The 57,671-nt window shown below is 37.5% G+C and carries 49 protein-coding genes and 1 tRNA gene (2 of these 50 only partly in view); 26 read left to right on the top strand and 24 right to left on the bottom strand.

Going from position 1 to position 57,671, the window contains the following annotated elements:
* Positions 1-338 carry the 3' portion of an orotidine-5'-phosphate decarboxylase gene (pyrF, locus tag SKC36_RS03095; RefSeq protein ID WP_459464521.1) on the top strand. It extends 487 nt beyond the left edge of the window, so the window shows 338 of its 825 coding nt (coding positions 488-825); its start codon lies off the left edge, out of view; the stop codon is at positions 336-338.
* 129 nt (positions 339-467) lie between these two features.
* Positions 468-875, top strand: a complete 408-nt coding sequence (locus tag SKC36_RS03090) for a DUF2721 domain-containing protein (protein WP_459464519.1) — start codon at positions 468-470, stop codon at positions 873-875.
* 200 nt (positions 876-1,075) lie between these two features.
* Here the strand turns inward: SKC36_RS03090 and glgB are convergent, their stop codons facing one another.
* A complete protein-coding gene (glgB, locus tag SKC36_RS03085; RefSeq protein ID WP_459464516.1) occupies positions 1,076-2,974 on the bottom strand; it encodes a 1,4-alpha-glucan branching protein GlgB in 1,899 nt (632 codons plus the stop codon).
* Positions 2,975-3,102: 128 nt separating this feature from the next.
* Here glgB and SKC36_RS03080 point away from each other — a divergent pair.
* The 5 genes from SKC36_RS03080 to SKC36_RS03060 all read left to right on the top strand — a co-directional run bounded on the left by SKC36_RS03080 (position 3,103) and on the right by SKC36_RS03060 (position 8,656).
* Positions 3,103-3,174: transfer RNA gene (locus SKC36_RS03080), tRNA-Glu, on the top strand.
* A 584-nt stretch (positions 3,175-3,758) separates the two neighbouring features.
* Positions 3,759-5,411 carry a tetratricopeptide repeat protein gene (locus tag SKC36_RS03075; RefSeq protein ID WP_459464514.1) on the top strand — a complete coding sequence of 551 codons (1,653 nt, stop codon included), beginning with the start codon at positions 3,759-3,761 and terminating at the stop codon, positions 5,409-5,411.
* A gap of 360 nt (positions 5,412-5,771) precedes the next feature.
* Positions 5,772-6,968: a helix-turn-helix domain-containing protein gene (locus SKC36_RS03070; protein WP_459464512.1), complete on the top strand. Its 1,197-nt coding sequence runs from the start codon at positions 5,772-5,774 to the stop codon at positions 6,966-6,968.
* A gap of 57 nt (positions 6,969-7,025) precedes the next feature.
* Positions 7,026-8,210: a helix-turn-helix domain-containing protein gene (locus SKC36_RS03065; RefSeq protein ID WP_459464510.1), complete on the top strand. Its 1,185-nt coding sequence runs from the start codon at positions 7,026-7,028 to the stop codon at positions 8,208-8,210.
* A gap of 65 nt (positions 8,211-8,275) precedes the next feature.
* Positions 8,276-8,656: a PH domain-containing protein gene (locus SKC36_RS03060; protein ID WP_459464507.1), complete on the top strand. Its 381-nt coding sequence runs from the start codon at positions 8,276-8,278 to the stop codon at positions 8,654-8,656.
* A 60-nt stretch (positions 8,657-8,716) separates the two neighbouring features.
* Here the strand turns inward: SKC36_RS03060 and SKC36_RS03055 are convergent, their stop codons facing one another.
* A complete protein-coding gene (locus SKC36_RS03055) occupies positions 8,717-10,150 on the bottom strand; it encodes a Gfo/Idh/MocA family protein (RefSeq protein WP_459453057.1) in 1,434 nt (477 codons plus the stop codon).
* Positions 10,151-10,385: 235 nt separating this feature from the next.
* Here SKC36_RS03055 and SKC36_RS03050 point away from each other — a divergent pair, with 235 nt between their 5' ends.
* The 3 genes from SKC36_RS03050 (at position 10,386) to SKC36_RS03040 (ending at position 15,385) form a co-directional block, all read left to right on the top strand.
* A complete protein-coding gene (locus SKC36_RS03050; RefSeq protein ID WP_459464505.1) occupies positions 10,386-11,759 on the top strand; it encodes an alginate export family protein in 1,374 nt (457 codons plus the stop codon).
* A gap of 217 nt (positions 11,760-11,976) precedes the next feature.
* The gene (locus tag SKC36_RS03045) at positions 11,977-14,688 is read left to right on the top strand and encodes a bifunctional YncE family protein/alkaline phosphatase family protein (RefSeq protein WP_459464503.1); all 2,712 of its coding nucleotides are present in this window, start codon (positions 11,977-11,979) and stop codon (positions 14,686-14,688) included.
* 133 nt (positions 14,689-14,821) lie between these two features.
* Positions 14,822-15,385, top strand: coding sequence for a YceI family protein (locus SKC36_RS03040; RefSeq protein WP_459464501.1), 564 nt, complete (start codon positions 14,822-14,824; stop codon positions 15,383-15,385).
* A 56-nt stretch (positions 15,386-15,441) separates the two neighbouring features.
* Here the strand turns inward: SKC36_RS03040 and SKC36_RS03035 are convergent, their stop codons facing one another.
* A complete protein-coding gene (locus tag SKC36_RS03035; RefSeq protein ID WP_223143753.1) occupies positions 15,442-16,878 on the bottom strand; it encodes a sodium:solute symporter in 1,437 nt (478 codons plus the stop codon).
* 64 nt (positions 16,879-16,942) lie between these two features.
* Between SKC36_RS03035 and SKC36_RS03030 the strand changes: the two genes are divergently transcribed.
* Genes SKC36_RS03030 through SKC36_RS03010 form a run of 5 tightly spaced genes read left to right on the top strand, consistent with a single transcriptional unit; the run spans position 16,943 to position 20,760 of the window.
* Positions 16,943-17,275, top strand: a complete 333-nt coding sequence (locus tag SKC36_RS03030) for an ATP-dependent Clp protease adaptor ClpS (RefSeq protein WP_459464499.1) — start codon at positions 16,943-16,945, stop codon at positions 17,273-17,275.
* A gap of 9 nt (positions 17,276-17,284) precedes the next feature.
* Positions 17,285-17,890 (top strand): recombination mediator RecR, encoded by a 606-nt coding sequence (gene recR, locus SKC36_RS03025; protein WP_459453052.1) that lies wholly within the window; start codon positions 17,285-17,287, stop codon positions 17,888-17,890.
* A 16-nt stretch (positions 17,891-17,906) separates the two neighbouring features.
* Positions 17,907-18,614, top strand: a complete 708-nt coding sequence (locus SKC36_RS03020; RefSeq protein WP_459464497.1) for a superoxide dismutase — start codon at positions 17,907-17,909, stop codon at positions 18,612-18,614.
* 3 nt (positions 18,615-18,617) lie between these two features.
* Positions 18,618-19,583 (top strand): isopenicillin N synthase family dioxygenase, encoded by a 966-nt coding sequence (locus SKC36_RS03015; RefSeq protein WP_459464495.1) that lies wholly within the window; start codon positions 18,618-18,620, stop codon positions 19,581-19,583.
* Positions 19,584-19,587: 4 nt separating this feature from the next.
* Entirely contained in the window at positions 19,588-20,760 is a 1,173-nt protein-coding gene (locus tag SKC36_RS03010) for a chromate transporter (protein WP_459464493.1), read from the top strand.
* Here SKC36_RS03010 and rfbA read toward each other — a convergent pair.
* From rfbA to galE, 3 genes are read right to left on the bottom strand one after another with little or no spacing between them, the layout of a single operon-like run.
* Positions 20,757-21,617: a glucose-1-phosphate thymidylyltransferase RfbA gene (rfbA, locus tag SKC36_RS03005; protein WP_459453048.1), complete on the bottom strand. Its 861-nt coding sequence runs from the start codon at positions 21,615-21,617 to the stop codon at positions 20,757-20,759. The two genes, SKC36_RS03010 and rfbA, sit on opposite strands and share 4 nt — an antisense overlap.
* Position 21,618: 1 nt before the next feature.
* Positions 21,619-22,674 carry a dTDP-glucose 4,6-dehydratase gene (gene rfbB / locus SKC36_RS03000; RefSeq protein WP_459453047.1) on the bottom strand — a complete coding sequence of 352 codons (1,056 nt, stop codon included), beginning with the start codon at positions 22,672-22,674 and terminating at the stop codon, positions 21,619-21,621.
* 4 nt (positions 22,675-22,678) lie between these two features.
* Positions 22,679-23,698, bottom strand: a complete 1,020-nt coding sequence (gene galE, locus SKC36_RS02995) for a UDP-glucose 4-epimerase GalE (RefSeq protein ID WP_459464491.1) — start codon at positions 23,696-23,698, stop codon at positions 22,679-22,681.
* 153 nt (positions 23,699-23,851) lie between these two features.
* Between galE and SKC36_RS02990 the strand changes: the two genes are divergently transcribed.
* Positions 23,852-24,685, top strand: coding sequence for a transglutaminase-like domain-containing protein (locus SKC36_RS02990; protein WP_459453045.1), 834 nt, complete (start codon positions 23,852-23,854; stop codon positions 24,683-24,685).
* Here SKC36_RS02990 and SKC36_RS02985 read toward each other — a convergent pair.
* Positions 24,682-25,311: a 4'-phosphopantetheinyl transferase superfamily protein gene (locus tag SKC36_RS02985; RefSeq protein ID WP_459453044.1), complete on the bottom strand. Its 630-nt coding sequence runs from the start codon at positions 25,309-25,311 to the stop codon at positions 24,682-24,684. The two genes, SKC36_RS02990 and SKC36_RS02985, sit on opposite strands and share 4 nt — an antisense overlap.
* A 33-nt stretch (positions 25,312-25,344) precedes the next feature.
* Here SKC36_RS02985 and SKC36_RS02980 point away from each other — a divergent pair, with 33 nt between their 5' ends.
* Genes SKC36_RS02980 through SKC36_RS02965 form a run of 4 tightly spaced genes read left to right on the top strand, consistent with a single transcriptional unit; the run spans position 25,345 to position 28,635 of the window.
* A complete protein-coding gene (locus SKC36_RS02980; protein WP_459464489.1) occupies positions 25,345-26,268 on the top strand; it encodes a WD40 repeat domain-containing protein in 924 nt (307 codons plus the stop codon).
* A 24-nt stretch (positions 26,269-26,292) separates the two neighbouring features.
* Positions 26,293-27,207 carry a DivIVA domain-containing protein gene (locus tag SKC36_RS02975; RefSeq protein ID WP_459464487.1) on the top strand — a complete coding sequence of 305 codons (915 nt, stop codon included), beginning with the start codon at positions 26,293-26,295 and terminating at the stop codon, positions 27,205-27,207.
* 1 nt (position 27,208) lies between these two features.
* A complete protein-coding gene (gene folB / locus SKC36_RS02970; protein ID WP_459464485.1) occupies positions 27,209-27,571 on the top strand; it encodes a dihydroneopterin aldolase in 363 nt (120 codons plus the stop codon).
* A gap of 41 nt (positions 27,572-27,612) precedes the next feature.
* Complete coding sequence (locus tag SKC36_RS02965; RefSeq protein WP_459453040.1) at positions 27,613-28,635, top strand: LacI family DNA-binding transcriptional regulator; 1,023 nt, start codon at positions 27,613-27,615, stop codon at positions 28,633-28,635.
* On the opposite strand, the gene SKC36_RS02960 is transcribed toward SKC36_RS02965, so the two are convergent.
* The gene (locus SKC36_RS02960; RefSeq protein ID WP_459464483.1) at positions 28,632-30,404 is read right to left on the bottom strand and encodes a metallophosphoesterase; all 1,773 of its coding nucleotides are present in this window, start codon (positions 30,402-30,404) and stop codon (positions 28,632-28,634) included. The genes SKC36_RS02965 and SKC36_RS02960 overlap by 4 nt on opposite strands.
* Positions 30,405-30,952: 548 nt before the next feature.
* Here SKC36_RS02960 and gyrA point away from each other — a divergent pair.
* The 3 genes from gyrA (at position 30,953) to SKC36_RS02945 (ending at position 35,357) form a co-directional block, all read left to right on the top strand.
* The gene (gene gyrA / locus SKC36_RS02955) at positions 30,953-33,538 is read left to right on the top strand and encodes a DNA gyrase subunit A (RefSeq protein ID WP_459453038.1); all 2,586 of its coding nucleotides are present in this window, start codon (positions 30,953-30,955) and stop codon (positions 33,536-33,538) included.
* Positions 33,539-33,592: 54 nt separating this feature from the next.
* Positions 33,593-35,032, top strand: a complete 1,440-nt coding sequence (locus SKC36_RS02950) for a tetratricopeptide repeat protein (protein ID WP_459453037.1) — start codon at positions 33,593-33,595, stop codon at positions 35,030-35,032.
* Positions 35,033-35,201: 169 nt separating this feature from the next.
* Positions 35,202-35,357, top strand: coding sequence for a hypothetical protein (locus SKC36_RS02945; RefSeq protein WP_459453036.1), 156 nt, complete (start codon positions 35,202-35,204; stop codon positions 35,355-35,357).
* 462 nt (positions 35,358-35,819) lie between these two features.
* Here SKC36_RS02945 and SKC36_RS02940 read toward each other — a convergent pair whose 3' ends face one another.
* From SKC36_RS02940 to SKC36_RS02915, 6 genes are all read right to left on the bottom strand, one after another.
* Entirely contained in the window at positions 35,820-37,193 is a 1,374-nt protein-coding gene (locus SKC36_RS02940; protein ID WP_459464481.1) for a HAMP domain-containing sensor histidine kinase, read from the bottom strand.
* A gap of 6 nt (positions 37,194-37,199) precedes the next feature.
* On the bottom strand, positions 37,200-37,877 hold the full coding sequence (locus tag SKC36_RS02935) for a response regulator transcription factor (RefSeq protein ID WP_459464738.1): 678 nt from the start codon (positions 37,875-37,877) through the stop codon (positions 37,200-37,202).
* Complete coding sequence (locus SKC36_RS02930; protein WP_459453034.1) at positions 37,877-38,344, bottom strand: pyrophosphohydrolase domain-containing protein; 468 nt, start codon at positions 38,342-38,344, stop codon at positions 37,877-37,879. Before SKC36_RS02930 ends, SKC36_RS02935 begins: the two co-directional genes overlap by 1 nt.
* Before the next feature lie 379 nt (positions 38,345-38,723).
* Positions 38,724-39,236 carry a helix-turn-helix transcriptional regulator gene (locus tag SKC36_RS02925; protein ID WP_459464479.1) on the bottom strand — a complete coding sequence of 171 codons (513 nt, stop codon included), beginning with the start codon at positions 39,234-39,236 and terminating at the stop codon, positions 38,724-38,726.
* A 77-nt stretch (positions 39,237-39,313) separates the two neighbouring features.
* Positions 39,314-40,156: a CvfB family protein gene (locus SKC36_RS02920; protein ID WP_459464477.1), complete on the bottom strand. Its 843-nt coding sequence runs from the start codon at positions 40,154-40,156 to the stop codon at positions 39,314-39,316.
* A 48-nt stretch (positions 40,157-40,204) separates the two neighbouring features.
* A complete protein-coding gene (locus SKC36_RS02915) occupies positions 40,205-41,023 on the bottom strand; it encodes a 2,3,4,5-tetrahydropyridine-2,6-dicarboxylate N-succinyltransferase (RefSeq protein WP_459464474.1) in 819 nt (272 codons plus the stop codon).
* Between the two features lie 500 nt (positions 41,024-41,523).
* Here SKC36_RS02915 and gap point away from each other — a divergent pair, with 500 nt between their 5' ends.
* Positions 41,524-42,516, top strand: a complete 993-nt coding sequence (gene gap, locus SKC36_RS02910; RefSeq protein ID WP_459453030.1) for a type I glyceraldehyde-3-phosphate dehydrogenase — start codon at positions 41,524-41,526, stop codon at positions 42,514-42,516.
* 43 nt (positions 42,517-42,559) lie between these two features.
* On the opposite strand, the gene trmB is transcribed toward gap, so the two are convergent.
* From trmB to SKC36_RS02880, 6 genes are read right to left on the bottom strand one after another with little or no spacing between them, the layout of a single operon-like run.
* On the bottom strand, positions 42,560-43,219 hold the full coding sequence (gene trmB / locus SKC36_RS02905; RefSeq protein ID WP_459464472.1) for a tRNA (guanosine(46)-N7)-methyltransferase TrmB: 660 nt from the start codon (positions 43,217-43,219) through the stop codon (positions 42,560-42,562).
* 3 nt (positions 43,220-43,222) lie between these two features.
* Positions 43,223-44,512 carry a bifunctional folylpolyglutamate synthase/dihydrofolate synthase gene (locus SKC36_RS02900; protein WP_459464470.1) on the bottom strand — a complete coding sequence of 430 codons (1,290 nt, stop codon included), beginning with the start codon at positions 44,510-44,512 and terminating at the stop codon, positions 43,223-43,225.
* 17 nt (positions 44,513-44,529) lie between these two features.
* The gene (locus tag SKC36_RS02895) at positions 44,530-45,423 is read right to left on the bottom strand and encodes an energy transducer TonB (RefSeq protein ID WP_459464468.1); all 894 of its coding nucleotides are present in this window, start codon (positions 45,421-45,423) and stop codon (positions 44,530-44,532) included.
* A gap of 4 nt (positions 45,424-45,427) precedes the next feature.
* Positions 45,428-46,471, bottom strand: a complete 1,044-nt coding sequence (locus SKC36_RS02890) for an HU domain-containing protein (protein ID WP_459464466.1) — start codon at positions 46,469-46,471, stop codon at positions 45,428-45,430.
* Position 46,472: 1 nt separating this feature from the next.
* Positions 46,473-48,170 (bottom strand): TonB-dependent receptor, encoded by a 1,698-nt coding sequence (locus SKC36_RS02885; RefSeq protein ID WP_459464464.1) that lies wholly within the window; start codon positions 48,168-48,170, stop codon positions 46,473-46,475.
* A gap of 6 nt (positions 48,171-48,176) precedes the next feature.
* The gene (locus SKC36_RS02880; RefSeq protein ID WP_459464462.1) at positions 48,177-51,200 is read right to left on the bottom strand and encodes a tetratricopeptide repeat protein; all 3,024 of its coding nucleotides are present in this window, start codon (positions 51,198-51,200) and stop codon (positions 48,177-48,179) included.
* A 182-nt stretch (positions 51,201-51,382) separates the two neighbouring features.
* On the opposite strand from SKC36_RS02880, the gene SKC36_RS02875 reads away from it, so the two are divergent.
* The gene (locus SKC36_RS02875; RefSeq protein ID WP_459464460.1) at positions 51,383-53,182 is read left to right on the top strand and encodes a M61 family metallopeptidase; all 1,800 of its coding nucleotides are present in this window, start codon (positions 51,383-51,385) and stop codon (positions 53,180-53,182) included.
* A gap of 236 nt (positions 53,183-53,418) precedes the next feature.
* Here the strand turns inward: SKC36_RS02875 and SKC36_RS02870 are convergent, their stop codons facing one another.
* Positions 53,419-53,859 carry a peptidylprolyl isomerase gene (locus SKC36_RS02870; RefSeq protein ID WP_459453022.1) on the bottom strand — a complete coding sequence of 147 codons (441 nt, stop codon included), beginning with the start codon at positions 53,857-53,859 and terminating at the stop codon, positions 53,419-53,421.
* 90 nt (positions 53,860-53,949) lie between these two features.
* Between SKC36_RS02870 and SKC36_RS02865 the strand changes: the two genes are divergently transcribed.
* A complete protein-coding gene (locus tag SKC36_RS02865; RefSeq protein ID WP_459464458.1) occupies positions 53,950-54,705 on the top strand; it encodes a tetratricopeptide repeat protein in 756 nt (251 codons plus the stop codon).
* Here the strand turns inward: SKC36_RS02865 and menD are convergent.
* The 3 genes in view from menD to pnp are tightly spaced (at most 57 nt apart) and all read right to left on the bottom strand, a layout consistent with a single transcriptional unit that may run on beyond the window.
* Positions 54,691-56,379 (bottom strand): 2-succinyl-5-enolpyruvyl-6-hydroxy-3-cyclohexene-1-carboxylic-acid synthase, encoded by a 1,689-nt coding sequence (gene menD, locus SKC36_RS02860; RefSeq protein WP_459464456.1) that lies wholly within the window; start codon positions 56,377-56,379, stop codon positions 54,691-54,693. The genes SKC36_RS02865 and menD overlap by 15 nt on opposite strands.
* A gap of 33 nt (positions 56,380-56,412) precedes the next feature.
* The gene (locus SKC36_RS02855) at positions 56,413-57,276 is read right to left on the bottom strand and encodes a sigma-70 family RNA polymerase sigma factor (protein ID WP_109323139.1); all 864 of its coding nucleotides are present in this window, start codon (positions 57,274-57,276) and stop codon (positions 56,413-56,415) included.
* A gap of 57 nt (positions 57,277-57,333) precedes the next feature.
* A protein-coding gene (gene pnp / locus SKC36_RS02850) for a polyribonucleotide nucleotidyltransferase (protein ID WP_459464454.1) crosses the window boundary here: on the bottom strand, positions 57,334-57,671 show its end. Its footprint extends 1,810 nt past the window's final position; only the last 338 of its 2,148 coding nucleotides appear in the window; the start codon falls outside the window, past its right edge; the stop codon is at positions 57,334-57,336.

The following is a 57,671-nucleotide window of genomic DNA, read 5'->3' as shown; positions in this document are numbered from 1 at the left end:
AAGATTATATGCCTTTGTTTGAAAGAGTCATGCGTACCGCCATGACATGGGGTTCCCCTGAGCACTTGATGTTTGTGATTGGTGCTACTCGTTCAGATTTTTTACAAAAGGCCCGCGAATTTGCTCCCGATAATTTCTTTTTGGTACCAGGTGTGGGAGCACAAGGTGGAAGTTTAGAGGATGTGGCAAAGTATGCCATGAATTCTCAAGTGGGCTTATTAGTGAACTCATCTCGTGGCATTATTTACGCAGGTGAAGATACAGCGGTATCTGCAGCGCGTGAGGCCAAGAAAATTCAAGAAGAAATGGATCGGTATTTGGATGAATATCGGAGGTAAAATATTAGTGATTAGTGATTAGTTATTAGTGATTAGAGTTTAGTGATAAAGTATTTTTATTACTTATAAATTTTGGATTCTTTTTGGGTGATAATGCATCATTCAACATTTACATAATCGCATTAAAACATGGAACTAAGTATATCTACTCCCGCCTTATTGTTTTCGACTGTTTCCTTATTGATGATCGCCTTTACGAATCGTTTCATGTCGATGGCTTCTTTGATCCGTGATTTACACGTGAAATTTCAAAAGAATCCGGAAGATGCCATTTTCAAACAAATTGAGAACTTAAGGCTACGCATGAAATTGATTCAATCCATGCAAATCATTGCCATTTTCAGTTTGTTATTAAGCGTCATGTGTATGTTTCTTCTTTTCATGAATGAAGAAATCATCGCTCGGTGGTTTTTCGGGATTGGACTTATTGGAATGAGTTTAGCCTTGAGTTTAAGTGCTTGGGAGATCACTATTTCGACCAAAGCATTGGAAGTGGAATTGTCTGATATGGAGGATATCATCGCCAAACGAAAATAATCCAAGTTTATTTTTATTTTTTATTTGAATAGTTAAAAATATTTTTTGGAGCTATTTTAAGTATTGAATATTAATACTATTTTTGTGTACAATTTCAATGTAAAACTAGATGAAATTGTATTGAAACAGAATCAACTATTAAAAATACTACTTAGGCGGATTGAATAAAGGCTCGGAATTTTTCTGAGTCTTTATTGTTTTTAGGCCTTTAGTATCAATGCAGCCATAGGAGGGAGGTTCAAGGAAATGGAGAATGCCTTTCCTTGCCAATTTATCTCTTCGGTCATCACGGCTCCAGAAATTGGATAATCACTTCCTCCAAATTCTTTTTTGTCGGAATTAAATATGACTTTCCAAATACCAGGTAATGGAACACCAATTCGATAATTTTCTCTAGGAGCTGGGGTTAGATTTAAAATGACAATGACCTGTTGTTTAGCTATTTCGCCTTTACGTAGGTAACTAATGACCGAGTTTCCTTGATCATTGGATTCAATCCATTCAAATCCTTCGTGGGAGAATTGTTTGCTAAATAATGCAGCTTCTTCCTGGTATAAATGGTTGAGGGCTTTGACGGTCGACTGTATTCCTTTGTGGTAAAAATTATCTAATTCATGCCAATCGAGGGATTGATTGTGATTCCATTCCTCTTTTTGGCCAAATTCGCCACCCATAAATAATAATTTACTTCCTGGGTGAGTGAATTGCTCACTTAGTAAAACCCGTAGGTTGGCAAATTTTTGCCATTCATCTCCAGGCATTTTATTCAGTAAGGAATTTTTGCCATACACTACCTCATCATGAGATAGGGGTAGGCAAAAGTTCTCGGTGAAGGCATAAATGAGTGAAAATGTTAAATCATTTAAGTGGTATTTACGGTGAATGGGGTCCTTGTGAAAGAAGTTTAAGGTGTCATTCATCCAACCCATCATCCATTTTTGCCCAAAGCCTAAACCACCCTGAAATACGGGTTTAGTTACACCGGGGAAGCTGGTTGACTCTTCTGCAATCATCTGAATATCAGGGAATTCACCATACATGTGAACATTTAGTTCTTGTAGGAATGAAATGGCCTCAAGGTTATGATTTCCTCCATAAATATTAGCTTCCCATTCTCCATCATTTCTGGAATAATCCAAATAGAGCATAGAAGCAACAGCATCTACGCGTAGGCCATCGATGTGATAACGATCAAGCCAAAATGCGGCATTTGACATCAAGAAGCTTCGGACTTCATTTTTGCCGTAATCAAATATATAGGATTGCCAATCAGGGTGGAATCCACGTTTAGGATCAGGATGTTCATAGAGGCAGCCACCATCAAAATTTCGAAGTCCGTGGGCATCTCCAGGGAAATGGGAAGGTACCCAATCTAAGATGACACCAATACCTTCTTGGTGGAACCTTTCTACCAAGGTCATGAAACCTTGAGGATCGCCGAATCGGGAGGAAGGAGCGAAGTAGCCCGTAATCTGATATCCCCAAGACGGGCCATATGGGTGCTCCATTATAGGCATGAACTCTACATGCGTGAAGCCCATGTCTTTGACATATTGGACTAATTTATCACTCAAGTCAGCATAGCTCAGGTAATCATTTTCTAAGGTTTTTTGCCAAGAACCTAGGTGTACCTCGTAAATGGACATGGGGGCATTTAAGGAGTTTTTACGACTTCTTTCTTGCATCCAGGTCTGATCTTTCCATTCTTTATAGGTATTCCAAACGATACTGGCTGTTTTGGGAGGAGTTTCGCAGAATAGGCCCATGGGGTCTAATTTTTCTAAAATCTCTCCTGTTTTGCTTTTAATCCAGTATTTATAGGTTTCACCGGTTTTGACATTGGGGATAAATCCTTCCCAGATTCCTGAGGAATCCCAGCGAGGATAGAGCCCATGGGCGCTAGAATCCCAGAAATTGAAATTACCTACTACGAATACTGATTCGGCATTAGGTGCCCATACGGAAAAATAGGTACCAATTTCACCATCTAGCTCAATTTCAAATGCACCTAATTTCTCATATAAACGGGTGTGTTTCCCATTCAAAAATAGGGCAATATCAAAATCGCTAAAAAAAGAATGTGGTTTAACTATGGCCATAAGAGCGTGTGTTTCAATGTAAAGGCTAAAATAATAAAATTAAATTGATTAAAACTCAGTTTTTTTTTGCGCACAGTATTTGAATTTTTAAAGGAAACTCCTACCTTTGTGCCACCAAAATGACAATTGGTCCGTTCGTCTAGGGGTTAGGACACGTCCCTTTCACGGATGAAACACGGGTTCGATTCCCGTACGGACTACTTCGGTAGACAAATTGACCCTGTGAATGTATAATTCACAGGGTTTTTTGTTTCTAGGCCAAATTCCACCTATTCTTATTTCTTGTTTTCTGATTAGATGATTCAATGCTTTTCGTGCTTTTAATGCTATTGCAATCGGCCTGATTGATTACCTACTGGCCCCTAACTTGGCCCAGAATAATTCGATGATTTTTGTATTTTCCCTTGTTTAGCAGAAAATATTCTAATCCGACTATCATGTTATGATTGAATTAATCATCACACTTGAAATTCTATTTCTTAAAACATCTGACTATTATCATGATTAACTAAGAGCTTTTTACATGTTTTATATTCTAGAATTTTTATTTTTAAATTGTCAAATGGTTCAAGAATCAGATAAATGGTTCCATTTTATTGCTTGAACTTTGAGAAGGTATAATGTAGAATTGAGACATTGTTGTGACAGTGATTTATTTGTCAACGCTAAGTTCAATTTTTACTTTTAAATTTTTTGATTATACCAGTGTTCGATCAAAATGACTATTCATGAATTATTTATTCATGTTGTTCTAAATTATTTATGACCTATTAAAATTAAATCTATGAAAGTTTTTATTTGGGGCTTTTTAGGCCTTTTCTTTTTGACAAATCTTGAATCATGCGAACATCGTAAATCAATGAATGTTAATTTGTTATCTAATTCAAGTGCTGTTCAAGATTCTTTAGAAATAAAAAAGAAATTGGAGATTTCTAAAACGAATCTAATGACTAATTATAAAATAAGTATTCAAGAAGGGATCAAAGCTTCTCAACTGGCAGAGAAATACCATAGCACCAATCTGCTATTTGAATCTTACCTGGCAGTCATTAGAGCATCCATGTTTTCAGGACTTTTTGAGGTTGGTGCCTTGTATATGAATAAATATTTGGACTTAGCTGAACAGGAAAAGAATGATAAAAAGATTGGTCAAGCTTACGCAAATCTCGGGGTTTTACACATGTTTTTGGGAGATATAAATTTAGCTGATAGTTTATTTTCAGAGGGCTTGATAAAACTCAATCGTTATGCCAAGGAACATCAAGAACAGGTTTCTGTGGAAGATCAGTTGAATATTTTTCTTGATTTAGGACATATTTACTCAGAAAGAAAACAATATGCGAAAGCAGAGCAATTTTATTTAAAAGGATTTGCTTTAGCAAAAAAACATCAAGATTATCAGTTGGTTTATGCTCAAATTGCACAATCCCTTGGAATCTTATATTTAAATACAAATCAATTAGCTCTTTCCAAAACTTATTTGGATTTGGCATTGGAATTACAAAAAAAACTAAAAAATCAACCTATGATATCAAGTTGCTTGATGTCTTTAGGAGAGTTTAGTGAAAAAAGTAAGCAAAAAAATCAAGCTTTGATGTATTATCAAAAGGCCTTATACCTTGCAGAAATATCAGAAAATGTAGAAAACGTGACCAATATTTCTGAGCGGCTTTATCATATTTATGTAAAAGAACAGAAATTCAAATTGGCACTTCAATATTTAAATCAAAGTATTAAGGCCAAAGAAATCATGAAAAAAGAACAGGCTAAAGAAGCCTTGTTTAAGAAATCTTTCGCTAGATCTATTCTGAAAAATGAAGAAGATGAAAAAAGAAACGATAGAAATACCAAAATCTTGGTAGGGTTTTTAATCTTGTTTTTGTTTTTGATTTTCACGTTTTATTTCCGAAAATTCATCAAATCTAAACGTGAAGTCAAATTATTGCGCAAAAGAAGCCAAGAACAATTAGAAAAAAGTAAACAAGAAAATTCGATACTTCAAGAAAATCTTGAGTTTGTTAATAAAAAAATGGCATCTAATGCATTACAAGCCATTCAAAAAGAAGAATCACTCAATCAGATTGTTCATCGAATTAAATCATCTAAGCCATCCGCTCCTGATTCGACTAACCTATTAAAAAGTATTTCTAAGGATATAGAAAAGGTAAATTCTACTAAAAATTGGGAGGAATTTGAAGTTAGATTCATAGAAATTCATTCCGATTTTTTTCATCGACTGATGGAAGTGCACCCCAATCTTAGTAATAATGAACGTCGATTATGTGCATTTTTAAAATTGGATATGAGTACCAAAGAGATTGTTAATTTAACAGGTCAATCTTTGCGGGCAGTGGAATTAGCGAGAATTCGATTGCGTAAAAAGCTAAATTTAACAAATTCCGATTTGAGTATTTTTCAGTATCTATCTGATTTTTAGGTGATTGTATCGCTATTTTTAATAATTTTTTTATGAGACAATCTTGTGACAGTCCTTTTTTTGTATGACCAAAATGGAAACTATTTCTTTGTAACATCTTTAATGATAGAACATATTAAAGGAATAGAACACAGAGATTGTGAAAAGCTCAGCCTTGATTTAGGTTGAGCTTTTTTATGTTTTCTTTTAGGTATTTTGAGGCTAATTTTTTTCTAAGAGCTTCCCAAATTGTCACGTTAAATAAATTTATAAAAAGTCTCTCCAACTTTTCATCTAGTATTTGCGGATAAATTTATATGTTTGTGTATCTCCGTGTCACCCATCATACTATTTATACGATTGTAAATATTATTGGTCAGCATGAATTCTTGGTCACCGGTAGATTATTTGTTTTACCTGAGTTTTGTATTTTTTGCATTTGGTGTATCCCTATTTTTCAAGAAGGGGCTCATTGCCACAAAATTTTTGGGTATTCAATTTCTTGGATTAGCCTACCAGCTTTTTGCGGGATATTTTATTCAACCTAGTCACATTTATGACTATCCCCATTTTTTCAGAACAGTTTCTCCGTTTTTCTATTTACTAGGCCCATTGGCTTACCTTTTTCAGCATTTTTTGCTATACCCTGAGCGAAAATTTAAGCTTATTTTTCTACTGCATTTTTTGCCTTTTTTTCTTCATATAGTTGAATATATTCCCTTTTATTTACTTCCTGCTGAGGTAAAATTGGAGGAAGTCAATCATGTATTTAGTCAAAATACTTTTTATAATACCGAGTCCCAATACGGCTGGATTTCCATGAGGGACCATTTGTTTATAAAAACCATTTATTATTTGGCTTACATACTATGGACGCTCTATGAATTGTATAAATTTTATAAAACGACATCTAAATCCTTCCTTCGGAAAAATTCATTAATAGTCTATTGGTTAACGGGTGATATGATCATGAAATTTATTGTCATCATTTTGCATTGTTTCAATTTGATTTTTGCCCAGAAAAAGCATTTGGAGCTTACTTGGATGGATTATATTTTCATTTTGGAATATTTCACGATGATGGTCTTTATGTTATTCAATCCAAGGTTATTAAAAGGACCTACGTTGAAAGGATTAGTATTTCAACATTCCGCGGGTTTTAATGGCAAAGAGATCATCGAATTATCCAAGCAAGAAAAGGCTCATCAAAAATCATCTCGGGATAAATCCGTCATGTTTACCTTAAATCGTTATTTTGAAACAGAACAACTATTTCTCCGTCCTGATATCACCTTAGCAGAGGTTAGTCGCTCGTTGAAAATTAAGCCTCGTATCATACGCATGGCCCTTCAAATGGAAATGAATTTATCATTTTCAGATTACATCAATACCTGGCGCATTCAGTTTGCTGAGGAGCAGTGTCGGGAAAATCCGAAATGGAAAAATTATAAATTAGAAGTGATAGCCATGGAATCTGGCTTTGGAACCCGTCAAAGCTTTAATTCGGCAGTGAAAAAAATTAAAGGGGTCTCCCCAGGCAAATATTTTGAAAACATCATCCAAGATTCTACTAAATAGGTTCATTATTTTTCCTCTTTCCAATTAATACGTTCTACTTATAAAACCTATATATTCATGGCACCTATAGATTACCTGTTTTATCTGTGCTTTGTTTTTTTTGCCTTTGGAGGCTCTTTTTTCTTTAAAAAAGGCATTGTTGCTACTAAGTTTTTAGGTTTATTGTTTATTGGCCTTGGCTATCAGACCTTTGCGGGATATTATATACGACCAGAATATATTTATGAAAATCCCCATTTTTTCAGGACGGTATCACCTTTGATACTCACCATGGGGCCTTTATATTTTTTATTTCAACAATTTTTACTTTATCCAGAGAGAAAAGTTAAGCCCATTCATTTCTTACATTTTTTACCTTTTGCCCTTCATGTCATAGAATATATCCCTTTTTATATTTTGCCGGCAGAACTTAAGATTCTTGAAATAAAGGAAATGATTTCAGAAAATACGTTTTATACTATCCATTCGAAGTATGGCTGGATTACCATGAAAAATCATTTATATGTGCGTTTCTTTTTGTTTATTTTTTACAGCTGTTGGGGCCTTTATGAATTAATAAAATATTATCTATCCGCTTCGAAAACCTTCATTAAAAATAATCTTTTGATTGTCTATTGGTTGTTTTTCAATATGTTTTTAAAATTCGTGGTGGTGGGTTTAATTGTGTATAATTTTATTTATCCTGAAGAGAATCGAATTTATTTACCTTGGAAAGATTTCTTCTACTTAGTGGAATATGTGCTGATGATGCTGTTTATGCTGTTTAATCCTAGATTGCTACATGGGCCAAGCTTGAGAGGTTTAATTTGGCAACAAGCCAATACTAGGATGGACGGTTCGGATGTATTTACCCTTCCAAAAGACCATAGCATTAAAATTATTTCTGAAAATGATCGAGAAAAAGCACTTTCAGATAGCTTGAATCGATATTTTGAAACTGAGCGTATTTTTCTAAACCCTAATTTAACTTTGAATGAGGTGGCTAAGAAGTTAAAAGTTAAGCCCCGTATGATTCGTATTGCTTTACAAACAGTTATGAATTTGTCATTCACTGATTATGTCAATACTTGGCGAATTCAATATGCCGAAGAACAATGTCGGGAGAATCCTAAATGGAAAAATTATAAGTTGGAAATTGTGGCCTTGGAATCTGGCTTTGGAACCCGACAAAGTTTTAATTCGGCGGTTAAGAAAATTAAAGGAGTATCTCCGGGACAATATTTTTCTGAATTTTTGTATTAGTTTCATCCTTAGTAAGGAGTGTGTTCATACTCCTAGTTTCTACATTTTAACATAAATAAGTCAGTATGGGGTTATTTTCAGCTTTTTTGGGTAATGCGGGTACTGTTTCGCAGGATCAATTGCAAAAAGATTTTGCCAAAATTTTAATTGATGGTGAGGTCATTGAAATCGGATTTAAATTATTGCGTGACACCTTTATTTTCACCAGTAAACGCTTAATTCTGATTGATAAGCAGGGTTTAACTGGATCAAAAACGGAATATAAATCCATTAACTATAAGTCCATTTCTCGCTTTAGTGTGGAAACGGCTGGGACATTTGAATTAGATGCCGAATTGAAAATTTGGATATCAGGAGAGGCCAACCCAAGTATTATCAAGCAATTCAATAAGTCCGTGGATGTGTATGAGGTTCAAAAAGTTTTGGCATTTCATGTGCTTAAATAAAAACCATATAAAAAAAGCATGGCCTTGGGAGCCATGCTTTTCTTGTTGAAAATCTGATGATTATAATTTCCAGCCAGCGCGATATTCGCGTTTTACGAATTGATTAGCATCCTCGAAATTGGTGATTTTCATGTTTTGTCCATCCCAAAGTAGCTTTTTACGGCCTGGATATGTGAATCGATTCGCTTGGCCTTGGATAGGCGTGCGAAGCGTATAACTACGAATGGCTAGGTTACCCATTAATACGGTTTCAGATAAAGGACCTGCATAGTCAAAGGACGAGCTTAATTCCTTATGTTCCTTGGAGTTGAAGCCTGCCTTACAAGCTTCCGCCCACATAGCCTGGTGCCCATATTCTTTTAAGTTATTAGGTTCTTGCTTAGGCATCTCAATCTTATCGCCATTATTCAAGTAAATGCGTGGCTCTAAACCATAGGTAGCATGAGTTAATACCCCTTTGCTACCAATCATGATCACCCCATTGCTATTATCAGCTGTACCTATTGGATCATCTGCTGGAATGAGGTCTGGGTGGAAACCACGTAAACCTCCGTCAGTCCAGTTCATGGTTACGGCCGACTTATTCTTTTTCGAAGCAGGGAATTTCAATTGGATGGAAGCTGACGGTGGACAACCCTCAGGAATGTATTCTGGTTGGTTTCCGCTGATAAATACGGAACCGATACTTGCTTCCACCTCGGTAGGGTAACCCAGTCCTAAGGCTCTAAATGGCCCATCAATTAAATGGCATCCCATATCACCCAAGGCACCCGTACCAAAATTCCACCAACCTCTCCATTTAAATGGATGGTAGGCTGGATTATAGTCGATTAAAGAAGCAGGCCCTAACCATACGTCCCAGTCTATGTCGGCAGGCTTAGCATGCTGACCTGTTGGTACAGGTATTCCTTGAGGCCAAATGGGACGATTCGTCCAGATGTTTACCGTATGAACTTTCCCTATCAATCCTTGATCAATCCATTTGACAATTTGTTGGGTACCTGGGCTTGAGGCACCTTGATTTCCCATTTGCGAAACAACTTGGTATTTTCTGGCCGCTTCCGTCATGGTTCGTGCCTCAAAAATATTGTGTGACATGGGTTTTTGAACGTAAACGTGCTTGCCCAATTGCATGGCAGCCATGGCAATGGCCGCATGGTTATGATCGGGTGTAGAAATGGTTACGGCATCTATGCCTTTTTCTTTTTCTAGCATGACACGCCAATCTTGATATTGCCCTGCTTTGGCATATTTCTCAAATAAAGGCTTGGCTCTGGTCAAGTCAACATCACAAAGTGCTCCAATGTTGTTGACACCCTCATTAAAGGCATTGTTGACATCGGAAAGGCCTTTTCCATTGATACCAACGCCTGCAATGTTTAGCTTATCACTCGGTGCTCGATACCCTTTTCCCAACACATGACGTGGAACGATGTAAAAGCTACCAGCTGCCAGTGCGCTTTTACCTAAAAAACTTCTTCTTGAAATGCTCATTGGATATAAATTTTAATGGATGGAGATGAACGGTTAAAATGATTTGTCCTTAAATACATAAGCCAATATAAGTTAAAATAGAATAATTTCTATCTGTTTTTGGATTATTTAGGCAAATTACTCAAGCCTATTATTTCAATTTCAATAACTGCCTTGGGTCAGGATAGTCTCTCGGCTAAAAATCCCTAATTTGGTATTTATTTTATTGGGGTTTATTCCTTTATTTTTCGTTTTTGTGAAAAGAAGTCTTGTCATTTTCCTTTTGTTTCTGGGACTAAATATACCTCAGCTTTTGGCACAAAATATTGCCAGGATGCGCCAGGATGATAACTTTTCCTATTTAAAGTTAGATACTAATCGATTTAAAAGTTGGGATGAATCCTTGAAATATATTCCCTTTATTCTTAAAAGTACGATTAGTTTTGGTGGAGAATGGAGGGAGCAATACCAATCTTACCATCAGGTGAATTTTGGGGATGTACCAGATAATTTTATCACAGAAGATCCGCATCAAATCATGCATCGGGTGATGCTTCATGCCAATTGGGAAATAAGTCCTCGATTCCGAGTTTTTGCTCAATTGAACAATACCCTACGGTTTTTAAATGAAAATCCGATCACCTCTACATTAGACCAAAATGCCTTATCTTTTCATCAGGCATTTGTGGATTGGGAAATGAGTCCTAAACTTGTTTTGCGTTTGGGAAGACAAGAGTATACTTGGGGTTTAGAGCGCTTAATGGCGCTAAAAGAGGGGCCTAATACGCGTCAGCCTTTTTATGGAGCTACGCTCAAGTGGCATCACGGCAATCAGAAAATAGATGCTTTCATAGCCAATCCAATTAGACAAAATAAGGGAGTTTTTGATGATGAGCGTTCCACAGAAGTGCTTTCAGGTACTGTTTGGAATCACACCTTTACTTCCAAAACCGATTTTTTTGATGCCTATTATTTCTTCTTGGAAAGCTCTTTGAGAGAATATTACCTAAAGAAAGGATTGGAAGCTAGAAATACCTTGGGGACTCGCTGGTATAGTGAAAAGAAGACATTTAATTATGATGTAGAGGTGGCAGGGCAGTGGGGGCATTTTAACGATTTAACGATTCGGGCATTTCTGTTTGTGTATGATTTTAATTATGAGTTGAAACGTCATTTTTATGTAGGTTTTAGTGGCAATTGGGTTCCCGGAGATGTGTCAAATCATGATCAGCAACTCAATACTTTTAATACCTTGTATTCCAGGCCGCCCTTTGGACAAACGGTTTCTTTGAATATTACCAATACGCTTAATCTAAGCCCATATATCCGGTATAGTGATAATCATAAATGGCTGACAACGCTCAGGGCTTCCTTTGTGCAAAGAGCCAGTTTACGGGATGGTATTTTTACACCGAATATGTCGGCTCTATTACCTGTTATGGGTCGTCAACTTGATAGTAATGCCAGTGGAGTTGCAGATATTTTTGCTTTAGAAACCAATTATTTTGCCAATAAACATTTGGCATTTCAATTTGAATTGGGTTATTGTGCAGCAGGTGCTTACTTAAAGGAGAGTGGTCCGGGTAAGGACGTTCAATATTTAGCTGCTCGGGCGGCGTATAAGTTTTAATGCCGTTGGCTTTGAGAAACGCTGTTCGACCTGTATAATCGTTGGCTTCGAGAGCCTCAGCCAAAAAACGCTGTTCGACATGACCCTGCGGAACATGTCGAACAGCGGAAGGAAGTGAACATTTCGATCAGCAGATTAGCCTTTTCCACGATATTTTAACCCCTTCTTAACAAGCCTTTAGCAGAAGAATCTTAACTTCGCTAAATTTTATAAACCTATGAAAACTATTATTACTTCGCTGGCACTGGCGGTATGTGCATTTCAATCTACAGCTCAGACGATTTTAGAAGTACCCGGGCGTGATATGACCGCCAAAATTGATGTCAATGGCTATTCGGTATTACCATCGGGTCGATTTGTTAACCCTGCTGGAAAAACACTTCGAATCAATAGCGATCCTTTTGGAATGGTGATTAGTCCGGATGGAAAATGGGCCGTCACCCTACATAATGGGGCTTTTACCCGCATTGACCTCGAAAAACAAATCAGCAAACGTTTTCCTCCCTATGGCACGCCTTCCAAGCTGTCGCCCTATGGAAAAAGTACCTATTTAGGTGTTGTCTTTTCTCCCAATAGCGAATTAATCTATTTGAGCGGGGGGGATTCAGGGAATGTGTTGGTGGTGGAATTGTCTACAGGTAAAGTACTAAAGACCTTTAGTCTCAATGGAATTTTCAAAGGTTATGATTTCGATGATAGCTTTACCTCGGATTTGGTTTTATTGCCAGAAAAAAATGAATTATTAATCCTAGATCGTGCCAATTTCAGAATGGTGCGCATGAAAGCAGATACAGGTGAAATAGTGGGTGTGGTGCCTACGGGTCGACAGCCTTTTGGTATTTCTCTAAGCCCAGATCATCTTTTTGCCTTTGTGGCCAATGTGGGTATGTATGCTTATCCTCTAGTAGAAGGAACAAATTTGGCGAATTTACAGAAACAATACATCCCATGGCATCCTTATCCCAATGATTCCAAAGAGTCTAGAGAAGGAACGGAAATCATGAGTAAAAAGATTCCTGGGGTAGGAGATCCTCGATCAGACGAAGCCATGAGTATTTTTCAGATTGATTTATCAACGAATCAAATCACCAAAAAATATAAACCAGGTTTTCAATTGGGTGAAATGGTGGAGGAGATGGAAGTAGTAGGAGGTGCAAGTCCCAATTCCCTTGCCGTTAGCTCAAAATTTGCTTATGTGAGCAATGCCACCAACGATAATATCGCGGTCTTGGATTATGCGACCCGACAAATCAAAGCGCATATTCCCATCAAATTGACTCCAGTTTTAGATAAGAGAAGAGGTTATTTGCCTTTTGGTTTATGCCTGAGTAAAGACGAAAAGACCTTGTATGTTACGCTTTTGGGTTTAAATGCGGTAGCAGTGATTGATGTTCCTAGTCAAAAAACTAAAGGTTTTATCCCTACTGGCTGGGGACCGACCCGTGTTCGATTGTCTACCGATGAGAAAACGCTTTATGTGACGACTTGTCGTGGCTTTGGTGCCGGCCCTAACGGTGGAAAAGACTTTAAAGCTCCCGAGCAAGGTTCCTATGTAGGTGATATACAATTAGGTACGTTCCAAACCATCGACATGCCCAATGAGGCACAATTGGCTGTTTATACCCAAGAAGTTAAGAATAATACCTACCAAGAGTTTTCAGCAAAAGGTAGAGGAAATAAAATCCTATCCTTAGATCCCAAGAAACAAGGCAATTCTCCCATTAAGCACATCGTTTACATAACCAAGGAAAACCGTACCTACGATGAGATTTTTGGTCAATTTAAAGGGGCAAATGGCGATTCGACCATTGCAAGATATGGCCTAAACCAGACTGTGGTATTGCCCGATTCTTTTAAAACAACATTTCATAACGTCAATGTGATGCCCAATCACTCGCTTTTGGCCAAGCGGTTTGCCATGAGTGATAATTTTTATTGCGACAGTGATGCATCCATTCATGGTCACCACTGGATGGTGGGAGTGATTCCCAATGAATGGGTGGAAGCAAATTCTAGTGTTAGTAAAACGGCTAAAATATTCTCCAAAGCGCCCGGAAGAAGACATCCAGGAACTACAGGAAGTATTGATCCAGAGGATTATGCCGAAGTAGGTGGGCTTTGGGAAGCTTTAGAAAGAAAGAAAATTTCATTTTATAATTTCGGTGAGGCTAATGAAACCGCTCATACCCGAGAAGAATGGTTTGATACCTTAACAGGTGCAGGTCATGTGGTGATGGTACCCATGCAAAAAGCACTTTGGAAAAACACGAGCCATAATTATGCAGGCTTTAATATGGATATTCCAGATATGTTTCGTGCAGAACAATTTGAAACGGAGTTTACCAAGATGTGGTTAAAGGGTAAACAAAAAATGCCTTCGGTCGTAACAATTCAGCTTCCCAATGACCATGGCTCAGACCCAAGGCCGGAAGATGGTTATGTGAGTAATCATTCCTTTATGGCTGATAATGATTTAGCCTTGGCTCGTATGATTAGTTTCTTGTCGACCACGCCTTATTGGAAAAACATGTTGGTGGTGGTAACAGAAGATGACCCACAAGGAGGAGTGGACCACGTAGATGCGCATCGTAGCGTTTTAATGATGGCTGGCCCTTATGTGAAACGAAATTATGTTTCCCATAAACATGCCAATTTTGGTTCATTATTGCGTTTGATTTATACCAATTTTGGGGTACCCAGCGTGAACCATTACGATCAAACTGCTACACTTTTGGATGATTTCTTTACCGATAAACCTGATTTTAGTCCAGTGGGTTTTGTTTTTCCAGACCGTCGAATTTTTCAACCGGAAGTAACGATGAAAAAATACCATAAGGACATTGATTGGAAAAAAATCAAAAAAAGGGTAGAGATGGACAATGTGGAAGAAATGCGTAAAGACCATTACAAAAGCCTAGGAGACAAGTAGACTTTTTCGCAGGATTTTGGATTTTTGTCGCAAATTTTTTGACAAGCTGAACGATTTTTTGATTTCTTAATTGATTTTGTCCTAATAAATGGTAGTTTCGATTTCTATAATTAACCCATTAAAAAATATTATTATGAAAAAATTTCTTTTAGCTATTGCTCTTTTGTCATGTGGAGTATCTGCTCAAGCTCAAAAATGGAATGTAGATAAATCCCATTCCAAGTTAGGATTTAGTGTTGTTCACTTATCAATTTCAGATGTTGAGGGAGCATTTAAAATTACTGAAGCGACTATGGTTTCAGCTAAAGATGATTTTACGGATGCTAAATTTACCATTTCGGCTGATGTAAATACTGTTTTCACGGACAATGAGCGTCGTGATACTCACTTAAAAAGTCCGGATTTTTTCGATGCGGTTAAATTCCCAACTTTAACTTTCGCTAGTAAGGCCATCAGCAAGGTAGCTGATCGTAAATATAAATTAACGGGTGATTTAACTATGCACGGAGTTACTAAGCCGGTAACTTTGGATTTAACGTTAAACGGAACTACTACTAACCGTCAAGGTAAAAAAGTAGCTGGATTTAAAGCATCTGGATCCATCAATCGTACAGCATGGGGTGTTGGTACTATGCCAGCAGCTATGGTGGGTGAAGAAATTGAATTACGCGCTAGTGGCGAGTTTATTCAAGAGTAATTATTATTCCTCGTTCTAATAGAAAGGCGACCCTAGGTCGCCTTTTTTATTATCTCTTATTTTTTAATTCGGATGGCCCACAATAAGGCAAAACAGATAGCGCCATTTAATATCAATTTGGCGAATCCAAATCCCCCAAATAAAGCTTGAGATTGCCATTCCAACAAGAAGGTGATGATAGGAGAGGCCACACAAATGATGGGCACCCATTTGTCTTTTACCTGGGTTTTGGTAAATAATCCAAAAGAAAACAGACCTAGTAAGGGGCCGTAGGTGTAACCTGCCAAATTAAATACGGCGGAGATTAATTCTTGGTTATTGAAAATGTGGAATAAGCCAATCACCACAAAGAAGAGAGCTGAAAAACCTAAGTGGACATAATGTTTAATTTTATGTCTTTTTTGCTCTTGAAACTTCTCTATCCGCAAGAAATCAATACAAAAAGAAGTAGTTAAAGCCGTTAATGCTGAATCTGAACTGGCATAGGAGGCGGCAATAATTCCTAATAAAAAAGTAACGGCAGCTAAAGTGCCAAAGTGCCCATTTAAGGCCAGCATAGGATATAAATTATCTGTTTGCGCAGGAATGGCTATGTTTTTGCTTTGGGCATAAATGTATAATAATGCGCCAAGGGAAAGGAATAACAGGTTGATCAAGAGAAGTACCCAGTAAAACCAAAACATGTTTTTTTGAGCTTCACCAATGGATTTACAAGTCAGGTTTTTTTGCATCAAATCTTGGTCTAGACCAGTCATCACGATGGCAATAAAAACACCCGCTAGAAAATCCTTTCCAAAGAAATGCGTGTTTTTCCAATCCCATTCAAACATGTGGGAATACTTACTGTCAGAGATGGTATGAACCATATCCATGAATCCCATGTTCATTTGTTGGCCTACCAAAAAGATGGTAATAAACAAGGCAATTAGTAGAAATAAGGTTTGTAGGGTGTCCGTCCAGATGATGGTTTTCACTCCTCCTCGGTGGGTGTACAACCAAATTAATAGGATAGAAATAAATACCGTTAAGCCAAAAGGTACCCCAATAGGAGCGAAGATGGCAATTTGTAAGACATTGACGGCTAAATATAAACGGGCTGCCGAACCAATGGTTCTAGATAAAAGGAAAAAGGCTGAACCGGTTTTATAGGACCAAAAGCCAAATCGACTTTCTAAATAACCATAAATGGAAATGAGGTTGAGTCGGTAATACAAGGGCATGAGAACCAGGGCTATGGTCAAATAGCCTAAGGAATGCCCTAAGATTAATTGGTAATAGGTAAAAGATGTTTTACCAACCGCTCCTGGTACTGAGATAAAAGTTAATCCCGAAATGGAAGTGCCAATCATTCCAAAGGCGACTAGCCACCAAGGAGATTGCCTATTGGCCGTAAAAAATGCATGTGTATCTGCACCTTTGGAAGTAATGTAGGATATGATTAAAAGTAGGCCAAAATAGATGGCAAGAATTCCTCCGGCTAAAGTTACAGACATAGGTGTTTCAAAGGATTTTTTTTAAATTTGCTAAGAGGTCGTTTTTTAAAATCGTATCAAAAATATGGAATTCTCGGAAGATAACATTTCTCGTTTTCGTATTTCTTTTCAAAACCAAGAAAAGCATCAAGAAGATGTCGAGGTGGCCTTTGATGAAGAAGTGATAGCTTCGCATCAATTGGTGGTCTATAATGATGAGGTTAATTCCTTTGATTATGTCATCATTACCTTGATGGAAGTATGTGAGCATAGCCCTGAACAAGCGGAACAGTGTACACTCCAAATTCATTTTAGAGGTAAATGTGGCGTTAAATCGGGTGGTTTTGAAGAATTAGTTAGCATGCGGAATGAAATATGCCGACGAGGTATCTCAGCGGAAATTGAGTCTTATCAATAGCTTATGGCCATGAATAATTACCCTTCTCGGATCATTGAACAAGCGGTAGAAGAAATATCGAAATTGCCGGGTATAGGGAAAAAGTCAGCCTTACGTCTGGCACTGCACTTATTAAAAAGGCCAGAAACGCAATCTTTGCAATTAGCTCATGCTTTAGTTCAATTACGTACCGAAACACAGTTTTGTCCGCAGTGTCACATGATTTCCGATGGGGGATTGTGTGGAATATGCAATAGTCACAAACGTGAGGAGAATTTGATTTGTGTGGTGGAAGATATGCGTGATGTATTGGCAATCGAAAACACAGGGCAATTTGTGGGTCTATATCATGTTTTAGGTGGTATTATTTCTCCTTTAGCTGGTATTTCGCCCAGTGATTTACAAATTGATTCACTCATACAGCGAGTTAGTACGGGGAAGGTAAATGAAGTCATTTTAGGACTTAGTCCTACCATGGAAGGAGATACCACGGCATTTTACCTAACTAAAAAATTAAAGGAATTTCCTATTAAAATATCTACCATTGCCCGCGGTATTCCGATTGGCGGTGATTTGGAATATACCGATGAAATTACCCTTGGGCGAAGTATCGTCGGCCGAGTAGTCTATGAATAAACCATTTTCCACGCTCATGAAAAGATCACAATTTTTGCAGAAAACAGCCGGGCTTTTAGGCGCGAGTATCGTTTTACCTCGTTTTAGCGCTTCGGCAAAAAGCACTATTGAAACAGCCCCATTTAGCTTACCAGCACTCGCTTATTCTTTTGATGCTTTGGAGCCTCATATCGACAAGTTAACCATGGAAATTCACCACGATCGTCATCACAAGGCCTATGTAGATAATTTAAATAAAGCCATTACAGGAACGGCTGCAGCTTCTTTATCGCTAGAGGCCATGATGAGACAAATGAGTCAATTACCTATTGCCGTGCGTAATAATGGAGGAGGACACTGGAACCATAGTTTTTTCTGGAAATTGATAGGGCCAGCTAATGCATCTAAACCAAGTGCTGATTTATTGGCACAAATTCAAAAAGATTTAGGTGGCTTGGATAATTTTAAGGCTGAATTTGCGAAAGCTGCCACCGGTCGCTTTGGTTCTGGTTGGGCTTGGTTAATTTGGAAAGATGGAAAATTAGTTATCAGTTCTACCCCCAATCAAGATAATCCACTCATGGATGTGGCGGAGGTAAAAGGAATGCCGATATTAGCTTTAGATGTTTGGGAGCACGCTTATTATTTGAAATACCAAAATAAAAGAGCTGATTATATTTCTGCTTTTTGGAATGTAGTCAATTGGGATTTTGTATCTCAACAATTTTCATCCATTAAAAAATAAATCATGTTATTAGAAGAAATACCTTTCTTGGATTTGAATGAATTTAATTCTGGCGATCCTGTTAGAAAAGCCAAATTTGTTCAAGATTTAGGTAATGCCTTTAATACCATTGGCTTTGTCGCGGTGAAAGGGCATGGACTGTCAGATGATTTTACAAAAAAATTGTATCAAGAAGTTGAGCAGTTTTTCCAATCACCTGATTCATTAAAACAGGCCTATGAGGTTCCAGGTATCGCTGGTCAACGTGGTTACGTAGGTAAAGGGAAAGAGACAGCCAAGGGTTTTAAAGTTCCTGATTTGAAGGAATTTTATCATGTTGGTCAAAAGCATCAAGAAGATGGAGATTCAGTTTGGAGTGAATATCCGGCCAATGTGTTTCCAAAGGAATATCCTGATTTTGAAACGTATACAGTTGGAGCCTACCAAACCCTAGAAAATGCTGGAAAATCGCTTTTACGCGCGATTGCCTTATATTTAGAATTGCCAGAGGATTATTTTGAGGACAAGGTGAAAAATGGGAATTCTATTTTACGCGCCATCCATTATTTCCCAATTGCCAATCCAGATGCTTTACCTGAAGGGGCAGTGCGTGCTGCTGCTCATGGAGATATTAACCTGATTACCTTATTAATGGGTGCTTCTGCCGAAGGATTAGAGGTTTTACGCATGGATGGTAAATGGATACCTATCACCGCTTTACCAGATCAAGTCGTGGTAAATGTGGGCGATATGCTTGATCGATTAACCAATCACCATTTAAAATCAACGATTCACCGGGTGGTGAATCCTCCTAGAGAAAAAATGGGGACTTCTCGTTATTCCATTCCATTCTTCATGCATCCTAGGTCCGAAATGGATTTAACCTGCTTGGAATCCTGTGTTTCAGCTGATAATCCCAAAATGTATACCGATATGAGTGCAGGAGAGTTTTTAACCGAGCGCTTAATTGAATTAGGATTGAAAAAATAAGCCCATGTGGAGAAAGCCCAAACATGTCGAATTCCTTTGGGATGTGTTAGTGTTGGCTATGACTTCATTTGGTGGCGTTCAAGTGCATATAGCCCTTTTTCTTAAAAAATTAGTTAAGGAAAAGGGCTATCTAACTGAGGATGAATTGTTTGAAATTCAGGCCTTATGTTCTTTCTTACCAGGCCCAACTTCCACGCAAATGATAACCGCCATCGGGTATAAACGTGGTGGTGCCAATATGGCTTACGCCACCTTAATCGCCTGGATAAGTCCTGCCGTTTTTGTAATGACCCTGGCTGCCTTTGGAATGACTTATCTGAGAAATAGGGATATCATTCAGTTTGTTACTCCGGTGGGTATTGGTTTAATCCTGCAAGCTGGCTGGATTATGGCCAAGAAATTCCTTCGGGCTCCCATGTACATCTTCATATTCTTATTTACTTTGTTGATTGGTTTGTACTTTCAAAGCCCCTTTATATTTCCACTTTTATTGCTGATGGGAGGTTTGATTTCATCCTTAAATTTCAAAGAATTTCCTCGGCAGAATAAGCACAAAATGATTATCCCTTGGGCCAATTTTCATTTATTCTGGGGATTTTTGGTCTTTTTGGCCGTTTTAGGTCATTTTACTGATTATTACCCCATCCGTATTTTTGAGAATTTTTACCGAAATGGTAGTCTAGTATTTGGGGGAGGGCAAGTATTAGTACCTGTTTTATTTACCGAATTTGTGGAATTTAAGCAACTGATTCGGGAAGATGATTTCTTAACAGGAATGACCTTGTCTCAGACTCTTCCTGGTCCTGTATTTGCCCTGACTTCTTATTTGGGTGTATTATTGATGAAAGATTATGGCATTTTGGGAGAACTTGCCGGAAGTGTGATTGGGGCTTTAGGAATATTTTTACCTGGGACCTTCCTTATCTTTTTTGTGTACCGAATTTGGGGACAATTAAAGCAATATCGCTTTATTAGAGCCTCTTTACCAGGAATCCAATCTGTTTCGGTTGGATTAACCATCGTGGCGGTTTATACTTTCATTCACCCGATGGTTGTACAAGCGAACCTGATTGGATTCGGTATTGTGATTGTGACGTTTTTGGTTGCTCAAATGACGAAGCTTCCTCCCATCGCCTTATTTGTGATCGCTTTAGTAGCAGGAATTATCGTTTCTTAGCGCAATAAATTCAATAAATATTGGCCATAGCCACTCTTTACCAAAGGTTTAGCAATGGCTTCTAATTGTTTAGCATCAATAAAACCCATGCGGTAAGCTACTTCTTCAATGCATCCGATTTTCATTCCTTGACGCTCTTCGATAACCTGAACAAATTGCCCCGCCTGCATTAAGGAGGCAAAAGTTCCTGTATCTAACCAAGCTGTACCTCGGTTTAAAATGCCTACTTTTAACTTTCCTCGCTTCAAATATTCTTTATTGACATCGGTGATTTCATATTCACCTCTAGGAGATGGAGCTATGTTTTTAGCTATTTCAACTACCTCATTATCATAAAAATATAAGCCAGGAACCGCGTAATTTGATTTCGGTTGACTTGGTTTTTCTTCAATAGATAAAACATTATTATCTGCATCGAATTCTACAACACCATAACGTTCTGGATCATTGACAGAATAGGCATAAACCACACCACCATCAGGGTCATTGTTGGCTTGAAGAAGTTTACTCAATCCAGATCCATAAAAAATATTATCTCCAAGAACCAAGGCCACTTTATCTTTTCCAATAAACTTCTCTCCAATGACGAAGGCCTGTGCCAGTCCATTGGGTTCTGGTTGAACAGCATATTCAAAATGACATCCAATTTGTGAACCATCCCCTAATAATTTCTCAAAATGAGGTAAATCATGAGGCGTGGAAATAATTAAAATTTCACGTATCCCTGATAACATCAAAATGGATAAAGGATAATAGATCATTGGTTTGTCGTAAACAGGCATTAATTGCTTACTTACTGCTAAAGTCAATGGATGAAGGCGAGTTCCTGAACCGCCTGCTAGAATAATTCCTTTCATTTTATCTTCCTTGATACATGTTTTGATAATATTGTTGGTAGGCTCCAGAAGTTACATCTTTCAGCCATTTCTCATTGTTTAGGTACCAATCTACGGTTTTCTCTAAACCTTCGGCAAATTGTAATGAGGGCTCCCAACCCAATTCATTCATAATTTTGTGTGCATCTATCGCGTAACGTAAATCATGTCCAGCACGGTCGGTCACATAGGTGATTAGTTGCTTGGATGTTCCTTCTGCTCGTCCAAGTTTACTGTCCATAATTTGGCATAATAAATGAACTAAATCAATATTCTTCCATTCATTGAATCCTCCAATATTGTAGGTTTCACCTATTTTACCTTGGTGAAAAACGGTATCAATTGCTCGCGCATGATCTACTACGTAAAGCCAATCCCGCACATTTTCCCCTTTTCCATAAACCGGTAATGGTTTGTTATTGAGGATATTGTGAATCATTAAAGGAATTAGTTTCTCTGGAAAATGATTGGGGCCATAATTGTTGGAACAGTTCGTGATAACTGTTGGCAAGCCATACGTCTCATGAAAGGCCCTTACAAAGTGGTCAGAAGAAGCCTTGGAAGCGGAATAAGGGGAGCGAGGGTCATAGGGAGTAGTTTCTAAGAAGAATTCCTCCGGATTGTGTAATTCACCATAAACCTCATCAGTGGAAATATGGTAAAAACGCTTTCCCTCAAACTGATTGGCCCAATGTTTTTTAGCAGCTTGTAATAAATTCACAGTTCCAATGACATTGGTTTTCACAAAAGCCAAAGGATCTGAAATGGAGCGATCTACATGCGATTCAGCTGCTAAATGTAAAACACCATCAAACTGATGTTCAGCAAATAAAGCATCTATATGGTCGGCATCGGTGATGTCAGCTTTGATGAAATGGTAATTAGGCAAATGAGCGATATCCTCGTTATTGGCTAAATTACCTGCGTATGTTAAGGCATCTAGGTTGTAGATTTGGTAATCTGGGTATTTTTGAACGAACAAACGAACCACATGTGAACCAATGAATCCGGCACCCCCGGTAATGACTATTTTTTTCATAAAATTATGATTTAAGAAGCTGTTCTTGCCATCTCCAAGAATCTAGTAAGGCTTCTTCTAAACTTTTTTTGGTTGACCAATGTAAAATCTCTTTGGATTTATCCGTAGCAGCATAAACGGCCGTAATATCTCCAGAACGACGAGGTTTTATTTCATAAGGCACTTTTCTTCCCGTGGTTTTTTCGAAGGCTTGAATGACATCTAAAACAGAGCTGCCTTTTCCAGTACCTATATTAAAAAAGTCATAATATGTGGATTTTGGCTGGTCTAATAAGTAACTCAATGCTTTAACATGGGCTTCAGCCAAATCACAAACATGAATGTAATCCCTAATGGCTGTGCCGTCAGCTGTTGGATAATCATTTCCAAATACTTGTAATGGACCTCTCAGTCCTGCCACCGACTGCATCAGGAAAGGCACTAAATTGGCTGGTGGTCCCAAGGGTAATTCGCCAATTAAGGCACTTTCATGGGCTCCAATCGGATTGAAATAACGTAAGGATATAGCTTTTAGATGAGCATCTTTGGCTTGAACACTATCTCGAATAATCTCTTCGCAAATCTGCTTGGAATTTCCATAAGGAGATACAGCTGGCTGCACTGGTGCTGACTCGGTTACAGGTAGGCTTTCAGGCTGGCCATAAACCGTACAAGAAGAGGAAAAAACGAGGTTTTTTACCCCGTATTCATTCATTTTTTCTAATAATAGGACTGTAGCAGCCACATTATTTCGATAGTATTTCAATGGGTTTTCTACCGATTCTCCTACGGCTTTTGCTGCTGCAAAATGAATGACGCCATCGATGGAGTATTGTTGGAATAATTGATTGTATACTGCCGCATCATTCACATCGCCTTCTAGATAAATTACCTCATCCTGGGTGATGGTCTTTAATCGATCAATCACATCTACTGAGGAATTGGCAAAATTATCGACAATAATAGGAGTGAAGCCATTTTCTTTTAGGACCACATAAGTATGAGAGCCTATGAAACCCGCTCCTCCAGTTATTAAAATATTCATATATTGAAATGGTGCTTCAATGAGCTAGCAAATTTAGGCTTATATTCTCTTGAAAAAAAATTTATGCTGTCAACATTTATTATAAGGGCTTACCATGTAAGAGGTTTGTAATTCAACACTTAGTACTTATTTTTGATGTAAATTACAACCCATATGAAGGAACCAGCTATCAAAGCCATGATTCAATTGCTCGACGACAGTGATTCTGAGGTCGTACAATTGGTTGAGCAACAGATTCGAACCTTGGGACCTTCCATCATACCTGTTTTGGAATCTGAGTGGGAGCAATTAAGTTTAAATCCTTTTCTTCAGGAGAAAATTGAGAATCTGATTCATGATTTTCAATTGGAATCCATGCGAAATCGCTTAATGCATTGGAAGGAAGCAGGAGGGATGGACTTAATGGAGGGAATGTGGATTGTAGCTACCTATCGTTTTCCGGATTATTCTTACTCCCAATTGAAAACAGATTTGGACCAACTTTACTATGAAGTTTGGCCTCAAATAAGGGAGAATTTGCATCCTATGGATCAAATCAAAGTTTTAAACGGTGTTATTTTTGATCAATTGAAATTTGGGGCAAATACCAAAAACTTTCATGCCGCCAATAATTCCTATATTAATGTCGTGTTGGAGAGTAGAAAGGGAAACCCTATCAGCCTTTGTGTTATTTACATGTGGATTGCACAGCGACTAGGATTCCCGGTTTATGGGGTTAATTTGCCGAATTTGTTTGTTTTGACTTACAAACAAAAAGGAGTTCAGTTCTATATCAATGTTTTCAATAAAGGATTAATTTTCAATCGAGTGGATATTGATAATTATTTAGCTCAATTGAATTTAGCTCCGAATGAGATTTACTACAATCCTTGTTCTAATCTAGAAATTATTCGTCGGGTGCTTAGAAACTTAATCATGGCCTATGACAAGGCAGGAGATGAGGAACACAAAAATGAATTAAACCAAATCATTGAATCCTTGGATTAATGGCGAATGGCTAGGCTGATCCAAAAATCAGGGAATTCTTCTTGCCATAGCTGAAAGTCATAACGCGCTTCCGCTAAGTGGATGTATCCTTTTTGAAGTGGAAATTCTAAATCAAAACTAATTTCTTTTCTGAAATCAAGCCCAGCTTGATGCTGAGCCTTGTACATGGCTTCTTTGACTGTCCATGCCGCCACTTGTTTTGATGCATCATTTTTAGACCAATCCAGTTCTTCCATGGAAAGAAATCTAGGTGCAATTTTTAGTATTTTTCTAGCTTTTTTTTCCAGATCCAGGCCAATGTTTTTTTGGTGACTAATGGCCGCAGCAACATAAGGAAATGAGTGGCTGAGGCTAATTTGCCAATCTGAATGATTTAAATAGGGCCTATTAGTTGTTGATTTGACCAACAAGACATCTTGACCAATTTGTTCTTGCACTAATTGCCACAAGCAATAACGGGCTGCCAATGATTCGATTTTTTTTGTTTCATGGGATTGTTCTGGAGGGAGTGTTGTTTTCCATGAATCAGGTATTTGATCAAAAAAGTTTTCATTCTCCTTAATTTCCCAAATTAACCAAGAAGTTCCTGGTAAGCTTAATTCAAGATTGGGGAAAATTTGAGGCATAGTTGAGCGTATTTGCTGGTAAAATTACCATTTTTGTATTCAAAAGTCGACATCATGCAAATTGAGCGGATAGATACCTTTTCTGGGCATCGAGGACCGATTTATTCTTTAGCTTCTGGGGAACAGGCCCATGAGTTTTATTCAGCAGGTTCTGACGGATGGGTGGTACAATGGAATTTACAGAAACCAGATGTTGGTAAGGTAGTAGCTCAAATCAACGGATCTGTTTATGCCATGAAGCAAGACCAACAAGGGGTTTTATGGGTTGGTCAAAATTTTGAAGGTATTCATGGAATTCAATTATCGAATCAAGATAGAATTTTTTCTATTGCCCTAGGGCCAAATTCCATCTTTGATATCTTGTTTAATCAAAAGCAGGTCTGGGTAGCCCATCAAGATGGTTTGATTACTGTCCTTGATTTTGATTCCAAACAAATCATCAAACACATCAAGGCCAGCGATAAAAGTGTCAGAACCCTACGATTATTGCCTAATGGGCGTATCGCCGCGGCATACAGTGATGGTTTTATCCGAATATTTAATTCCAAATTTGATATGGAATTGGCTTGGAAAGCCCATGAGGGTAGTGTTTTTGGTTTACAATATTGGGAAAATGAAGAGGTTCTTTTGTCGGTAGGTAAAGATGCTCGAATTAAAAAATGGAAATTGAAGGCCATTGAAACGGCTAATTTTCAAGCAGATAGCGAAGTAATTGCTCACATGTATTCCATCCACGATTTGGTTTTTCATCCAGAGCAGCCATTGTTTGCTAGTGCTAGCATGGATAAAACCATTAAGATTTGGGATGCACGTGACTTAACCTTACTGAAAGTGATTGATGCTGCTCGCTACGGAGGGCATAAAAATTCGGTTAATAAATTAATATGGACTCCATTTGAAGATCAGTTGGTCTCTGCTTCAGATGATAAAAATATCTCCGTTTGGAAGATTCATTAATCTTTTTTTCTATTTTAGCAGATTATGGAGCATACATACGAACTACCCGAGGCATCTTTTTCTAAATCCTTTCGTGGATACGATGTTTCTGATGTACATGATTATTTATCGCGCATCGAGGAGTACCACCAGTCTATTCAACAAAGTCGAGATCGTTTAGAGTCTAGAATCGTGGAACTAGAGAAAGAGCTCAATCGTTTGCGAGAAGCTGAATCTTCCATGTTGAAAGCCGTTCAAATGGCTGAGGAAGCTCAATTGAACTGGAAAATCAAGGCGGAGAAAGATGCTGCTCATGCTCATCAACAAGCTCAAAAGGAGTCAAAGCTTCTGATTGAGCAGGCTGAGAAAGAGGCAGCCAAAATCAAATTATTGGCAGAAGGAGAATCGAAGCAGATTTTATTGCAAACCAATCAGACAATTAAAGAACAGGAACGTGTTTTACGAGGTCTTCAAGAGGCTCAGAAAGAAGTAGCTGAACAGTTGATGGGAATCTCACAAAAGACTTTGCAACAAATAAAGACCTGGTCGGTATCCAACGATGCGCTCGTTCAAACCAATGACCTTACGGAGAAGTTTCAAGAGCGAACAAGTAAACCAAGCCCTGCTAAATCTTCAAGCCCTTCGAAGCTCACCAAAAAGCCTAAAAAAGTAAGTCCACAAGCTAAGCCAAAGGCGAAAGTCGGCCGGCCCAAATCAAGCCCTTCAGCGACAGTAGATAAAATTCCAGCTAAGCGCGGTAGAAAACCTTTGGCTGCCAAGGCAAGTCAGACTGTTAAACCGACTAAGAAAACGACAGTAAAAAAAGCGGCGCCAACTAAGAAAAAAGTAGTAGATCCTTCGAATTTAAGTCCAGATGATAGTTTGCCTACTTTAAATAAGGTGTTAGAGGCTTATGCCAAATCTTCTGGACCTCAGGGTAAAATTGGAGAAATTAACTAATATGGATTTTTACCAAGTAGCTTGGCATGGTTTACGTTTTTATGCCTATCATGGCTATTTTCCTGAAGAAAGAATTTTGGGTAATTGGTATGAATTAGATATAACATTGAGCATCCTGGCACAGGATACATTAAAGGATGATTTAAATCTTACGATAGACTACGGTCAGGTTTATCAGATTTGCCAATCTACCATGAAAGAGCCTGTGGATTTATTGGAAACTATTGTAGAAAAACTAGCCAAGGCCTTGGTTCATCGCTGGCCGCACCTAAAAGGGATCGAAATAAGTCTTAAAAAATTGAATCCCCCATTGGGTTTAAGTCAGGGTAATTCAGCTATTCATTGGAATAAAACATTTGAATAGGCACTTGGTTTTAGCACTATAGAAACAAAACGTTAAAAGGAATGGGTCATCAAGTAACGATCAAAGATATTGCCAAGCAGTTGAATGTCTCTGTGGCGACCGTTTCTCGCGCACTTCGTGATTTACCTGACATTCATCCTGATACCAAGAAATTAGTCTTGGATTTAGCAAAAGAATGGGACTATCAGCCAAATCTATTGGCTACAAGTTTAGTTAAAAGTAAAACAAAGACCTTGGGTATTATTGTGCCTGATTTGGGCTATTACTTCTTTTCAACAGTGATTAAGCACATTGAGGAAGCGGCCATTAAAGCGGGCTACAGTTTGTTGATTACCCAAACTCAGGAGTCTTATGAACGGGAATTAACCAATATCCAAAACTTATCGAGAGGTCAAGTGGATGGTATCATCATATCACTTTCTCGGGAGACGAGTAACTTTGAACATCTAACGCGCTTACAAAGACGCGGAATACCATTGGTGTTTTTTGACCGTAATTGTGAAGATATTCAAGCTTCCAAGGTGATGGTAGATAATGAGCAATCTGCCTATGAAGCTGTCAAACATTTGATTGAAAATGGCTGTAAACGGATTGCTTTTTTAGCGGGCCCAAAGAATGTATCAGTTAGTAATCAACGTCGATTAGGATATATACATGCCTTGGAAGAGGCAGGATTATCGGTTGACCCAAGCTTAATTCTTCATTCAGATTATTACCAAGATACGGCAAGGTCCCAAACCCATTTATTGATGCAGTCCGACAACCGTCCTGATGGTATTTTGGTCGTTTCCGACCGTTTGGCTATCGGTGTTTTGACCGCATTGAAAGAACTTAAAATTCGAGTGCCTGAGGATGTTAAAATGGTAAGTTTTAATAACGAACCTATATGTCAGGTGATTTCTCCAACTATTACCTCGGTTTCTCAACCCTTGGATGAAATTGGTAGAATTTCAGTGGAATTACTTTTGGCGCAAATTGAACAAAAAACAGGGGAATCTATTCCTAAAGTAGAAGTTTTGAAAACGAATTTGGTTGTCAGAGAGTCTTCAACAAAACGAAACTAATGATTTAGTTTCAGGGTAAATCTTTTTCCTTGGTATTGATACTCCAAAATATACTGTCCATTGGGTATACCATCCAAGATATGCTCATCTACTAGGCCTGCTTTTTGAATGGATTTCCAAGGTCTGCCAAGCAGGTCGTAAATTTCTAATGAATCAAAAGGTTGTGCAATTAATTCTTCCCATTTCGTGGTTCCTAGGGGAGGGTTTACCGTAATATCAAATTGATCTTGCAAACAATTTTGAGTATCAGTTACAGTGTATGTTACTGATTTTAAAGGCCTTAGGTTGATTTTTTGTGATTTATCTCCGGTAGACCAATTGTAGGAATTAGTAGGAGCAGGCCAGGAAGCTTTCAGTTCAATGGCATCATAAGCATTTATGGTTTGCTTGGTGACTTTATTCACTTCCTTGAAAAGGGTAAACTGATCTAAAATAGCACCATCTTCATCAATGAATTTGGCATCTAAGCGATTGTTTTCGATGTCAATGGCCATGGATCCTCCTCGTTTATCTAATGAATACTCCATAACGGGATGGGGCCAGTTGAAGCGATGTGCAGCAGTTTGCCCACCACAGCCATTGACAACATAGGTAGTCCCTTTTTTATTTGGGTCGGAGTGATTGATGACATAAGCACAGGATTTGTCAGAACCATCATATCTCCCTGAGGAATTAAATGACCAATTCTTTTCAGGCGAAAACTCGCTAGATAGGCCATATTGACCTTTCAGGGGCCTTGATCTTTCGTATACATGGCTATGGCCTGACATGACTAAATCTACCCCGTATTCGTCAAATACCCGAGTTAAATAATCCCGTAACTTGATGATTTCACCGCTGACATCAGAGTCATAGGTACCTTTGGTGTATAAGGGAAAATGAAAATAAACTACTTTCCAGTCTTGTTTTGTGGCTTTTAGGTCTTCTTTTAGCCAATTAAGTTGAATGTTATTCACTTGATCGAAAATGCGAAAATTATCTTTGCCCCAGGCATAAGAATCTAAGCATACAAAATGGACATTGCCAAAGTCATAAGAATAATAAGCCTCTGATGAAGAGGGTATACCCCCAAGTTCTCCTTTACTTGGTAAAGTGAAATTTTGATAATATGCCATTTTAGGCTCATCTTGTTGATATGGGAATGCTTGGTTGTCGTAGTCATGATTCCCCACGGAAGGAAATAGGGCACTTTGTCTTAACAATCGACCTGCATGGTATGGGGTGAAAAACTCATCTTGCCAACAAGCGTCGCTTCCTCCGCAATAAACATTATCGCCTAAACTGAGAAAAATATTGGTGTAGTTATTCTTTTGGTAGTTCAAATAAGCATTATATACTTTCTTTTGAGTTTCTCCTGCGGCCATATCTCCCACTGAAAAAATGGAAATCTTTTCTTTGGAGCCAACAATAGGAGCGGTTTTGAAAAAGTACGTGGAATCCCCCAAGATTTCTTTCTCTCCTAAATGAACTCGGTAAAAATATTTCGTGCTTGGCTGCAGGGAGTTTAGGGACAGACTATGTTCGGTTTGTGCCGAACTACTTTTTACACTAGGATTAAACGTTTTTCCATCTGTACTTAAACTGATCTCAGAGATAATTGGCTGATCGGTTCGATAACGAATTAACACCGCATTGGACTGGACCATTTGAATGTAGGGAAATCGGGTGATTTTTTGAGCCCTTGCCCCAGGTGAATGACTAAGAATCAATAAACAGGCGATGAGTCCTTTGAAGGAAAAAGCTGAGGTGATTGATTTTCTTAGGTCCATATTTTTTGAAATCGAGTAAAGATAAACAAAAGCCTAAATTTTTTATTTCACAATGGCTCAATTACTTATGAAAATTTAAAGAGCTTAGGATAGTTGATCCGATAGGTAATGACATTCCAATGTAATTTTTATATTTTATGTTAATATAGAATTCAAAAAAATATACTAAAAGGATAAAATTGGTTGATTGAAATTTTGATTTTCAACAGCTTGTACATTTACTTCAAAAGGGTAGGGGATAAATAATGGAAATGCCATGCTCATTTTCAGGGGTTTAGCTTATTTTGGCAGGTCTAGAAATTAAGCTAATAAAGGTCACATACGATTTACAAGTATAACATTTGAGCCATATTGTGTGTGAAAAAGAGGGCCTATTTTTTAGTCTTGAAATGCAATTATTTAATGCTTGAAAAATTGTCAATTTATTGTGATTTATCTTGGAAAAATTGGCATAATTAATGATATTTGTAGCTATTGGAAATCTCTGTAAATCAAACATTTTTTTGTGTTGAAAACGGAAGGTAGTTCAACGCATCAAACCATAATTTATGTCAGTATCAACAAATATTATCCCAATCAACATCGAAGATGAAATGAGAGGGGCGTACATTGATTATTCAATGTCAGTAATTGTGTCTAGAGCATTACCCGATGTTCGAGATGGATTGAAACCGGTTCATCGGAGGGTATTGTTTGGAATGGAGGAGTTGGGTGTTAGTTACAATAAATCATATAAGAAATCAGCGCGTATTGTCGGGGAGGTTTTAGGAAAGTATCACCCGCATGGTGATTCATCCGTGTATGATACGATGGTGCGTATGGCTCAGGATTGGTCTTTGCGTTATCCATTAGTAGATGGCCAAGGTAACTTTGGTTCGGTGGATGGAGATTCACCCGCTGCGATGCGTTATACTGAGGCGAGATTGAAGCGTATTGCCGATGAGATGTTGTCGGATTTAAATAAAGAAACCGTTGATTTTCAGCCAAATTTTGATGATTCATTGGAAGAGCCAACGGTTTTACCGGCTAAGATTCCTAATTTATTGTTAAATGGTACTTCGGGTATTGCTGTGGGTATGGCTACCAACATGGCGCCTCATAATTTATCTGAGGTTGTGGATGGAATTTCGGCCTACATTGATAACAGAGATATTACCATCATGGAGTTGATGCAGTATATAAAAGCACCAGATTTCCCTACAGGCGGTACTATTTATGGCGTTCAAGGTATTAAAAATGCTTTTGAAACGGGCCGTGGACGTATTGTTGTGCGAGGAAATGCCACATTTGATACCTCCAAAACGGGTAAGGAGCAAATCATTGTTTCGGAGATTCCTTACATGGTGAATAAGGCTTCATTAATTAAGCAATGTGCTGACTTAGTGAATGATAAAAAGATTGAGGGTATTTCAGAGATTCGTGATGAATCTGACCGCCAAGGAATGCGTATAGTATTTGATTTAAAGCGTGATGCCGTAGCTAACGTTGTTTTAAATAATCTATACAAGCACACCGCTCTTCAATCATCGTTCAGTGTGAACAATGTTGCTTTGGTGAAAGGTCGCCCGATGATGCTTAACTTGAAGGATTTAATACATCATTTTGTTGAGCACAGAAACGAAATCATTGTTCGTCGTACGAAATACGATTTACGTGAAGCTCGTAAAAGAGCCCATATTTTAGAAGGATTTATTATTGCTCTGGATAATCTTGATGCGGTAATTAAATTAATTCGTGAGTCAAAAGATCCCAATTCAGCTCAAGAGGGCTTAATGGCGACTTTTAACTTATCTGAACTGCAGTCGAAAGCCATTTTGGAGATGCGTTTACAGCGTCTTACAGGTATGGAGCGTGAGAAAATCATGAACGAATATGCAGAAATCATGAAGTTAATTGAGGATTTGGAAGACATTTTGGCAAGACCAGAACGTCAACTACAAATTATCAAGGACGAATTAACTGAAATGAAAACCCGTTATGGTGATGAGCGTAGAACGCAAATCAATATGACCGATGATGAATTCTCGGTAGAAGATATGATTGCAGATGAGGAGATGTTAATTACCGTTTCTGCACAAGGTTATATTAAGCGTACACCAATCACGGAATATCGTGCACAGACCAGAGGGGGAGTAGGTTCCCGTGCGGTAGCTACAAAAGACGACGATTATACTGAGCATTTATTTACCGCAACCATGCACAATTGGTTGTTATTCTTTACTGAAAGAGGTAAATGCTTCTGGTTAAGGGTTTATGCTGTTCCTGAGGGATCAAAAGTATCCAAAGGTAGACCAATTCAAAACTTGATGAATATTGAGAACGGTGATAGTATTCGTGCCGTGATTAATGTGAAATCGATTACTGATCCGGATTACATCGACAATAACTTCATTGTCATGTGTACGGAAGATGGTACGATTAAGAAAACAAGTTTGGAAGCCTATTCTCGTCCACGTCAAAATGGTATTATTGCCATAACGATTCGTGAAGGGGATAGATTATTGGATGTAGCTTTAACCAATGGTAATAATCAGATTGTGATTGCAACCAATACAGGTCGTTCGGTTCGTTTTGAAGAGACGCGTGTTCGTCCTATGGGTCGTTCAGCCGCTGGAGTTAAAGGTATTTGGATAGATGAAGACATTCCAACAGAAAAAGTGGTTGGAATGGTTTGTGTTTCTGATCCTGAGGTCCAACAATTGTTAGTTGTTTCTGAAAAAGGATTTGGTAAGCGTTCAGAGGTAGAAGATTACCGATTGACTAATCGTGGAGGAAAAGGCGTTAAGGCATTGAATATCACGGAAAAGACAGGTAATTTAGTTGCGATCAAAGAAGTTAATGACAATAATGATTTGATGATCATTACCAAAGCGGGTATTCTAATTCGTACAAGTGTAGCTGAGTTACGGGTAATGGGCAGAAATACCCAGGGAGTTAAATTGATTCGTTTAAAGAATGAGTCAGATGAGATTTCGTCTGTAACTAAAATCGACAAAGAGCCGGAAATTGAAGAGGCGGAAGTGGTAGAAGGAGTGGCTACGGTTGTAGAAGATACTATCATCACGGATTCTCCTGAAAGCGGAAATGAAGCTGAAGGTTTAGGAGCAGAAGATGAAACTTTAACTGAAGAATAATAATTTTATCGGCCCGAGGTGAAAATCGGGCTTTTTTTTAATTTAATCAATCACATGAAAAAACTAGTTTTAACCCTGTTTACTGTGGCTATGGCCATGGGCTCGACCTTCGCTCAAGCGGATAAGGCTTTGGTAGAGGCTCAGAAAAAATCAATCTTAGAATCTGTAAAGAAATCAGATGAAGAGGTAAAAAAAGCGCCTACGAAGGCCAAATCATGGTTAAATAGAGCTTTAGCTTATGTTGACTTAGCCTCTTTTCCTGATTCGACATTTGCATTAACGGATGCTGATGCTGCATTTAAGGCCATTGAGTACATCAATGAAGCGGTAAAATTGGATACCAAAGAAGGTAAAAAAGGCTCTGTGGCAAAAGATGCAGAGAAATTGTTTGAAGAAAAGAAGATTTACAGTGCTTTGATGAACATGGGCGTTATCAAGTATCAAGGAAAAGATTATAAAAGTTCTTTGAAATACATGTCCAAAGCTTCTGAATTGACTCCAAAGGATACAACTTCAGCGATGTACACAGGTGTGGTAGCTCAATTGTCTCAGAATGATGATGTTGCTCAAACAGCTTATGAGCGTTACATGTCAATAGGAGGGAAGGACGTAGCCATCATTTATGGTTTATCTCAAATTTATAAAACGAAGAAGCAGGAAGATAAGGCATTGGCTTTGTTAGATCAAGGTATTGCCCTATATCCAGCTAGCAAGGATTTAAAAAATGAGAAATTCAATATGTTGATTTCTTTCAATCGCATTGATCAGGCTATCGATCAATTGAAGAAGACTATTGCAGCTGATCCTAAAGATGCTATGTCTTTATTGAACATTGGTTTATTGTATGAGAACAAAATCAATGGTTTGAGTGATGATGCTCGTAAAATTTCTGAAAAGGCTGTTAAAGTTGACGAAGCTAAGCGTAAAATTGCTGCTCAAAAAGAGCAAGTAGCAGCCTTCACGGAGGAGATTACGCGTAATAAAGCTAAATTAAAAACAGCACAGCCAAAGCAAAAAGCAGCTATTACGGCTCAAATAAACCAATTAGACGGAACCGTTAAAGAGCAAAATGGTAAATTAGAGGAATTGAAAGGGGAGTTGGCAAAGGCAGAAGCAGAAGTAGGGGATGCCGCTCAAAACACGGCTAAATTGGCAGATTTAAATTCTAAAATAGATGCATTAAAATCTGAAGTTCCAGGTTTCTACACCAAAGCTTTGGCTATTGATGCAAATTACTATGATGCCTTGTATCAAATGGGAGCTTTCCGTTACAATGAGGCTGCTGAAATCAAGAAGAAAGTAAATGCGATGGATATGGAAACATATAAGAAAGAAGGTAAAAATGTAGAAGCTCAAATTTCAGCTAAATACAATGAAGCATTACCATTCTTTGAAAAAGCATATGCTACTAAAAAAGATGAGGATTTAAAGGAAATCTTAAAGCAAGTTTACCGCGAACTTAAGTTGGAAAGTAAATTGGCTGAGTTGAAATAGTCTATTACCACCAGCCTGGATTTAAATCCAGGCTGGTGTACAAATAATGTTCAAAATTACCAATAAAAAGGCCTAATCGTTAGATTGGGCCTTTTTTATTAGGCTTCAGTTAAGGATTTATGCCCTGGATATCAGCCCTGGATTTAAATCCAGGGCTGATAATGAAATTATGATGAAAAACGCCTCTGATCCATTGATTTACGCCATGGATTTACGCCCTGGATTTAAATCCAGGGCTGGGAATGAAATTATGGTGAAAACGCCTGATCCATTGATTTATGTCATGGATTTACGCCCTGGACTTAAATCCAGGGCTGGGAAATGAAATTATGGTGAAAAACGCGTGATCCATGGATTAAAATCTAGGGCTGGGAATGGAATTATGCTGACAACGCCTCATCGATGGATTAAAATCCAATTCCGGTATACAAATTGTGGTGAAAAATACTTGAGCCATGGATACAAGCCCTGGATTTAAATCCAGGGTTGGGAATGAAATTATGGTGAAAAACGCCTGATCCATTGATTTATGCCATGGATTTACGCCCTGGATTTAAATCCAGGGCTGGTAATGAAATTATGGTGACAACGCGTGATCCATGGATTAAAATCCAATTCCGGTATACAAATTGTGGTGAAAAATGCTTGAGCCCTGGATAACGAGCCCTGGATTTAAATCCAGGGATGTTAAAATAATATATATTCAATAAAGAAATACCTATTTAACATAATATAAATTATATAACAAATTGATTTGGTTATTTATATCTGTATTTCATCCTGATAATTATGGTTTCGTCTGTGGCAAAGACATCGTAAATTCAGTCCATTCATTGGGATTAGATTGAACTTGAATAGTTCCATTATGTAAATGAATGATGCGTTCGACCAAAGATAGCCCAATTCCATATCCTTTAGATGAGGCTGTATTTTCGCCTCTGAAAAATGGTTGGAAAATAAATGGTAAGTCAGGTTTAGGAATTCCTTTTCCTTCGTTTTTAACGCGGATATTGATGGTATGATGGTAAACTCTTAATCCCACAAATGCACAGTGCTTAGGACTAAATTTACAGGCATTTTCCATTAAATTTTTAATGGCTGTTAATATCAGCTTTTCATCACCACGTATCATAAGTTCTTCCTCATCATCTGGCATGAATGATGTGTCAATACTTACTTTATAGTGACTATTTAGCTTTTGAGTTAAGCTTCTAGCTTCCCAAATTATTTCATCAATTCGAATTAATTGGAAACCTGCTTGGTAATCAGAAACACTAATTTTGTTTAATTCCAATAAAGATTCAGTAATGGCGGCTAACTCCTGGGTATCCTCTAATACAGATGCTATGGTTTCTTTATAATCCTCTGCGGCTCTTTCTTTCAACAAACTCACTTCCAGTTGAGAAGAAATCTTCGTTAATGGATTTTTAAGTTCGTGGGAAACATTGGCTATAAAGGTTTTTTGCAATTTAAAGGCATTCTCAATGCGTTCTAATAAGCGATTGATCGTTGATACCATCTTCCCTATTTCATCCTCAGAATCAGAGGATTCCAGCCTTTCTTCAAGGCGTTTGGGTGAAAGGTGATCAACTTGTTTGATGACCTCTGAAATGGGATTTACTGCTCTGCCAGCAAAAAACCAACCAGATATCACGACAATAAATACAAATAGCAAAAATAGAGCTATTAGGATGTTTTTTAAGTCTTTGGCATTTTCCGCCGAATATTGATCTACAGCACCTGCAAAAACAACAATCCTTCCCTCAGGCGTAGCAAAAACCGTTCCCAAAATCTCAATATCCTCATGTGCAAATCGGACTTCCTTTTTGAGGCGAACTTCTTTAACTCGATTGACATCGATATGGAAAGAAATAGTGTCATTAGATCGATAAATGCGCTCATTGCAAGTATCATAGGCCATGATATTTTCCCTAAAAAGGATATCACGATTGGCTCGGTCAATGATACGCAATAGCTTGGAATCTACTTGATTTACATTGACCAATAATTCGGCAGCCGTATTAGCCTTTTGACGAAGTCGACTGTAAAAATTTTCTTTATAGTTCTGTTGGGAGAAAATATAGATAATCAGATAGGATACGAATAAAATCGCCGACACCAAATAGGTAAACTGATATGTCAATCGGGAACGTATCTGCATATTTTTTTATTCTTGTCTGAGGATATACCCCATTCCAAATTGCGTGTGAATCAATTTACTTGGAAAATTTTTATCCACTTTTTTACGTAGGTAATTCACATATACCTCAATCAGGTTGGATGAATTTTCATCTTCCACCTCCCAAATATTTTCTGCTATTTCAGCCTTTGAAATCACCTTTTCCTGGTTCTTGAGGAAGTACTCCAATAATTGAAATTCCTTGGCAGTTAGGTTAATCTTTTGACCTGATCGGGTGACTAATTTACTAGTAAGATCAAGCTCTAAATCAGCAAATTTTAGCACTTGAGAGTCTACCAGAGTTTGATTGGAACGCTTAATCAAGGCTTTAACCCGAGCCATAAACTCCTTAAAATCAAAAGGTTTGGCTAAATAATCATCTGCACCAGCTTCAAACCCAATCAATTTGTCATCCGTGGTACTTAGGGCAGTTAACATCAAAATTGGAGTTTGAATTCCTAAGCTTCGTAATTCTTTACATAATTCAATTCCATTCATTCCTGGAATGATAATGTCCGATACAATCAGCTGGTAGGTATTTCTAGTAGCTAATTGTTTCCCCATGAGGCCATCGTAAGCCACTTCTACTTCATAGTTATTTTCCTCCAATCCTCTTTTTAAGGATTGAACAGTTTTGGGTTCATCTTCTATGAGTAAGATTCGTATCATCCAATGATGTCTTTTAAATTCGCCGGTGAATAAGCTATTGATTTTAATACTTTATTATCAGATTTACGGTACACTTTCCACAACCCATGTTCTTCCTTGATTTCGGCTTCTGTTCCATCCTTCAAGAAGTAATATTCAACCGTTTTTTCAGCTTCTTCCAGGCTTTTACATGCTTTGGACATGTTTGATCGTTGGACTTCATTGAATAAATCAACAAATTTTTCACCCAAGCCAAATTCTAAAACAGCTCCTGAAAGTACATATTGAAGGTCACACAAAGCATCGGCTATTTCCACTAAATCACGGTCTTGGATAGCTTGTTGTAACTCTTCCAATTCCTCTGCCAATAAGCTCACTCGTAATTTGCATCGTTCTTCTGAAGGAATGCATGGTTGAGCCAATATAGGTGCTCCAAAAGTTTCATGAAATAAGGCAACTTGATTTAAGGAATCGATTTTTTTCATATAGTATATCTAATAGAATAAAATTAATCAATTAATTGATTAAAGTAAATCCTTAAAATCGAAGCTTTATCCACATCTTCAGCAGATCTCTCCCGATACAAATGTTGGATTTTAGAGAAAATAGTACAATTCAGTTTCCTTTTGTACACATTTCCACGACTTATCCACAGAAACATGTGGATAAGTATAAGCCAAAACCTTAGTTCCTATTAAATTTTAAGAATTATTATATCAAAATGTTGAAATATTGGTGAACCAAAATACAATTGTGCACGAATGTGGATAAGTCGTGGATAAGTTAATAACCAGGTTAATAAATGTTAATTAATAGAACAACAGGAATGTTAGAACAGCAGGAATTAATTAGTTAAGTTTTTTATCATTCGCTTGGCTTGCTTTCTGAAAAGGATCCGTCCGAATAAAATAGTATAACGCGTTCAATTTTTTTAGTCAAGTGATTGCTTGGAACAAAGGAAGCGGCTGTTTGGCTAACATTCATCTCCATTGATGTATTTCCCGTATTATTTTTAGTGCTTTCTCTGTTCCGCCTGAGATTTGATTGTACGATGGTAGGTTCAGCCAAAGAATTTTTATTCGATTCTGAAGGGCTTGCTTGCGGAGCGTCAAAAAGAGATGGACTACTCTGAGTCAGATCTAATTTAGGAGCAGCTGACGAATTTAAGGAGAGTAGTCGATCGTCAAATAATAATTCCTCTGCCGTAAGCTCAGGAAATGCTTTTAGTATTTTCTGAACAACATCTAAGCTAGGTTTATTTCTACCAGACAAGATATGGGATACACTACTTCGTGGTATACCAATCTTGTCAGCAAACTGAGAAGAACTAATCTGTTTTCTCTGAATTAACAATTCTATCTTTTGACTTAAATTCATCTTTGTAAAAATTCAAACGGGATTACAAAGTTAAATTTATAAAATAGAAAAGCAAATTTTAATTGCGTTACAAATGTTTATAGTTTAATTATACAATTGTTACCAAGTGAAATGAGTTTACTTTTGTACAAACCTCCAATAGCCTTTTTGAAATCCTTTTTTGACATCCCTAATTGCTCATATATTTCTTCAGCAGGGCTTTTGTCATGAAGGTTTAATACACCACCATGTAAATTTATGGCTTCCATAATCTTTTCCCTTTGTGAATCCATACGTTGAATACCAGTAGGCTCAATGCGTAAGTCTAATTTACCATCTTCACGGATGTTATCAATGTAAACATCAATTAAATTACCAAGTTTAACATTTGTAAATATTTCATTTTTGAATAATTGACCCAGTTTACAATTGTTTACCAAGCATTTAATTCCCAAGTTGGTATATTCAAATGGTAATGCTTGTACTTTTTGACCTATGGTGAATTCTTCAACATCATCCAGCAAGGATAAAAACTTATCTATGCGGGCAGATGCTACAATTCGATCGGTTTGTGGGTCTAGGTAAACGTATACTAGGTAAGATTTGCCTACAGACATCTTTTCCCATTGTTGACCAAATGGAACTAATAGGTCCTTCATGAGGCCCCATTCTAGGAATACACCTATGGGGGTTACCTGCTTAACTTCCAAAAACGCAAATTGATTAATCGTCGCTAGAGGTTTTAGCGTAGTAGCAATAATCCGATCTTCAGAATCTCGGTAGATGAATACATCGATAAAGCCATCTATTTCATAGCTTTCTGGTACATACTGTAATGGTAGAAGTATTTCATCCTCATAACCATCTAAATATAATCCGAAGGGGACTTCTTTTACGATTCTTAGTCGATTGTATTCCCCAATTTTTAATTCATTTTCCATAAAAAAACCCGGTGATTAGCCGGGTGTAAAGGTATTCAATTTCTGACGTTAAACGACTACATTGTTTTCACGTAAGGCCTGATTTAAGGATGTCTTTAAATCTGTACTTTCTTTTCTTTTACCAATGATTAAAGCGCATGGTACTCCATAAGTTCCTGCAGCAAAGGTTTTTTGAATACTTCCAGGTATAACCACGGAATTTTCAGGGACAAAACCAATGTATTCTACGGGTTCTGGACCACTTACATCAATGATTTTAGAGCTACCTGTGATGGTTACACCTGCCCCTAAAACGGCTTTTTTACCGATATGGGCACCTTCCACCACAATGCAACGAGAACCAATAAAGGCTCCATCTTCAATGATTACTGGGGCAGCTTGAGGTGGTTCTAATACGCCACCAATGCCCACACCACCACTTAAATGGACGTGTTTACCAATTTGAGCACAACTTCCAACTGTTGCCCAGGTATCAACCATCGTTCCCTCATCTACATAGGCACCAATATTGACATAAGATGGCATTAAAATAGTTCCTTTAGCTAAGTAGGCGCCATAACGGGCAACCGCCGGAGGAACCACACGTACACCCAATTCTTTGTAATTAGATTTTAAACGCATTTTGTCGTGGTATTCAAAGATACCTACCTCACTTACTGACATCTGACGAATAGGGAAATACATTACAATAGCTTTCTTAACCCATTCGTTTACTTGCCAGCTTCCATCAGCTAATGGCTCTGCTGTACGAAGGATTCCTTTATCGACCTTTTCAACCACTTCTTCTATGGCTTGAATAACTTCCGGGTTTTGACGCAAGGAAGTGTCTTCCCAAGCTGATTGAATGATATTTTCTAATGAATTCATATAATATGTATGCAAAATTTGATAATACAAAGAACGTAGAAAATGCCTGCATAATCAATATGGCCATGGAATTATCTACTGGAAAAATGTGTTTAATGTATAAAACCGCCAAAAAACTTACTAAAATTTAACTTCAACTTTAATAAGTTAATTGATTGATTATCAGATAGTTGATAAATTGTTCAAAATAAAATTTGGTGAAAAACGAGCTAGAAATTAGCTAAAAAGACAAGTGACATTCTGTCACGCCCCTACCCTGCTGATTTTGCCGAGTCATTGGTATATGTAAATATGCAAAAAAAGCTTGAATAAAAAACGTATCCAATGAAATTTTTACAAAAATCTATTTAATTAGCCAAATGGATAAATATTTATCGAGGTGTTTACTTTTGTATAAAGTGCCTTCTTTGCGATTAAACATATATTTATCGTCCAATTTTTGAGAATTGGGGAAAAATGGCTATTTTTGATTTTAATCTGAAATCAAATTATTTGTATCAATGAAAAAAATTAAAGTAGCTATTAATGGATTTGGTCGTATTGGTCGACTTACTTTTCGTAGATTATTAGAAAAGGAAAATGTCGAGGTTGTTGCGATCAATGATTTAACAGACAACGCCACGCTGGCCCATTTGTTGAAGTATGATTCTGTTCACGGTCGTTTCAATGGAACTGTGACTTCTGATGCTGATTCTATTACTGTCAATGGAAAGTCAATCAAGGCATTAGCTGAGCGTGATCCGAAATTATTGCCATGGGGTGCTTTAGGAATAGACGTGGTGTTAGAATCTACAGGTCGTTTCGTTGATGAAGCTGGCGCAGGCCAACACTTAACCGCTGGTGCTCGTAAAGTTATTATCTCAGCTCCTGCTAAAGGAAATGTTCCTACAGTTGTATTGGGTGTAAACGAAGATACATTAACGGATGATATGACAATTATTTCCAATGCTTCTTGTACTACTAACTGCTTAGCTCCTATGGCTAAAGTTTTAGATGATGCATTTGGTTTGGAAAAAGGATATATGTCGACTATCCACGCTTATACTGCTGATCAAAACTTACAAGACGCTCCACATGCTGACTTACGTCGTGCGCGTGCAGCTGCTTATTCTATTATTCCTACTTCTACAGGTGCAGCTAAAGCGGTTGGTTTAGTACTACCTCACTTGAAAGGTTTATTAGATGGCTCATCCATGCGTGTTCCTACTCCAGATGGTTCTGTTACCGAGTTTACTGCTATCTTGAAAAAAGAAGTAAGCGCAGATGAGATTAACGCAGCTGTTAAAAAAGCAGCAGAAGGTCCAATGAAAGGAATCTTAGAATATAATACAGATGAAATCGTATCTATCGATATCATTGGTAATTCTCACTCATGTATTTTTGATTCAAAATTAACTTCTACTATGGGAACTTTAGTGAAAGTAGTAGGTTGGTATGATAATGAATACGGTTATTCATCTCGTGCAGCAGATTTAATTGCTCGCGTAGGATAATCATTAAAACATACAACAAAAAAGGGAGGCTTGCCTCCCTTTTTTATTTATTATTGATAGCCCGTAAATACTTGATTGAAAATCCTTTTCGATAAAAGATATCTTCAAATCGGGTTTTAATTCCAAAATGATCTTGATTCCATTCCGATTGATATAAATCCCAAGTCTGGATGAGTAATTGCCAAGGAGCTTTGACTAATTGTTCAAGTGAATAATCAAACAAGGAATCTGAATCAGTTTTCAGGTGAACGATACCTTGACTTTTCAAAACTGTTTGATATTTATCTAAAAAAAATGGGAAAGTTAACCGCTTTTTTTCATCACGGTCTTTGGGCCGAGGATCAGGAAATGTAATCCAAATTTCATCAACTTCATTTTCGTCAAAGAATTCAGGTAAATGTTGGATGTGAATTCTCAGAAATACCACATTTTTTAGTCCTTCTGCTTCAGCTTGCCTAGCACCTGCTGCCAAGCGATCCCCTTTGATATCGATACCTATAAAATTTTTATTTGGGAATAATTTGGCCAAACCCAAACTATATTCTCCTCTTCCGCAGCCTAATTCCAACACGATGGGATTCGTATTTTGAAAATAACTTGATCTCCATTTTCCTCGGCAAGCATCAAAAAAATCTTTTCCTGATTGAATAACCCAGGGAGATTTGATGGCTAAATCATATTTAAATTCTTTTCTTCTACTCAAAACTTACGCATTTATTTCAGCCACCAAATAGGTACTGCCAGTAATTAATATAAAATCATTTTTCTGTGTCGAATTTTTGGCCAAATCTATGGCCTTATTGACATCCTTCTCACATATACCCACTAATCCGTGCTCTAGTGCCATTTCTTGTAAATTTTCAGCTGAAAGGGCCCTTGGATTTTGTGCTTGGGAGAAAATATAATGAGCTTTCTTTGGAAATAATTTCAAAACTTTGTGAATATCTTTGTCCGCCACCATTCCTAAGATAATCCATAGATCACCCTGATTGAGACGCTCAACTTGACTTAATAATTGGCTTATTCCACTTTCATTATGTCCTGTGTCGGCCACTATCCATGGATTTTTCTGAATTTGCTCCCATCGACCGTGTAATTGGGTATTGATTTTTGATTTTTCAATACCTTGAATAATTTTTGTCCATTCCAATGGAATGATATGTTGTGATTGAATTTGCTCACACCAGGCCAATACACCAGCAATGTTTTTTACTTGATATTCTCCTGCATAAGGTGATAAAATTTCGAATTTCTCCTGCTGCTTAGATTTTCCAATTAGCCGTAGTTTATCTTGCTCATGAGTAATGCCAGTCCATTGAATTTGGTCTTCAGCAAAAACTATTGAGGAATTCATTTCCTTAGCCTTCTCTAGAAATACATTTTCTGAAAATGATTGTCTTTCTGAAATACAAATGGGAACGCCTTGTTTAATGATCCCTGCTTTTTCTGCTGCAATTAATTCAAGCCGGTCTCCCAAAATATCTTGGTGATCCCAGCTGATATTGGTGATAAAACAAGCTTTAGGCTGTATGATGTTGGTTGAATCCAATCGTCCACCAAGACCAGTTTCAATAATAGCCCAATCAACCTGTTGTTCTTTAAAATAGGAAAAGGCCATCAAGACAGTCCATTCAAAAAATGAGGGTTTGATATCTTGAATGAGCTGAATGTTTTTTTCTACAAAATCAACCACCCAATCTTCCGCGACATTTTGTCCATTTATTTTAATCCTTTCCGTAAATGATTTGAGGTGAGGTGAAGTATAAAGACCTACTCGATAGCCATGCTCCTGTAAAATGGAAGCCATAAAATGAGAAGAGCTCCCTTTTCCATTGGTTCCAGCAATATGCAAGGATGGGAATGAATCTTGTGGATTTCCTAGTCGGGCACAAAGCTGCTGTATATTCCCTAGTCCAGGTTTAAAAGCTTTTTTCCCTTCCCGATGAAATACGGGTAATTGGCTGTATAAAAAAGCTATGACTTCTTTATAATCCATTCGATGATGAAAAAGAATTATTTCGAATTGATTTTAAATACAATGGTTCCTGTAGAAACCTCAGGACGCTCCCCAGCTGAGGTTGGTTTAAAACTTAATTTTTCTACGGCTCTTTTGTATTTCTGAGCCACCGAGGCCGATAAGGTATTTTCAATGATTCTTAGGGAAATAATGTTGCCACTCTCATCAATTTTTAAAGAAAAACGAATGATGCCAGATTCATCCGAATCGTCATTGACTTGTGGTCTAGAGGCTAATGCCCAGCCCGTCATATTTAAGGCTACTCCATTTCCACCACCAATTCCTCCACCACTGCCCCCACCTTTTCCTTTTTGTCCGGAATAAATGGCTGAATTATTAATATCTCCGTCTAATTGACCTTTGTCACCAATTTTACCTTTATCATTTCCATTGGAATTTCCACCAGCAGCATCACTGGTACCTCGGGTACCATTACTGCTTGATTTCTTTTTGAATAATGCGGATTCATCTATTTTAGGTTGCTCCTCAACAACCGGCTTAGGAGGTTGAACGGCCGTTTTTTCAGCTGGTTTATCAGCAATTTTTACGGTACTTTTTACTGTTGAACTCAATAAGGGGCTCTCCTTGGTAGGCGTAGTCTTAACAATTTCCTTCTTAGGCTCTACTTTTTTATCAGCAGGTTTTGATTCAACTTCATTGAGTAAATCATTGGCTTGATTATGAGTTTGAATATCCCCACCCCCTTCATTCGTATTACCATAATTCACTTCAAAACCACCAGCTGGTATTTCCATTTTCACCTCATCGCCTGACCAAATATTTAAAGTCCAGAAAAGTAACAATAGCCCTCCATTGATTAAAATGGTGATTACTAATGCTTTTAACTGATTTTTTTTCTCAAGTTCTTTCTGTGCGAGAACGCTATTCATATGCTTATGGTTTAAACACCCAAATGTCTAATTTCTTTTGGCTTTTTAATTCAGCTGCCTTTTTATATCCAGCTTCCATACTGGCTTCTGTACCAATACTGACACGAAAATGGATGGCGTCTTCGTCTTTAGGTAATATTACAGCTTGATCAAAACCTTTCAACTTTAATTCTTGAATGGCCATTTCGGCTTTGGCTTGAGTTAAAAAACTCGCAGCCACTAAATAAACTTTCTCAGTTGCATCTTTCGTAGGGCCTTCTGATAATGCTTTTTTAGGTTCTTCCAATGGCGCATCTACAAGTGAATCAACAGGAATCTCTTTTTCTGTTGGAACAAAGGCTTTTGTTTCTGTAGGAACCGGAGCAGATTTTTCTTTTTTAATTTTAATACTAAAGGGGCTTAAAGAACTATTTACATAACGAGAATTGGGTTCTGTTAAAAAATAGGCACTAAGACCGCCCAATATAAAGGCTAGTAATGCATACACGTAGACTTTGGTACTTATTCTTTTAGGTGCTAATTCCTCTTGAATCTCCTCCAATTCCTCTTCGCTTATCTCTTCATGCAAAGACATGGATTTTTCTATTGGGTTTTCAATCAAAACCGGCTTGGAAATACTAGGCGAATTTGGTAAAGCTACGGGCATTAGTCCAAACTGACTTAAATCGAAATTTTGATCAGGATTTGGTGTAAACGCGATTTTAGATTCAGCTGTTAGGCTGAATGTCCCTAACTTGTTTAAAACCATGTGTTGCTCTGACATGAGCAAATCTTTCAATGATTTACTGAATTGATTGATTTGGTCAAAAGCAATTTTATGACTGATTCCCTCCTTTTTTGCCCAAGCGGTAGCCAAAATACCATCATCTGAACGAAGTCGCTCATTAAAGGCAATCCATCTTTTTCTAGGGTAAATGATTTCCTCCTTGGCATTGAATTCAAAATCTTTAACATTGACCACAAAACCCCCAAAATTGGGAATAATGATGCAGTCATGCTCATAGAGTAAGGTTTCAATTAAGTTGACAATGGAGTTATTAAGGGTCATATTAGAATGAATAAGCTACGCTTACGGTATAGTTTAATCCTTGTGAAGGGTAAAATAAATACCTTTCATAATTTTTTCCAAGTAAATTATTAGCGCTCACTGCTGCATTGAACTTTTTAGTGATTAAATAATTCACTTTTAAATTCAAATCAATGATGTCTTTCATGGCAACTGCAGTATTGGTTCTAGGATTCAAACCATAAAGTCCGTTCATATAAAATACATCAGGTGAAATGATGATTTTATCTTTAAACGTGATGGAATTGGTGAAAGAGATATTCATCGCTGGTCGGTGATAGGCTTTTTCTAAAGTACCTAAATTTTCATACTGATTGATATCGTATTTCAATACCGATAAAAACCGCTCATTCAATTGGTAATTAAATTGACCGGAGAAGTTCATCACTTGTGCCTTTTTCAAATCACCAGCATAAACAATAGCATATTTTGAACTATCAGCTGAACTAGGGACAAAAAAGGACAAATTACTGAACTCAGAATACATGAATTTAAATTCAAAATCAAAACTACGTTCATTGGATCCTTTAAATCCACCAAAAACATTGGCCGTTTGAGGGGTGTTTCTTAAATCAATTCGATTTCTCAACCAAGGATTTTGTGCCACCATTTGACTTAGGGTATTGAAATAAGTATCTCCTCCTAAACCTGCGAAAAAGTGGATAAAATTGGCAGCTTTATAATCCAATTTAACTACAGGGAATAAACTGGTGGAATTTAGGCTTCGCAATTTATCTTTCTCATTAACTACATTGATACCTGCGTGAATGGATACCCGGTCATTCTTGTAGAAAAAGCTTGGCTTTACACGATATAATTCTCTTCGGTTATTTTCTAAACTTGCATATTCGCTCATGGTCATATCCCCGGAGAAATGTGCCGACAAGTTATCATTGATGGTTAATACGGTTTGAATTTTACTATCCCAGATCCATTCTCTTTCATTTTGCGAAGTAGACATCATGGTTAAACCTGACGTGGCGATATAGTCAAATTTTGCATCTTTTTTGGCACTTGAAATGCTTCCTACATAATTAAATCGGTCATAATATACCCCAAATGTCCCATTGGCCATGTTGTTGAATTGTTCTTCAGGTCTTCCATACCAATTTGCTTCTACCCTTTTATAGCCTATTGATCCATTTAATAAATAAGAAGGTGTAAAAGTTTTACTATATACCTTAATCTCATTTTCGTTTCTACCAGAAAAACTCGTTGCAACGGGTCCTCTACGATTGGCGTCGTGGTTTACATATAATCCATGGAAAGAATTTTCATTTGGAGTAAATCCGAAATGGGCATTCATTAAGGTATGTCCGTAATTTCCGGCACCTACCTTAAATACATTTTTGAATTTTGGCCCATAGGAAGAGGTTAACTCATCTCCTTCTCTGGGATCCACTACGGAGGTGCTGATTTTGGGTAATTGAGTACCCTCCCATTTCCTGTCCACTAAATCGTATTTCATTTTACGGTCCTTGCGCAAATCTTGAGCTTCTTCCAATGGGTCAAAGCCGCGAGATACCTGAGGCTGTAATTCTATTTTTCGAGTCTTTTCTACTTCGATGGCTTCATCCTGGATAGAGCCTTCTCTTTTTTGGGCAAAACCCTCAAATGTGCCTAAGCAGAGTCCGAATGTAGCAGTGAATAGTACTTGTTTAGCTGTTCGATTGAATCTCATCTTATTTTATTTTAAGGGTAAGCTTTCTAATTTAGTTTTCGCAGTTTGTATTACTTCGGCATCGCTGGAGTTATCTACGATGGATTTTAAAGTGGCTCTCGCTTGTGGTATATTTTTCAATGCTATGAAATTATCTGCCAATAAAATATAAGCTTTACCCAAAATAGCGTCAGAAGCTTCGGAATAAGTATTTCTGAATTTATCTAAAATCATTTCACTGGATTCTTTAAATTTAGATTCCTTGAATAACAACGAAGCTAGTTTCAATTGGGCCGCAGCTCCTATATCATTTTTATCCAAATTGGTGGTTATGCCTAACCAATTCCTTTGATTTACTACATCACCCCCTGCCTCAAAAGTATTTGCCATTTTTTCTGCCAATTTGGCTTTATCCTCCTCGAGGATATCTTTTGACTGAATTAATTCATCGGTTATATAAGCAGCAGAATCTAGCATATTGGCCGCTAGGAATGTTGTCAATAGGCCATTGTTTGCTAAAATCTGGTCTTTAGGTCCTGTGTATTTTGTCTTAAACACATGATACCAATTGGCTGATGCAGAATAGTTCTTATTTTCCAATTCCATTTCAGCGCTACGTTGAATGGCCTTATTAATTTGAGGATGAACATTTTGTTCAATCATCTTTTTGTAGAAAATCAAAGCTTCTGGTTTATTATTGGTACGATAAGCTGCATCGGCAATTAAAAAAGTAGCTTCCACTAAATTCTCATTATTGGGATACTTCTCAATAAAGGCTTTCAATGGAGCAATGGCTTTATCGTATTTTTCACCTAAATATATCCCTTTGGCAGCGCGATATTCTAAATCCACGTTTTCAGCTTCATCCGGACTGTTTTTCTGAAAGTTTCCTAATAATTGACCGAAGTCCTCTGGCCTACCTACTTCATTTAATTCCTCTTGAAGCCCCACCAAGGCATCTTTAGCCGTTTTATCTGTTGGGAACTCCTGGATGATTCGCTTGTAATCAACGATAGACAATTCATGCTGATTGGTATTGGCATAAGATTGTGCACGTTTAAGTAAGGCTTGGGTAAAATATGGACTTTTCGGATTGTTCTCAATCAAATCGCTAAAACCAACAATGGCCTCTTTGTATTTATTGGTATTAAATGAAATGACATTTTCTTGGAACGCAGCATCATCCACATATTTTGAATTAGGGAATGAAGTTCTTAGTTGTTTGAAACTAGCTTTTGCTTCATTGTCGCGGTTCAAATAGGTCAAGGTTACTCCTTTTTGATACAAGGCATAATCCTTTTCTGTTTTGGCCAAATCTATGGCTTGGTTGTAATAGGTTAAGGCTTCATCATATTTTTTAGACACTAAATATGTATCAGCCAATCGTATTAAGATGGTTGGATTATTTTTAGCATCCGGACTTAACTTCAAGCGATCAACATAGGCCTTAAATAAAACATTGGCTTTATTGAAATCTTTGGTGTTGAAATAGGCATAGGCCAATCCCATACGTACCTTTTGTAAAAAGTCATTGGGCTTAGCAACTGGTGGAGTACCTATCAATAAGGGAGAATAAACCTGAATGGCTTGTTCATATTTCTTTTGTCGAGACAAAGCCTCTCCTTTCCCAAATAAGGCCTGAAATTTCAAGTCAGCACTTTCTGGATTTTCTGAGGAGGTTTGAAACAATTCCAATGCCTGATCAAATTTGTTTTCATTGTATGCCTTTACACCTAAATTATAAGTCAAGGTTTGATATGCGGCATTTAATTTTGAATTGCGATTGGCCAAACCTTTTAAATAATCCAAAGCAGCCTGAATGTTGTTGGAATGGATAAAGGCATCAGCTACCAATTCAGTGGATTCCTCTAAAAACTTACTCTTAGGGTATTTTTTATTGAATTCTTGAATCGCATAAATAGTTTCACTTGCCTTACCTAAGTCTAATAACACTTTGGCATGATTAAAATAGGCTTCTTCTTGTATTTGTGCATTGAATGCCAAGGCTTTAGCTTGTCCAAAAGCCTGCAAAGTAGCTTCTAGATTTCCTGACTTCAATTGGGATAATCCTAAAGTGAAAGCTGCATATTGAGCCAAAGTATCTTTTTTGACTGCCAAGGCTTTCAACTCGTCTGAGGCTTCGTTGAATTTATTGGTTTTGTACAAAGAGTATCCAAAGCGGTATTGAATCTCTGGAGTAATTTTAGTGGGATTAAGTTTCTTGTATAGGCTGTAGCTGATGGCTGCTTTTTCAAAATATGCGAGCTTAAACTGAACCTCAGCCACTAAAAGAGAAAGTTCATCTAGATTATACCCAGGCTTTTTCTGTTTTAAAATTGGTTCAGCATAATTCAATAATTCATTAAATTTCCCTTCATGGAAGTAGCACATGGCTATCCAATTGGGGATATCTTTTCTAAAACGGCTCGAACCTTCGGCTTTTTTAAAGTCTGTATTGGCCTCACCGTACCGCTTTTCTCCAAAATTAATGACCCCAGCATAATAGGCTGCAGCAAAAGCAAATTCTTCCTCTGGTTCAGCTTTAATTTCATTGAACAGCGGCAATGCTTCTCTAAGCTCCTTTAATTGATAATAAGAAACGGCCAGTTTGAACTTAGCTTCTAGATTAGTCTCAGAGGACTTACTTAAATATTTGATGGCTTTTTTATAATCACCGTTGTCGTAAAAGAAACTACCAATACCTCGCATTAATTTAACAGCTTGAGGATGCTCTGGATAATTGGCTACAAAACGATCGGCTACAATTTCTGCTTCAGGCTGACTCATGTACAAGGTACACATGGTCATATAATACTCAGCTAAGACTTTTTGACCCGCTTGCTCATTATTAAGTGGCTCTAAACTTGCTAGATAGGCTGAAAATTCTTCTTTGGCCGCAACATAGTTTTTTGAATCAAAATATTCTTTGGCCTGTCGGAAGTGTAGTGTCTGATCCCCAAAACTTAAGGTTTGTTGTGCCACTGCCGACCAAGAAAGCAAGAAAAATAAAATAGCTGGAATCCAGCAAAGTGTACGGTTTTGTTTTCTCATTTGTAGAAGATTACAGCATTCTCAATTACTACAATAATACGATTTTTCTTCCAAATAATTGTAGCGAACTCCCAATTTATTTAGGCTAATTTGGGGATACAATGGCCAATTTTAGTTTGATTAAGGCGATTTTCTTATCTTTATGGCCTACACCTGATCAACGTTTAATTTTTAAAAAATTCATGACAAAATTTACTAGAAATTCCTGGCTATTAGTCACACTTTTATTGGGAATCAACCTATTAGGCTTTGGTGCCTCCCCTGCTATACGACATGAAATCAGTATGGCATCCCCGCATACGCATTACTTTCAAGTTAAAACGACTGTCGATCTAAGCCAAGCCCACTGGAACAAATCCTATATTGATTTTAAGATGGCAGCATGGACTCCTGGTTCTTATTTGATTCGGGAATTTGCTCGCAACGTGGAATCTTTGACTACCCTTAAAAATGGACAATTGATTCCTGTTGATAAAATCAATAAAAATACTTGGCGTGTACCCATCAGTAAGGGTCAAAAACAAGTGAGTATCAGTTATGACGTATACGCATTTGAGTTATCTGTACGTACTTCTTTCCTAGATGATACGCATGGCTATATCAATCTTGCTTCTGTTCTACTTTATGTGAATGAGTTAGCTCAACAAGCTCAGGGGCTTCAAATTAACCCGCATAAATCCTTTCATCGAATTTCTACTGCCATGAAGCAGACAGCTCCGAATACTTTTGAAGCTAAGAATTTAGATGAATTGATTGATTCTCCGATCGAAATTGGTAATCATCAAGTATTCCAATTTAAAGTGGGTAATATTCCTCATCAGATTGCATTTTATGGTCAAGCCAAAGTAGACACGACTAAATTTATTGCCGATGTAAAGAAAATGTGTGAAGAAGCGGCACGCGTCATAGGTGTACATCCATGTGATCATTATTTATTCATCATACACAATTTACAAAGAGGTACGGGTGGTTTGGAGCATTTATACTCTACCACATGTCAAGTGTCAAGAACTGCTTACGAAACGGAAAATGGATATCACGGAATTCTTGGCTTATTATCACATGAATATTTTCATTTATGGAATGTGAAACGCATTCGTCCTAAAGCCCTAGGGCCTTTTGATTATGAAAATGAGAATTATACCCATAATTTATGGTTGTCTGAGGGAATGACTTCCTATTATGGAGCATTAATTTTACAACGTTCAGGGCAATCGACTACGGATGCTTATTTGAAATCGGTGGCTGATGAGATTTCTTCGGTTGAAAATACACCAGGAAACAAAGTGGAATCTGCAGCCTCTGCTTCTTGGGATGCTTGGATTAAGTATTACCGTCCTAATGAAAATAGCCGTAATTCCACTGTTTCATATTATTCTAAAGGATCGGTTTTGGGAACAGTCTTGAACCTTTGGGTGATTAAGCAGAGTCAAGGAAAGGCCAATTTAGATGATGTGTTCCGTTATTTATACCAAAATTATTATGTCAAATTACAGCGAGGATTTACGGATGCTGAATTAGAAAATGCTTTTTCAAAAGTGGCTGGAACTTCAGCAAAAACGATTTTTGAACAATGGGTATACGGAACAAAAACTCCCGAGTATGCCCAATTATTTAAGGAGGTTGGATACGATTGGGCGGACTCCAATGTGGGAAAATCCATTCCTTTTTTAGGTTTTAGCGTAACCGCAGGTAAAATCACAAGTGTTTTAAAAGGAAGTACAGCTTATGATTATGGTTTAAATGTGGGCGATGAAGTTTTAAAAGTCAATACAGAAACCTTTGAAAGCATTGAAAAATCTTTGAAAGACAAAAAAATAGGTGATACCTTATTATTTACGGTTCGTCGAGATGGATTAGAAAGAACCTTTGCTGTTCCAGTTGGACAATCAAGCATGGCTGCTTTTAAACTGACTACGATGAATCAATTGACCGAGGGTCAAAATTCTTTACGTGCTAAATGGTTGGGTAAAATTAACTAAAGCGTATGTTTGCCCATTTCGGCATACATGGAATGGAAATTATTTAAGACGAAATTTTGAAAGGAGGAGCTGGATGCCAGCTCCTCTATTTCTTTTTGAGAGGAAAAGTCCAAGACTGAAAATTTGTAGCTTTGTTCCAAATTAGGGGCTTCAAATTTTAAAATGTATTTGGAGTTCCATTCAAACAAGGAAATTCGCATGGATTCGTGGGGAATTTCTTTGATGAAATGCATATACTAAGCCTCTTCTACGATTTTAATACTTTGTATTTTATCTCCTTCGCGGATTAAATCAATCACTTCTAAACCTTCTACCACCTTACCAAAACATGTGTGTTTGCGGTCTAAATGTGCTGTATTGTTTCTAGAATGACAGATAAAGAATTGGGAACCACCTGTATTTGGTCCTCGGTGTGCCATCGACAAAACTCCACGATCATGAAATTGATTGTTACCCGTTAATTCACAGGGAATAGTATATCCTGGGCCACCAGCACCAGTACCTGTTGGATCTCCTCCTTGAATCACAAAATCAGCAATTACTCGGTGAAATGTTACTCCATCATAAAATCCTTTATTGGATAAATCAATGAAGTTTTTCACGTGGATGGGAGCATCTTCCTCATAAAATTTAATTTTCATCAACCCTTTATCGGTCAACATTTCTGCGTATGCCATAATTTCATTTAAATTTGAGGCACAAAGATGCGAATGAAAATTGAATTATTTAAATTGAATTCTTTTTATTGCCTAAACTAAAAACATCACATGTCTTCTATCAAACGACTTAGTCCCATTTTTTGCATGCTCTTCTTTATGGGGCTATTAGCTTGTGATTCTGAAAAGGAAAAAAAAGAAGCTACTCAATTCTTTTTACGAGGAAATCAAAAATTTAAAGAAAAGGAATATTTTGAGGCGATTAAATGGTATAGCGAAGCGATTTTGAAGAAAAAGGACTTTTCGGATGCGTATTATAATCGTGGCTTGATTTATGAGCAATTGGAAAAAAATGAGGAAGCTTTAACCGACTTCTCCGAGGCTGTTGAATTAGATGCGAAATTTGGTCCGGCATTATTTAAAAAGGTTGAAATGCTTCAAAATATGAAGCGATTGGATGAAGCCGAGCTTGAGGTACAAAAATTAGTTAAGTTGTTTCCTGATTCCTCAGCCTGCCACCGTTTGCAGGGAGATATTTTCTTTGAAAAGGAATCTAATAACCAAGCCTTAGCTTCGTATGAAAAAGCGATTCAGTTAGATAGCAATTTGGTGGAAGCATTGATCAATAAAGGAGTGGTATTACAAACCATGGGTGAATTGGATTTAGCTGAAAAAGCATTTCAACATGCCTTGCTTAAAGGAAAGTATAAGCATTTGATTTACAATAATTTAGGGTACTTGGAGATAGAAAGAAGGCAATGGAAATTAGCTGAAAAATGGGTTCGTAAAGCTCTAGAGATAGAACCTAACAATGAACTATTTTTGAAAAACTTAGCTAAAATTAATAAGGAATTAGCCCTTAAATAAGGCCATGTATTGTGCCAAAGCAGCAGCATTGATGCTTGAATTAGTTTCGATTTCCATCAATTTTGCGCGGTCGGACTCTTGAAAGAAGTTTTTTAGAGCGTGAACTAATTCATTTTCATTTTTAACGCTGATATAATTTATTCCAGCATCCTTTGCTACGTTTTCTGCATGAAAAACTTGTTGAGTTTCCATGAATTCTTCCAATTCAGGTAAATCTTTAGCTCCATCCAAATTTCTAAAAATACCTCCCCCACGGTTATTCATTAGTATAATTCTCCAATTATTGGGTAAATAGGAATTCCAGAATGCATTTTTATCGTAATGAAATGCCACATCACCAATAATGGAAATCACGAGATTGGAATTACTTTGTGCAGCACCCAAGGCTGTACTCAAACAACCATCAATTCCAGATGTTCCCCGATTAGCAAAAACCTCAATGCCTTTTGGCACGAATTTAATCCAATTTAAATATCTGACAGATAGCGAATTAGCTACATGAATTTCAGCCTTACTTTTTGGAAGAAATGGAGCTATTTGCTGAAATATATGTAATTCATTCCATCCAGAAGTAGATTGTACTTGCTGGGTTGAAACCATTTCATCGGCATTTTTCCAAGCTTGAAAATATGATTGCTGTTGATTTGGGATGTTCAGTTGGACTAATTCCTTTAAAAAATCAATTTTATCCACTTCTATCAGATGTTGTAAACCTTTGAATGGATCAGCTACAAGAGCCTGAGCATGAGGATTTATTTGCCATTCCTGCTTTTCAGAATTGGCTCTTAAAAATTGCTTGATTCTTTTGGTAACAAAACTTTTACCTAAGTGAATATGAAGATCGGGCTGTAGGATTTCCCAGTTTTGCGAATTTGCTAGAATCAAATCATGGCTATCCAGGGCAACTTCTGATAAATTGGCAATTGAATCAGCCAAAACAGGTATTCCTTTTTTCATCAATTCATCCATGAGGTCTTGAATTTGTTTGTTCAAGGCCATTTGTCCTACCGTGATTAGGATCTTATTGGAAGCACTGACATTCCTTTGAATAAATGTTTTAATGTTGATATCCAAGGATTTTTTAGCAGACCATCTTTGGATTTTTCTGATTGGTTTTGCTTGAGCTAAGGCTGCTCCTTTTTCCGGATAAAAGGGCTCTTGGATAGGAATATTGATCTGTACCGGCCCCTGTGGTACAGAAAAGGCTGACCAAAATGCGTCATTGGCTATTCTATTTCTATGCCAAAGTTCATCTGAAGATTCATGTGAACGAGTTGAATAGGAAAAATATTGTTTGGCATGAGCTCCAAATATTCGTTCCTGATATATGGTCTGCCCATCCCACTGTCCAATCCATTCTTGCGGTCGGTCTGCCGTTAGAATTATCAATGGTACTTCCTGAAAATAAGCCTCTGCGATGGCAGGAGCCATATTTAAAGCAGCGGAACCAGAGGTACAACAAAGAATTACTGGCTTATGAGATTTAAGTGCTAAACCGAGAGCAAAAAATCCAGCCGAGCGTTCATCACTGATGGAAAAGGATTGAATAGCTGCATGTCGACTTATCGCCAGCATGATGGGTGCATTCCTAGATCCAGGACAAATAACAGCCTGATTTACACCATGCTGGCTAAAGGTTTCGATTAGTTCTACAAGTCCAGAGGGGAAGGCCATAGGTAAAAAAAGCCTCGTGAGAGGCTTTTTAAATTATCCAAGATATGTTTTCAGTGCTTTACTTCTCGAAGTGTGACGTAAACGACGAATCGCTTTTTCTTTGATTTGTCTTACTCGTTCACGAGTCAAATTGAATTTTTCTCCAATTTCTTCTAAGGTCATAGCATGTTCTCCATTCAAACCAAAATACAAAGTTACCACATCGGCTTCACGCTGTGTTAAAGTTGAAAGAGCACGTTGAACTTCTCTACGTAGTGAATCATTGATCAAACCCGAATCAGGTTTGTCTTCTGAGTCATTTTCTAATACATCTAATAAGGAATTTTCTTCTCCTTGCACGAAAGGTGCATCCATGGATACGTGACGTCCAGAGATCTTTAATGTATCCACTACCTCACCGGTAGAGATTTCCAAAACTTCGGCTAATTCTTCCGGAGAAGGTTCACGTTCGAATTTTTGTTCTAACTCAGAAAAGGTTTTTGAAATTTTATTCAAAGAACCTACACGGTTCAAGGGTAAACGAACAATTCTAGATTGTTCTGCTAAAGCTTGTAAGATGGATTGACGAATCCACCATACGGCATAAGAAATAAATTTAAAACCACGAGTTTCATCAAAACGTTGCGCTGCTTTAATCAAACCTAGATTACCTTCGTTGATTAAATCACCTAAGCTAAGTCCTTGGTTTTGATATTGTTTTGCTACGGATACGACGAAACGTAAATTGGCTTTCGTGAGACGTTCTAAGGATAATTGGTCCCCATCTCTAATTTTTTGAGCGAGAATTACTTCCTCGTCTGGGGTCAACAAATCCACCTTGCCAATTTCTTGAAGGTATTTGTCGAGTGATTGACTCTCCCTGTTGGTAATCTGTTTGCTAATTTTTAGCTGTCTCATAGGGGCTTACAAAAGAATGAATGGGTTATAAAAACATATAACCCATGAAATAACATATTAGTTGTCAGAATTTTCTGAGCTACGTTCTGGTTTTGGTAATAACACTTTAGCAGATAAACGGAATTTTCCTGTTTTCTTGTCTACTTCTACCAATTTTACTTTCACTTTGTCTCCTTCTTTGAAAACGCCATCCATGGTTTCGATGCGATCCCAAGATATTTCAGAGATATGAAGTAAACCATCTTTTCCTGGTAAAAATTCCACAAAAGCACCAAATGCTTGAATGTTTTTTACTTTACCATCATAAACTTCTCCCACTTCTGGAATAGTTACTATACCCTTGATCATTCTAACCGCGTGATCCATGGCTGCACCATTCGCTGAGAATACACTTA

The organism is Aquirufa sp. OSTEICH-129A (genome assembly GCF_054558355.1).
The sequence above is the reverse complement of the archived record's forward strand: the minus strand, read 5'-3'. Positions and strand labels throughout refer to the sequence as shown.

Excerpts from the sequence above, each read along its gene's own strand:
- SKC36_RS02865 (WP_459464458.1), top strand. The coding sequence starts at position 53,950 with ATGTCTTCTATCAAACGACTTAGTCCCATTTTTTGCATGCTCTTCTTT.
- folB (WP_459464485.1), top strand. The coding sequence starts at position 27,209 with ATGGATTTTTACCAAGTAGCTTGGCATGGTTTACGTTTTTATGCCTAT.
- SKC36_RS02915 (WP_459464474.1), bottom strand. The coding sequence starts at position 41,023 with ATGAATTCATTAGAAAATATCATTCAATCAGCTTGGGAAGACACTTCC.
- SKC36_RS02945 (WP_459453036.1), top strand. The coding sequence starts at position 35,202 with ATGATGAAAAACGCCTCTGATCCATTGATTTACGCCATGGATTTACGC.
- SKC36_RS02985 (WP_459453044.1), bottom strand. The coding sequence starts at position 25,311 with ATGCCTCAAATTTTCCCCAATCTTGAATTAAGCTTACCAGGAACTTCT.
- SKC36_RS02940 (WP_459464481.1), bottom strand. The coding sequence starts at position 37,193 with ATGCAGATACGTTCCCGATTGACATATCAGTTTACCTATTTGGTGTCG.
- SKC36_RS02900 (WP_459464470.1), bottom strand. The coding sequence starts at position 44,512 with ATGGATTATAAAGAAGTCATAGCTTTTTTATACAGCCAATTACCCGTA.
- recR (WP_459453052.1), top strand. The coding sequence starts at position 17,285 with ATGAATAATTACCCTTCTCGGATCATTGAACAAGCGGTAGAAGAAATA.
- SKC36_RS02885 (WP_459464464.1), bottom strand. The coding sequence starts at position 48,170 with ATGAGATTCAATCGAACAGCTAAACAAGTACTATTCACTGCTACATTC.
- SKC36_RS03030 (WP_459464499.1), top strand. The coding sequence starts at position 16,943 with ATGGAATTCTCGGAAGATAACATTTCTCGTTTTCGTATTTCTTTTCAA.
- SKC36_RS02950 (WP_459453037.1), top strand. The coding sequence starts at position 33,593 with ATGAAAAAACTAGTTTTAACCCTGTTTACTGTGGCTATGGCCATGGGC.
- galE (WP_459464491.1), bottom strand. The coding sequence starts at position 23,698 with ATGAATATTTTAATAACTGGAGGAGCGGGTTTCATAGGCTCTCATACT.
- SKC36_RS02895 (WP_459464468.1), bottom strand. The coding sequence starts at position 45,423 with ATGAATAGCGTTCTCGCACAGAAAGAACTTGAGAAAAAAAATCAGTTA.
- SKC36_RS03055 (WP_459453057.1), bottom strand. The coding sequence starts at position 10,150 with ATGAGCATTTCAAGAAGAAGTTTTTTAGGTAAAAGCGCACTGGCAGCT.
- SKC36_RS02870 (WP_459453022.1), bottom strand. The coding sequence starts at position 53,859 with ATGGCATACGCAGAAATGTTGACCGATAAAGGGTTGATGAAAATTAAA.
- SKC36_RS02925 (WP_459464479.1), bottom strand. The coding sequence starts at position 39,236 with ATGAATTTAAGTCAAAAGATAGAATTGTTAATTCAGAGAAAACAGATT.
- SKC36_RS02875 (WP_459464460.1), top strand. The coding sequence starts at position 51,383 with ATGACAAAATTTACTAGAAATTCCTGGCTATTAGTCACACTTTTATTG.
- gap (WP_459453030.1), top strand. The coding sequence starts at position 41,524 with ATGAAAAAAATTAAAGTAGCTATTAATGGATTTGGTCGTATTGGTCGA.
- SKC36_RS03075 (WP_459464514.1), top strand. The coding sequence starts at position 3,759 with ATGAAAGTTTTTATTTGGGGCTTTTTAGGCCTTTTCTTTTTGACAAAT.
- SKC36_RS02880 (WP_459464462.1), bottom strand. The coding sequence starts at position 51,200 with ATGAGAAAACAAAACCGTACACTTTGCTGGATTCCAGCTATTTTATTT.
- SKC36_RS02975 (WP_459464487.1), top strand. The coding sequence starts at position 26,293 with ATGGAGCATACATACGAACTACCCGAGGCATCTTTTTCTAAATCCTTT.
- SKC36_RS02965 (WP_459453040.1), top strand. The coding sequence starts at position 27,613 with ATGGGTCATCAAGTAACGATCAAAGATATTGCCAAGCAGTTGAATGTC.
- gyrA (WP_459453038.1), top strand. The coding sequence starts at position 30,953 with ATGTCAGTATCAACAAATATTATCCCAATCAACATCGAAGATGAAATG.
- SKC36_RS03065 (WP_459464510.1), top strand. The coding sequence starts at position 7,026 with ATGGCACCTATAGATTACCTGTTTTATCTGTGCTTTGTTTTTTTTGCC.
- SKC36_RS02920 (WP_459464477.1), bottom strand. The coding sequence starts at position 40,156 with ATGGAAAATGAATTAAAAATTGGGGAATACAATCGACTAAGAATCGTA.
- SKC36_RS02890 (WP_459464466.1), bottom strand. The coding sequence starts at position 46,471 with ATGACCCTTAATAACTCCATTGTCAACTTAATTGAAACCTTACTCTAT.
- SKC36_RS03090 (WP_459464519.1), top strand. The coding sequence starts at position 468 with ATGGAACTAAGTATATCTACTCCCGCCTTATTGTTTTCGACTGTTTCC.
- SKC36_RS03010 (WP_459464493.1), top strand. The coding sequence starts at position 19,588 with ATGTGGAGAAAGCCCAAACATGTCGAATTCCTTTGGGATGTGTTAGTG.
- SKC36_RS03020 (WP_459464497.1), top strand. The coding sequence starts at position 17,907 with ATGAAAAGATCACAATTTTTGCAGAAAACAGCCGGGCTTTTAGGCGCG.
- SKC36_RS02990 (WP_459453045.1), top strand. The coding sequence starts at position 23,852 with ATGAAGGAACCAGCTATCAAAGCCATGATTCAATTGCTCGACGACAGT.
- SKC36_RS03040 (WP_459464501.1), top strand. The coding sequence starts at position 14,822 with ATGAAAAAATTTCTTTTAGCTATTGCTCTTTTGTCATGTGGAGTATCT.
- SKC36_RS03070 (WP_459464512.1), top strand. The coding sequence starts at position 5,772 with ATGAATTCTTGGTCACCGGTAGATTATTTGTTTTACCTGAGTTTTGTA.
- rfbA (WP_459453048.1), bottom strand. The coding sequence starts at position 21,617 with ATGAAAGGAATTATTCTAGCAGGCGGTTCAGGAACTCGCCTTCATCCA.
- SKC36_RS03045 (WP_459464503.1), top strand. The coding sequence starts at position 11,977 with ATGAAAACTATTATTACTTCGCTGGCACTGGCGGTATGTGCATTTCAA.
- SKC36_RS02930 (WP_459453034.1), bottom strand. The coding sequence starts at position 38,344 with ATGAAAAAAATCGATTCCTTAAATCAAGTTGCCTTATTTCATGAAACT.
- SKC36_RS03015 (WP_459464495.1), top strand. The coding sequence starts at position 18,618 with ATGTTATTAGAAGAAATACCTTTCTTGGATTTGAATGAATTTAATTCT.
- SKC36_RS02855 (WP_109323139.1), bottom strand. The coding sequence starts at position 57,276 with ATGAGACAGCTAAAAATTAGCAAACAGATTACCAACAGGGAGAGTCAA.
- rfbB (WP_459453047.1), bottom strand. The coding sequence starts at position 22,674 with ATGAAAAAAATAGTCATTACCGGGGGTGCCGGATTCATTGGTTCACAT.
- SKC36_RS03060 (WP_459464507.1), top strand. The coding sequence starts at position 8,276 with ATGGGGTTATTTTCAGCTTTTTTGGGTAATGCGGGTACTGTTTCGCAG.
- SKC36_RS03035 (WP_223143753.1), bottom strand. The coding sequence starts at position 16,878 with ATGTCTGTAACTTTAGCCGGAGGAATTCTTGCCATCTATTTTGGCCTA.
- menD (WP_459464456.1), bottom strand. The coding sequence starts at position 56,379 with ATGGCCTTCCCCTCTGGACTTGTAGAACTAATCGAAACCTTTAGCCAG.
- SKC36_RS02960 (WP_459464483.1), bottom strand. The coding sequence starts at position 30,404 with ATGGACCTAAGAAAATCAATCACCTCAGCTTTTTCCTTCAAAGGACTC.
- glgB (WP_459464516.1), bottom strand. The coding sequence starts at position 2,974 with ATGGCCATAGTTAAACCACATTCTTTTTTTAGCGATTTTGATATTGCC.